At 71.0% G+C, this 55,173-nt stretch carries 61 protein-coding genes (2 of these 61 only partly in view); 33 read left to right on the forward strand and 28 right to left on the reverse strand.

Features of this window, described 5'->3' with window-relative positions; genetic code table 11:
- The 3 genes from ABD120_RS13340 to ABD120_RS13350 all read right to left on the reverse strand — a co-directional run.
- Positions 1-41 carry the beginning of a DUF397 domain-containing protein gene (locus tag ABD120_RS13340; protein ID WP_343950146.1) on the reverse strand. Its footprint begins 184 nt before the window's first position, so only the first 41 of its 225 coding nucleotides appear in the window; the start codon lies at positions 39-41; its stop codon lies off the left edge, out of view.
- Positions 42-173: 132 nt separating this feature from the next.
- Positions 174-392 (reverse strand): DUF397 domain-containing protein, encoded by a 219-nt coding sequence (locus ABD120_RS13345; RefSeq protein WP_343950147.1) that lies wholly within the window; start codon positions 390-392, stop codon positions 174-176.
- Positions 370-1,191, reverse strand: coding sequence for a helix-turn-helix domain-containing protein (locus ABD120_RS13350; protein ID WP_343950148.1), 822 nt, complete (start codon positions 1,189-1,191; stop codon positions 370-372). The genes ABD120_RS13345 and ABD120_RS13350 overlap by 23 nt, the downstream gene beginning before the upstream one ends.
- A gap of 194 nt (positions 1,192-1,385) precedes the next feature.
- On the opposite strand from ABD120_RS13350, the gene ABD120_RS13355 reads away from it, so the two are divergent.
- Both ABD120_RS13355 and ABD120_RS13360 read left to right on the forward strand, forming a co-directional pair.
- Entirely contained in the window at positions 1,386-1,835 is a 450-nt protein-coding gene (locus tag ABD120_RS13355) for an ATP-binding protein (RefSeq protein WP_343950149.1), read from the forward strand.
- On the forward strand, positions 1,823-2,287 hold the full coding sequence (locus ABD120_RS13360; protein ID WP_343950150.1) for a hypothetical protein: 465 nt from the start codon (positions 1,823-1,825) through the stop codon (positions 2,285-2,287). Before ABD120_RS13355 ends, ABD120_RS13360 begins: the two co-directional genes overlap by 13 nt.
- 76 nt (positions 2,288-2,363) lie before the next feature.
- On the opposite strand, the gene ABD120_RS13365 is transcribed toward ABD120_RS13360, so the two are convergent.
- Positions 2,364-3,116 (reverse strand): siderophore-interacting protein, encoded by a 753-nt coding sequence (locus ABD120_RS13365; protein WP_343950151.1) that lies wholly within the window; start codon positions 3,114-3,116, stop codon positions 2,364-2,366.
- Between the two features lie 296 nt (positions 3,117-3,412).
- Here ABD120_RS13365 and ABD120_RS13370 point away from each other — a divergent pair, with 296 nt between their 5' ends.
- A complete protein-coding gene (locus ABD120_RS13370; RefSeq protein ID WP_343950152.1) occupies positions 3,413-3,730 on the forward strand; it encodes a hypothetical protein in 318 nt (105 codons plus the stop codon).
- A gap of 68 nt (positions 3,731-3,798) precedes the next feature.
- Here ABD120_RS13370 and ABD120_RS13375 read toward each other — a convergent pair whose 3' ends face one another.
- Complete coding sequence (locus tag ABD120_RS13375) at positions 3,799-4,443, reverse strand: response regulator (protein WP_343950153.1); 645 nt, start codon at positions 4,441-4,443, stop codon at positions 3,799-3,801.
- On the reverse strand, positions 4,440-5,567 hold the full coding sequence (locus tag ABD120_RS13380; protein WP_343950154.1) for a sensor histidine kinase: 1,128 nt from the start codon (positions 5,565-5,567) through the stop codon (positions 4,440-4,442). The genes ABD120_RS13375 and ABD120_RS13380 overlap by 4 nt, the downstream gene beginning before the upstream one ends.
- A 112-nt stretch (positions 5,568-5,679) precedes the next feature.
- On the opposite strand from ABD120_RS13380, the gene lgt reads away from it, so the two are divergent.
- A complete protein-coding gene (gene lgt / locus ABD120_RS13385) occupies positions 5,680-6,498 on the forward strand; it encodes a prolipoprotein diacylglyceryl transferase (protein WP_343950155.1) in 819 nt (272 codons plus the stop codon).
- 5 nt (positions 6,499-6,503) lie between these two features.
- Here lgt and ABD120_RS13390 read toward each other — a convergent pair whose 3' ends face one another.
- Positions 6,504-7,031 (reverse strand): hypothetical protein, encoded by a 528-nt coding sequence (locus ABD120_RS13390; RefSeq protein ID WP_343950156.1) that lies wholly within the window; start codon positions 7,029-7,031, stop codon positions 6,504-6,506.
- 51 nt (positions 7,032-7,082) lie between these two features.
- Here ABD120_RS13390 and ABD120_RS13395 point away from each other — a divergent pair, with 51 nt between their 5' ends.
- Positions 7,083-7,826, forward strand: coding sequence for a hypothetical protein (locus ABD120_RS13395; RefSeq protein ID WP_343950157.1), 744 nt, complete (start codon positions 7,083-7,085; stop codon positions 7,824-7,826).
- 3 nt (positions 7,827-7,829) lie between these two features.
- Here ABD120_RS13395 and ABD120_RS13400 read toward each other — a convergent pair whose 3' ends face one another.
- On the reverse strand, positions 7,830-8,471 hold the full coding sequence (locus ABD120_RS13400) for a TetR/AcrR family transcriptional regulator (RefSeq protein ID WP_343950158.1): 642 nt from the start codon (positions 8,469-8,471) through the stop codon (positions 7,830-7,832).
- A 39-nt stretch (positions 8,472-8,510) separates the two neighbouring features.
- Here ABD120_RS13400 and ABD120_RS13405 point away from each other — a divergent pair, with 39 nt between their 5' ends.
- Genes ABD120_RS13405 through ABD120_RS13415 form a run of 3 tightly spaced genes read left to right on the forward strand, consistent with a single transcriptional unit; the run spans position 8,511 to position 11,266 of the window.
- Positions 8,511-9,470 carry a saccharopine dehydrogenase NADP-binding domain-containing protein gene (locus ABD120_RS13405; RefSeq protein WP_343950159.1) on the forward strand — a complete coding sequence of 320 codons (960 nt, stop codon included), beginning with the start codon at positions 8,511-8,513 and terminating at the stop codon, positions 9,468-9,470.
- Positions 9,467-10,570: a DUF418 domain-containing protein gene (locus ABD120_RS13410; protein ID WP_343950160.1), complete on the forward strand. Its 1,104-nt coding sequence runs from the start codon at positions 9,467-9,469 to the stop codon at positions 10,568-10,570. The genes ABD120_RS13405 and ABD120_RS13410 overlap by 4 nt, the downstream gene beginning before the upstream one ends.
- Before the next feature lie 3 nt (positions 10,571-10,573).
- Positions 10,574-11,266 (forward strand): DsbA family protein, encoded by a 693-nt coding sequence (locus tag ABD120_RS13415; protein WP_343950161.1) that lies wholly within the window; start codon positions 10,574-10,576, stop codon positions 11,264-11,266.
- A gap of 15 nt (positions 11,267-11,281) precedes the next feature.
- On the opposite strand, the gene ABD120_RS13420 is transcribed toward ABD120_RS13415, so the two are convergent.
- Both ABD120_RS13420 and ABD120_RS13425 read right to left on the reverse strand, forming a co-directional pair.
- Positions 11,282-11,911 carry a response regulator gene (locus tag ABD120_RS13420; RefSeq protein ID WP_343950162.1) on the reverse strand — a complete coding sequence of 210 codons (630 nt, stop codon included), beginning with the start codon at positions 11,909-11,911 and terminating at the stop codon, positions 11,282-11,284.
- The gene (locus tag ABD120_RS13425) at positions 11,908-12,960 is read right to left on the reverse strand and encodes a sensor histidine kinase (RefSeq protein ID WP_343950163.1); all 1,053 of its coding nucleotides are present in this window, start codon (positions 12,958-12,960) and stop codon (positions 11,908-11,910) included. Before ABD120_RS13425 ends, ABD120_RS13420 begins: the two co-directional genes overlap by 4 nt.
- Positions 12,961-13,053: 93 nt before the next feature.
- On the opposite strand from ABD120_RS13425, the gene ABD120_RS13430 reads away from it, so the two are divergent.
- Entirely contained in the window at positions 13,054-14,070 is a 1,017-nt protein-coding gene (locus ABD120_RS13430) for a hypothetical protein (RefSeq protein ID WP_343950164.1), read from the forward strand.
- Between the two features lie 68 nt (positions 14,071-14,138).
- Entirely contained in the window at positions 14,139-14,936 is a 798-nt protein-coding gene (locus ABD120_RS13435) for a DUF6461 domain-containing protein (protein WP_343950165.1), read from the forward strand.
- Positions 14,937-15,030: 94 nt separating this feature from the next.
- Here the strand turns inward: ABD120_RS13435 and ABD120_RS13440 are convergent, their stop codons facing one another.
- The 5 genes from ABD120_RS13440 to ABD120_RS13460 all read right to left on the reverse strand — a co-directional run bounded on the left by ABD120_RS13440 (position 15,031) and on the right by ABD120_RS13460 (position 18,009).
- Positions 15,031-15,429, reverse strand: coding sequence for a Cpe/LpqF family protein (locus tag ABD120_RS13440; RefSeq protein WP_343950166.1), 399 nt, complete (start codon positions 15,427-15,429; stop codon positions 15,031-15,033).
- Between the two features lie 155 nt (positions 15,430-15,584).
- The gene (locus ABD120_RS13445; protein ID WP_343950167.1) at positions 15,585-16,157 is read right to left on the reverse strand and encodes a DUF6461 domain-containing protein; all 573 of its coding nucleotides are present in this window, start codon (positions 16,155-16,157) and stop codon (positions 15,585-15,587) included.
- 161 nt (positions 16,158-16,318) lie between these two features.
- Positions 16,319-17,245 (reverse strand): serine hydrolase, encoded by a 927-nt coding sequence (locus ABD120_RS13450; protein ID WP_343950168.1) that lies wholly within the window; start codon positions 17,243-17,245, stop codon positions 16,319-16,321.
- A gap of 48 nt (positions 17,246-17,293) precedes the next feature.
- Positions 17,294-17,611: a winged helix-turn-helix domain-containing protein gene (locus tag ABD120_RS13455; protein ID WP_343950169.1), complete on the reverse strand. Its 318-nt coding sequence runs from the start codon at positions 17,609-17,611 to the stop codon at positions 17,294-17,296.
- Positions 17,608-18,009, reverse strand: coding sequence for a hypothetical protein (locus ABD120_RS13460; RefSeq protein ID WP_343950170.1), 402 nt, complete (start codon positions 18,007-18,009; stop codon positions 17,608-17,610). Before ABD120_RS13460 ends, ABD120_RS13455 begins: the two co-directional genes overlap by 4 nt.
- Positions 18,010-18,187: 178 nt before the next feature.
- Between ABD120_RS13460 and ABD120_RS13465 the strand changes: the two genes are divergently transcribed.
- Positions 18,188-18,508 (forward strand): helix-turn-helix domain-containing protein, encoded by a 321-nt coding sequence (locus ABD120_RS13465; protein WP_343950171.1) that lies wholly within the window; start codon positions 18,188-18,190, stop codon positions 18,506-18,508.
- 236 nt (positions 18,509-18,744) lie between these two features.
- On the opposite strand, the gene ABD120_RS13470 is transcribed toward ABD120_RS13465, so the two are convergent.
- Positions 18,745-19,041, reverse strand: a complete 297-nt coding sequence (locus ABD120_RS13470) for a DUF3817 domain-containing protein (protein ID WP_343950172.1) — start codon at positions 19,039-19,041, stop codon at positions 18,745-18,747.
- A gap of 182 nt (positions 19,042-19,223) precedes the next feature.
- Positions 19,224-19,676, reverse strand: coding sequence for a hypothetical protein (locus ABD120_RS13475; protein ID WP_343950173.1), 453 nt, complete (start codon positions 19,674-19,676; stop codon positions 19,224-19,226).
- A 125-nt stretch (positions 19,677-19,801) separates the two neighbouring features.
- Between ABD120_RS13475 and ABD120_RS13480 the strand changes: the two genes are divergently transcribed.
- The 3 genes from ABD120_RS13480 to ABD120_RS13490 all read left to right on the forward strand — a co-directional run bounded on the left by ABD120_RS13480 (position 19,802) and on the right by ABD120_RS13490 (position 24,083).
- Positions 19,802-20,620 (forward strand): NAD(P)-dependent oxidoreductase, encoded by an 819-nt coding sequence (locus ABD120_RS13480; protein WP_343950174.1) that lies wholly within the window; start codon positions 19,802-19,804, stop codon positions 20,618-20,620.
- Between the two features lie 113 nt (positions 20,621-20,733).
- Entirely contained in the window at positions 20,734-22,704 is a 1,971-nt protein-coding gene (locus ABD120_RS13485) for an FAD/NAD(P)-binding protein (protein WP_343950175.1), read from the forward strand.
- Positions 22,701-24,083, forward strand: a complete 1,383-nt coding sequence (locus tag ABD120_RS13490; RefSeq protein ID WP_343950176.1) for a nitrosuccinate lyase — start codon at positions 22,701-22,703, stop codon at positions 24,081-24,083. The genes ABD120_RS13485 and ABD120_RS13490 overlap by 4 nt, the downstream gene beginning before the upstream one ends.
- On the opposite strand, the gene ABD120_RS13495 is transcribed toward ABD120_RS13490, so the two are convergent.
- Positions 24,064-24,534 carry a thioredoxin family protein gene (locus ABD120_RS13495; protein WP_343950177.1) on the reverse strand — a complete coding sequence of 157 codons (471 nt, stop codon included), beginning with the start codon at positions 24,532-24,534 and terminating at the stop codon, positions 24,064-24,066. The two genes, ABD120_RS13490 and ABD120_RS13495, sit on opposite strands and share 20 nt — an antisense overlap.
- 236 nt (positions 24,535-24,770) lie before the next feature.
- On the opposite strand from ABD120_RS13495, the gene ABD120_RS13500 reads away from it, so the two are divergent.
- Entirely contained in the window at positions 24,771-26,576 is a 1,806-nt protein-coding gene (locus ABD120_RS13500; protein ID WP_343950178.1) for an alkyl/aryl-sulfatase, read from the forward strand.
- Between the two features lie 111 nt (positions 26,577-26,687).
- Here the strand turns inward: ABD120_RS13500 and ABD120_RS13505 are convergent, their stop codons facing one another.
- Positions 26,688-27,089: a DoxX family protein gene (locus ABD120_RS13505; RefSeq protein WP_343950179.1), complete on the reverse strand. Its 402-nt coding sequence runs from the start codon at positions 27,087-27,089 to the stop codon at positions 26,688-26,690.
- A gap of 32 nt (positions 27,090-27,121) precedes the next feature.
- On the opposite strand from ABD120_RS13505, the gene ABD120_RS13510 reads away from it, so the two are divergent.
- The 7 genes from ABD120_RS13510 (at position 27,122) to ABD120_RS13540 (ending at position 32,637) form a co-directional block, all read left to right on the forward strand.
- Positions 27,122-27,454 (forward strand): hypothetical protein, encoded by a 333-nt coding sequence (locus ABD120_RS13510; protein WP_343950180.1) that lies wholly within the window; start codon positions 27,122-27,124, stop codon positions 27,452-27,454.
- Positions 27,455-27,469: 15 nt separating this feature from the next.
- Positions 27,470-27,712: a hypothetical protein gene (locus ABD120_RS13515; protein ID WP_343950181.1), complete on the forward strand. Its 243-nt coding sequence runs from the start codon at positions 27,470-27,472 to the stop codon at positions 27,710-27,712.
- A 168-nt stretch (positions 27,713-27,880) separates the two neighbouring features.
- Positions 27,881-28,942 (forward strand): glycerophosphodiester phosphodiesterase family protein, encoded by a 1,062-nt coding sequence (locus tag ABD120_RS13520; RefSeq protein ID WP_343950182.1) that lies wholly within the window; start codon positions 27,881-27,883, stop codon positions 28,940-28,942.
- Positions 28,943-29,212: 270 nt separating this feature from the next.
- Positions 29,213-30,352, forward strand: a complete 1,140-nt coding sequence (locus ABD120_RS13525; protein WP_343950183.1) for a DUF418 domain-containing protein — start codon at positions 29,213-29,215, stop codon at positions 30,350-30,352.
- A gap of 38 nt (positions 30,353-30,390) precedes the next feature.
- Complete coding sequence (locus ABD120_RS13530) at positions 30,391-31,617, forward strand: sensor histidine kinase (RefSeq protein ID WP_343950184.1); 1,227 nt, start codon at positions 30,391-30,393, stop codon at positions 31,615-31,617.
- Complete coding sequence (locus ABD120_RS13535; RefSeq protein ID WP_343950185.1) at positions 31,614-32,237, forward strand: response regulator; 624 nt, start codon at positions 31,614-31,616, stop codon at positions 32,235-32,237. The genes ABD120_RS13530 and ABD120_RS13535 overlap by 4 nt, the downstream gene beginning before the upstream one ends.
- Positions 32,238-32,394: 157 nt before the next feature.
- Entirely contained in the window at positions 32,395-32,637 is a 243-nt protein-coding gene (locus ABD120_RS13540; protein WP_343950186.1) for a hypothetical protein, read from the forward strand.
- A 48-nt stretch (positions 32,638-32,685) separates the two neighbouring features.
- Here ABD120_RS13540 and ABD120_RS13545 read toward each other — a convergent pair whose 3' ends face one another.
- From ABD120_RS13545 to ABD120_RS13555, 3 genes are all read right to left on the reverse strand, one after another.
- Entirely contained in the window at positions 32,686-33,012 is a 327-nt protein-coding gene (locus ABD120_RS13545; protein WP_343950187.1) for a hypothetical protein, read from the reverse strand.
- A gap of 75 nt (positions 33,013-33,087) precedes the next feature.
- The gene (gene lexA / locus ABD120_RS13550; protein ID WP_425563968.1) at positions 33,088-33,735 is read right to left on the reverse strand and encodes a transcriptional repressor LexA; all 648 of its coding nucleotides are present in this window, start codon (positions 33,733-33,735) and stop codon (positions 33,088-33,090) included.
- Between the two features lie 37 nt (positions 33,736-33,772).
- Positions 33,773-35,176, reverse strand: a complete 1,404-nt coding sequence (locus ABD120_RS13555) for a serine hydrolase (RefSeq protein ID WP_343950189.1) — start codon at positions 35,174-35,176, stop codon at positions 33,773-33,775.
- Between the two features lie 124 nt (positions 35,177-35,300).
- Between ABD120_RS13555 and ABD120_RS13560 the strand changes: the two genes are divergently transcribed.
- Positions 35,301-36,062 carry a (2Fe-2S)-binding protein gene (locus ABD120_RS13560; protein ID WP_343950190.1) on the forward strand — a complete coding sequence of 254 codons (762 nt, stop codon included), beginning with the start codon at positions 35,301-35,303 and terminating at the stop codon, positions 36,060-36,062.
- A 76-nt stretch (positions 36,063-36,138) separates the two neighbouring features.
- Here ABD120_RS13560 and ABD120_RS13565 read toward each other — a convergent pair whose 3' ends face one another.
- A complete protein-coding gene (locus tag ABD120_RS13565) occupies positions 36,139-37,155 on the reverse strand; it encodes an enoyl-CoA hydratase/isomerase family protein (protein WP_343950191.1) in 1,017 nt (338 codons plus the stop codon).
- A 147-nt stretch (positions 37,156-37,302) separates the two neighbouring features.
- Here ABD120_RS13565 and ABD120_RS13570 point away from each other — a divergent pair, with 147 nt between their 5' ends.
- The 3 genes from ABD120_RS13570 to ABD120_RS13580 are packed head-to-tail and all read left to right on the forward strand — an operon-like array spanning position 37,303 to position 40,342.
- Positions 37,303-38,325, forward strand: a complete 1,023-nt coding sequence (locus tag ABD120_RS13570; protein ID WP_343950192.1) for an iron-siderophore ABC transporter substrate-binding protein — start codon at positions 37,303-37,305, stop codon at positions 38,323-38,325.
- A gap of 50 nt (positions 38,326-38,375) precedes the next feature.
- A complete protein-coding gene (locus ABD120_RS13575) occupies positions 38,376-39,311 on the forward strand; it encodes a FecCD family ABC transporter permease (protein ID WP_343950305.1) in 936 nt (311 codons plus the stop codon).
- A complete protein-coding gene (locus tag ABD120_RS13580) occupies positions 39,308-40,342 on the forward strand; it encodes a FecCD family ABC transporter permease (protein ID WP_343950193.1) in 1,035 nt (344 codons plus the stop codon). Before ABD120_RS13575 ends, ABD120_RS13580 begins: the two co-directional genes overlap by 4 nt.
- 58 nt (positions 40,343-40,400) lie before the next feature.
- Here the strand turns inward: ABD120_RS13580 and ABD120_RS13585 are convergent, their stop codons facing one another.
- Positions 40,401-40,715 (reverse strand): hypothetical protein, encoded by a 315-nt coding sequence (locus ABD120_RS13585; RefSeq protein WP_343950194.1) that lies wholly within the window; start codon positions 40,713-40,715, stop codon positions 40,401-40,403.
- 464 nt (positions 40,716-41,179) lie between these two features.
- Between ABD120_RS13585 and ABD120_RS13590 the strand changes: the two genes are divergently transcribed.
- The 5 genes from ABD120_RS13590 (at position 41,180) to ABD120_RS13610 (ending at position 48,345) form a co-directional block, all read left to right on the forward strand.
- Positions 41,180-42,574: an FAD-binding oxidoreductase gene (locus ABD120_RS13590; RefSeq protein WP_343950195.1), complete on the forward strand. Its 1,395-nt coding sequence runs from the start codon at positions 41,180-41,182 to the stop codon at positions 42,572-42,574.
- A 29-nt stretch (positions 42,575-42,603) separates the two neighbouring features.
- Positions 42,604-45,435, forward strand: coding sequence for an AfsR/SARP family transcriptional regulator (locus ABD120_RS13595; protein WP_343950196.1), 2,832 nt, complete (start codon positions 42,604-42,606; stop codon positions 45,433-45,435).
- A 102-nt stretch (positions 45,436-45,537) separates the two neighbouring features.
- Positions 45,538-45,894 carry a hypothetical protein gene (locus ABD120_RS13600; RefSeq protein ID WP_343950197.1) on the forward strand — a complete coding sequence of 119 codons (357 nt, stop codon included), beginning with the start codon at positions 45,538-45,540 and terminating at the stop codon, positions 45,892-45,894.
- A gap of 110 nt (positions 45,895-46,004) precedes the next feature.
- Complete coding sequence (locus ABD120_RS13605; RefSeq protein ID WP_343950198.1) at positions 46,005-47,744, forward strand: AfsR/SARP family transcriptional regulator; 1,740 nt, start codon at positions 46,005-46,007, stop codon at positions 47,742-47,744.
- Between the two features lie 46 nt (positions 47,745-47,790).
- Positions 47,791-48,345 carry a DUF4344 domain-containing metallopeptidase gene (locus tag ABD120_RS13610; RefSeq protein WP_343950199.1) on the forward strand — a complete coding sequence of 185 codons (555 nt, stop codon included), beginning with the start codon at positions 47,791-47,793 and terminating at the stop codon, positions 48,343-48,345.
- Here ABD120_RS13610 and ABD120_RS13615 read toward each other — a convergent pair.
- Both ABD120_RS13615 and ABD120_RS13620 read right to left on the reverse strand, forming a co-directional pair.
- Entirely contained in the window at positions 48,284-48,883 is a 600-nt protein-coding gene (locus ABD120_RS13615) for a hypothetical protein (protein WP_343950200.1), read from the reverse strand. The genes ABD120_RS13610 and ABD120_RS13615 overlap by 62 nt on opposite strands.
- A gap of 2 nt (positions 48,884-48,885) precedes the next feature.
- A complete protein-coding gene (locus ABD120_RS13620; RefSeq protein WP_343950201.1) occupies positions 48,886-50,709 on the reverse strand; it encodes an ATP-binding protein in 1,824 nt (607 codons plus the stop codon).
- A 93-nt stretch (positions 50,710-50,802) separates the two neighbouring features.
- On the opposite strand from ABD120_RS13620, the gene ABD120_RS13625 reads away from it, so the two are divergent.
- Positions 50,803-52,584 carry an AfsR/SARP family transcriptional regulator gene (locus ABD120_RS13625; protein ID WP_343950202.1) on the forward strand — a complete coding sequence of 594 codons (1,782 nt, stop codon included), beginning with the start codon at positions 50,803-50,805 and terminating at the stop codon, positions 52,582-52,584.
- A gap of 47 nt (positions 52,585-52,631) precedes the next feature.
- Here the strand turns inward: ABD120_RS13625 and ABD120_RS13630 are convergent, their stop codons facing one another.
- Together ABD120_RS13630 and ABD120_RS13635 are read right to left on the reverse strand one after the other, a co-directional pair.
- Positions 52,632-53,978, reverse strand: a complete 1,347-nt coding sequence (locus ABD120_RS13630; RefSeq protein ID WP_343950203.1) for a VanZ family protein — start codon at positions 53,976-53,978, stop codon at positions 52,632-52,634.
- A gap of 53 nt (positions 53,979-54,031) precedes the next feature.
- Complete coding sequence (locus ABD120_RS13635; protein ID WP_343950204.1) at positions 54,032-54,727, reverse strand: AfsR/SARP family transcriptional regulator; 696 nt, start codon at positions 54,725-54,727, stop codon at positions 54,032-54,034.
- Positions 54,728-55,118: 391 nt separating this feature from the next.
- On the opposite strand from ABD120_RS13635, the gene ABD120_RS13640 reads away from it, so the two are divergent.
- Positions 55,119-55,173, forward strand: the 5' portion of a protein-coding gene (locus ABD120_RS13640; RefSeq protein WP_343950205.1) for a lactococcin 972 family bacteriocin. It continues 290 nt past the right edge of the window; 55 of the gene's 345 nt are visible here — the first part of the coding sequence; it begins with the start codon at positions 55,119-55,121; the stop codon falls past the right edge of the window.

Genomic DNA, 55,173 nt, shown 5'->3' on the forward strand with positions numbered 1-55,173 from the left:
GCGTTGGCGAGTTCGGTTGCCAGGTCGTTCGCTGTGCTCATTGCTGCTCACCGTCTCTTTGAGTCGCGGCCTGGAGCTGCTGGAAACGAGCGTTGCGTGAGGCGGTTCGCCCCTTTGGGGTGGCTCGGCGCTGTGTGGGGCGGGCCGCCTGGTGGGCGGCCCGCCGTCGGGGGTTAGAAGTCGAATTCGCCGTTCTTGGCGCCGTCAATGAAGGCGTCCCAGACGGAGGCCGACACGATGAACGGGGTCAGGTGGAGGGCTTCGGTGTCGCGGATGGCGACGCGACCGCCCGATAGCGGCGCTACCTCGACGCAGTTGCCGCCATTAGGGCCGGACTTGGTGGCCTTGCGCCACGCGGCATTGGTGAGTTCAGTTGATGGAGTCTCGGTCATAGCTGCTCACCATCTCTCGAATCAGGTCCTCAGAGACGTGTTGGGGGTGAGCCCACGCACGAATCGTGTCGTAGTTGATGTTAATGGCACTTAGCTCGTCTGGGCGATCGGATACGTAGCCTGCGACCGAGGTCTCGATGTATGCAGCTTGGGGCGCGATGATGAATCCTCCCTGAAGCCCGGCGGTCACCCCCAGGCTGGTGGGGACGATCTGAATCGTCACGCGGTGGTGCGATGTCATTGTCAGGAGATGTTCTAGTTGCTCGCGCATAACCTGTCCGCCACCGATAGGTCGCTTGAGCACCCATTCGTCCAGGATCGCGGAGAACATCGGTGGGTTGGGCCTGTGGAAGATTGCTTGCCGCTGGAGTCGGGCTTCTATGCTTTGTTCCAGATCTTCCGCTGAGATTCCCGGCTTGCCCTGGAGAACGGCGCGTGCGTAACGCTCTGTCTGAAGGAGTCCGGGAATCACGAGAGGTTCCCATGAGCGGAGGCTTTCGGCGGCCTCTTCGATCTTGGCCCAGGGGCGGAACCAGCCTGGGGAGGTCTCCTTCGTGATGAGAGGGAGGATTTCGAGTAGTTCGCCCGAAAGTCCTAGGGCGCCTTCGCAGCGCATCGTAAAATCGCGCGTCGGGCGGCGGGCGGCGCGCTCTACCGCGCCGACGAGGCTTGCGCTGAACGCGATGGCGCGTGCCAGTTCGTTGATGCTGAAGTGGCGCTCCATGCGGCATCGCCGCAGCTCGAAGCCGAACATTTCGAGCGGAGTTCCTGAGGGGATCGCTGTCTCGGGTGCGGTCATTTTCTAGCTCCGTGCTCTCGCGACTACAGATTCACACAGATCACACACACAACCGAACACACGCCTGTGTGCACAATGTGTAACTGATCCGTAACTAAAAGTATCGGAAAGTCGCCAAGCTTGGGAATGGCCAAAAGGGAAGTTCGATAAACCGTGCGACTCAGGACCTAGCTCGCGCAATGGAGGTGCTATCCGTGGACGAGTGGCAGCGGCTGGCGGCGGTGACCCTGCCCGGCGTGGAGAGATCGGTTCCCGTGGCGCGGAGATGCGCGGCGGCGGCGCTCTCGGCGTACCCGGAGACCACGTGTGATGTCACCCTGCTGCTGCTCTCCGAGCTGGTGACCAACGCGGTTCAGCACAGTTCGTCCGGTGGCCCGAACGGGGAGTTCACGTTCGAGCTGCACGAGGTCGGCGACCGGCTGAACGTCGCCGTCCGCGACCAGGGCACCTCGACGTCGGTCCCCGTCATGCGCCGCAGCGGCGAGAACGACGACAACGGCCGGGGCCTGGTCACGGTGGCGGCGCTCGCCGCGTCGTGGGGAGTGCGCTGGTCGGAGGCCGGATGCGTGGTCTGGTTCGAGATCGTGCCCGAGGACCGCGCCTCGGCGCGTGCGACGGCGGACGCCCGGCCATGCCTGATGTGACCGGCCTGTGCGAGGGCGACCGCGTCCGCGTCGAAGGCGTGGAAGACAGCCCTCTGGAGGCCAGAACGTACGGCGACCTGCTGGTGGGCCGCTCAGGCGTGGTGCAGTCGGTACGCGGCGACTCCTGGGCCCTGGTCCGCCTGGACCAGGTCATCGAGGTCCACGGACACTCCCGGCGCCGCTGGCTGTTCGCGCAGGCCGACCTGGTGCTGCTCGACGTCCTGAAACCGGAGCCGGTGCCCGTCGTCCACAGCGGCGTCGCGCTGCACGACGGCGTCAGAGTCGTTCACGCGCTCAAGCACTGGCCGCGTACCGACCAGGAGTGGGCCCGCACGCTCTGCGGGGTCGGCGCCCGCCCCCTTTGGGTCGCCGACTGGCCGCTGCCGTTCTCCGCCGCGCTCAAAGACGCCTGCCCCGCCTGCCGCAAGACCCTGCGCAGACCCACGTCGTAGCCGGTGCCGGGCCCAGCACAGGTAGTCGGTGCAGACAGTCAGTGCGGGTAGTTCGTGCGGGTAGTTCGTGCCGGGCTCAGTGCAGGCCGCGCTTGCCCGGTGTCCAGAACGGCTTGACCTTGATCGAGGTGCGCGGCCAGTCGCGGTCGCGGACGAGGTGGTCGCGCACCATCTGACAGGTTCTGGCCTCTCCGGCCACGTAGGCGGCTCCGGCGTCGTCCGGCAGGTGGAGGTCGGCCACGGCCGCGAGCAGGACCTTCGAGGAGGTGGCTGACGCGCCATGGCGGTGGACCCGGTGCAGCGGCGGATCTCCCGGCATGGCCAGGTCGTGTTCCGGGCCGTCGCTCTCCAGGACCCCGTACACCTCTGCGGAGGGGTTCAGCGCGGCGATCATCGGGCCGAACGCGGCGGCGGCGGTCTCGTCCCCAACGAACAGGTGATAGTCCGCCTCCCGGGTGAAGAAGTCGCCCTGCGCCCACCAGAAGGTCACCCGATCCCCCGGCCGGGCCGCGCGCGCCCAGGTCAGGCCGATGCCGTCCCCCTCGTAGAGGTGGATGCGCAGCTCGATCCCGCGTCGGGCGGGATCGAGCTCCCAGATCGTGTAGGTGCGCAGAGTGTCGCCCGGGCGCAGGATCCCGGACACCGACAGCGGATCCTTCAACTGGATCCGGATGTGCTGGCCCGGGGTGTAGGGGAAGGCGACGGGCTGGTCGGTCTGGAGCCGGATGCGCCGCATCGAGGGCGTGACCTGCTCTGCCGTAGTGATGGTCGCGTCCATGGCGTACTTGCCGAATACGGCGGTCAGGGGATTGCGGCGGGAGGGTGGCATGTCAGAAGTCCCCCCGTGAACTCGGCGCGACGGCCGCGAGCGGTGTCCACCTGCGAAGCTCCATCGCCACCTCCTTATAAGCTCTAGATTTTCTAGATGCACTAAGTAAACATAGACCTTCTAGAATGTCAATGGCGCTGGGGCGCGAACTCGGCCAGGTGTCCGGTTTGCGGGGTTTCGCTAAGCTGGCGGACCTGGGTCGCCGTGCTGTCGGAAGACCGTGCTGTCGGAAAGCAGGGCGGAGGCCGTTCTGGTACGCGGGAAGCGCCCGCACGGAGTCGGGGGGCTGGGTGACGGTGAGCGCGGAAGAGGATTTCCGGCAGGTCGGCGACGAGCTGGCCGACCTGGGGGTGCAGGTCTCCCGGATGATGGGGCGCCCCGCGCTCAAGGACCAGGCGGGGAAGGTGTTCGCAAGCCTCCAGCGTGACGGCGCGATGGTGTTCCGGCTGGTCAGGGATACCCCTGAGCACGCGGACGCGCTCAACCTGCCCGGAGCGTCCCTGTTCGACCCCTCGGGGAAGGGCCGAGAGGTGAAGGACTGGGTGGTCGTGCCCCACTCCTCCGCCGACACCTGGACGGACCTGGCCGAGGCCGCCCTCAGCCGTCCACGCTGATCGACGCTCCCATGAAGCCGCGAGAGACCCCCGTCGCCTGATCCGGTGATCGACGCCGATCGCGGCCTTCAGCCGCCGAGGCGGATGATCCCTCGCGTGGCCGCCACGGTCACGGCGGCGGTGCGGTCGTCGACGTCGAGCTTGGCGAAGATGTGCAACAGGTGGGTCTTGACCGTCGCCTCGCTGATGCTCAGGTGGGTGCCGATGGCCTTGTTGCTCATCCCCCGGGCGACCGCTCCCAGGACCTCGATCTCCCGGCCGCTGAGAGTGCCCGGCGCGTCGGCCCGCGCCCACGACAACACCCGGGTCGCGATCGCCGGCGACAGGGCGCTCTCCCCTCGGGCCGCCGCCCGGACGGCGTCGAACAGCTGCTCACGACGGGTGTCCTTGAGCAGGTAACCGATCGCTCCGGCGTCGATGGCACGGGAGATGTCGCTGTCCGTGTCATAGGTGGTCAGGACGATCACCCTGGCGTCGGGGTCGTGCTCGTGGATCCGGCTGATCGCGGTCGCGCCGTCGAGTTCGGGCATCTGCAGGTCCATCAACGTGACGTCCGGCCGCAGGGCCCGTGCCAGCCGTACCGCATCCAGGCCGGAAATCGCCTCGCCGACCACCTCCAGGTCGTCCTGGGTGCCGAGCATCGCCCGGATGCCGTCGCGGACCACCGGGTGGTCATCGGCGATCAGGACCCGGATCGGGCCTCGCCCGGTCATCGCGTCGCCATCGGGAGACTGGCCACGACCGTGGTGCCCTCCCCGGGCGCGCTTTCCACGAGGAGCGTGCCGCCGAGCTGCTCCATCCGCTCAAGCATGATCAGCAGGCCGTGTCCGGCGAAGGCACGATCGGGATCGAAGCCTTCGCCGTCGTCGTGGACGTCCAGCACGACCACATCCTCCATGAACGACAGGGTCAGGGTGACCTGCGCGGCCCGGGCGTGGCGGCGGGCGTTGGCGACCGCCTCCTGCGCCACCCGCAGCAGCTCTCCCTGGATGTGCACGTCCAGGGGCCGCAGCGCTCCGGTGATCAGAGCGTTCGCATGGATGCCGGTTTCGTCCGACAGCCGTCGCGACAGTCTCCGCAGTGCCTCCGGCAGGCCGTCGTCGTCGAGTTCGCCGGGCCGCAGCGCCAGCACGACGCGGCGGCTTTCCGTGAGGTTCTCCCTGGCCGCTCGCAACGCGTGGGTCAGGTGCCGGTCGTCCGGCAACCGCTCCTGCGCGGCCTCCAGCAGCATCACCACGCTGGCCAGCCCCTGGGTCAGGCTGTCGTGGATGTCACGAGCCAGCCGCTGCCGCTCGGCGGCCACGCCCGCCTGCCGCTCGGCCACGGCCCGCGCCTCCTGGGCGGCCTGCAACTGGTCGATCAGCTCCTTCCGCTCGTCGCTCTGCCGGGCCACCGATGAGAAGTACCCGACCGAGGTGGCCGCGCTGATCGCGATCAGCGCGGTGGTGGCGATCTCGGCCCAGGTGACCGACCCGCTTTCGTGGTGCCTGTGCCACAGCCAGCCCCCGGCACACGACAGCACCGCGACCAGCCCGATGCGCACGGCGTCCATGCAGTACGGGACGAGCACGCTCAGGCACACCGCCAGGAAGGAGGAGTCGATCGCGAACAGCCCCAGCCAGAGCAGCCCGCCGCCGACCACGTACGGCCGGGGCACCTCACCCACGGGAGGCGTGCGCAGGACGAACCACACCGCATACCAGGCGGCCAGCCCGGCCACGAGCGCCACCGGCAGGACCCGGCCCACCTCCATCACCGGGCCGGCCGAGGTCAGAACCAGCCACGAGAGGAAGAAGGCATGCTGCCACAGGCGCCGGGACCGCTCCCAGGACTCCACGGCACCGACGATAATCAGCCGCTGGTAGGTCCGGCATCAACCGGTCGACTGATCCGGCGATCAGTGTCCCGCTCGATGTGCGCGCGGTCGCGCCGGAGCGAGACTCGACGGCATGACAGCCATCCCCAGTCCGTCCCAAGCCGTCTGGCACCTCGGCCCGCTGCCTGTCCGCGCCTACGCCCTGCTCATGCTGCTGGCCGTCGTCGTCGGCATCTGGCTCACCCGGCGCCGCTGGACGGCACGCGGCGGCGAGGGTGGCGTGGTGGAGGACATCGCCGTCTGGGCGGTGCCGTTCGGCCTGGCCGGTGCGCGGATCTACCACGTGGCCACTGACTGGCAGCTGTACTTCGGGCCGGGCAAGGACACTCTGCGCGTCTTCGCGGTATGGGAGGGCGGGATCAGCATCTGGGGCGCCGTCGCCGGTGGCGCGCTGGGCGCCTGGCTGGCCTGCCGCCGACGCGGCCTGCCGCTACGCGACTTCGCCGACGTCGTCGCGCCCGGGATCGCCCTCGGGCAGGCGATCGCCCGCTGGGGCAACTGGTTCAACCAGGAGTTGTACGGCAGCCCGACCGCCCTGCCCTGGGCGCTGGAGATCGACCCCGCCCACCGGCCGCCGGGCATGGAATCCACACCCACCTACCACCCGGCCTTCCTCTACGAGTCGTTGTGGAACCTGGGGGTGGCCGGGCTCGTCCTGTGGGCCGAGCGGCGCTTCCGGCTGAACCGCGGCCGGGCGTTCGCGCTGTACGCCGCCGCCTACGCCGCCGGCCGCGCCTGGATCGAGTCGCTGCGCATGGACCCCGCCCCTCTCGTGCTGGGGCTGCGGTTCAACGCCTGGGTCGCGCTGCTGGTCTTCGGCGCGGCGGTCGCCTACCTGACCCTCACCCGCCGACCGCCCCCCGGCCGGCTTGACCGGACCTTCGGCGGCTGACCCGGTCAGTCCGCGCGCCGGTACAGCCGGTGTCGCACGAAATCCGGGTGGGCATCGCCGACATCGATGCTGTTCTCATCAAGAGCGTTGGCGATGTGGAAACGGTCCGCACCGAAGACGAACTCCACGGCAAGAGTGCCGTCCGCCAAGTCATGACGTGATGATGACCGCCACTCAAGCAGGACGACCTCGTCGAGTTCCTGGCCGAGGAACGATTCGAGCCGCTCGTCGGTGTCGGACCACTCTGGTGTCAGCTCGGCATTCTCCCAGCCACTGATCGCAGCCGTCGTGTCGACGGTGTTCCAGCCGATCGACAGCTCATCGAGTTTCCAATGGCAGATCTCCACCCGGACGCCGTCGAAGTCCAAGACGACGGGACAGTCGGCGAACCAGTCCTCGTCCTCGACAAAGCGCACGAGTGCGAACCCCGTCAGACGTCGGCCGCCAAGCGCGGCCAAGCGGGGCCCGTGTTCCTCGCGGATGGCCTCAAGCCCAACGAGAAAGATTGGCTCGAAGCCGGAGATTCCGATCACAATGGGTGATTATCCAGGTTCATCACGGAATGCCTGAGCCGGAACAAATGGATGGCCGCGCGGCAAGATCGTCTTTACCGTTGCCGCATGGCCGGACAAGGGATGTGGCCGGGTGACCGGCGGGTGCGGATCGCGGTTCAGCGGGTGCGGCTGGACGGCCGTGAGTACCGTGTCGTCAGGCCCGCCCGCCCGTTGAAGAACGCGTCCCTACGCTACATAGACGACTGGTTCGACTTCACCGTGGACCGGGTGGAAGGGCGCCAGATGGGCGCGTTCTGGCTGTTGGCGGCACGGTCGCGACATTCGATCGTCTATCTCCCGACCCGCACCGCGCCGTGCCCGCCGGGCCTGGAGGACGACGGCGTGCCGGTGGACCTCGTGCTGAGCCACCACTCGCTCCAGCTACGCCCGGCACGGTGGAAAGCGATCCGACAGCGGATCGACCACGGGAACGCCTCTCGCGAACTCCGGACGGCGCGGTTGCCCGCTGACGACGTCCTCACCGAGGAGGACATCGACTTCGACGTCCTGTACCACGCGGAGAACAGGGATCGGCTCGGGAAGCGCGTACACGGGGAGACGCTGTTCATGACGGGCAGTTCCACCGTGTTCAGGGAGCAGGCGCGGCACTTCTTCGAAGTGGCGAAGACCGGCCCCGCAGTGGCCGCCCGCAGCTACGCGACCTACCCTGTCGCGTGCCGTTACCACTACTGCGTGGGCTTCGACTATTCGGTTCGTGAACCGGATGGCCAGCAGATAGTGCATGTCGAGTACCTGCCGAGCTGGACGCGGTGACCGTCAAGCCGTGGCGGGCAGGGTGGTGAGGAGGCTGATCAGTGAGGTCTCCGCCCATTCCCGCCATTTCTCGTGGGGCCAGTTCCGGGTGCCGACCAGCAGGTTGTAGTTCTCGGGAGACAGGATCACCAGGGCGATGTCGGCGGCCGTTTCCGGGGTGAGGCCGTCGCGCAGCGGCGTTTTCCGTACCAGCGCGTCGATGAAGACCCGCTGGACCGTCAGGCGCTGACGGAGGTTCGTCGCCCACAGTTCTCCCAGGTCGGGGTCGGTGGGGGCGGCGCTGCGCACCACATCGAGGAGCGGCGCGGCCCGCAGGAAGATGGCCCCGGCCCCCGCGACCTGGCGCCGCAGTTGCTCGCGCGGGTCGGCGTGACCGAGGGCGGCGGTGACCCAGGGGCGTTCCAGTGTGGGGGTGGGCTCGGCGTCCCCGGCTATGGCGTGGTCGAGCGCGGTGGCGAGCACCGCCTTCTTGGTGCCGAAGGCGTAATAGACGGTCTGCTCGCTGACCCCGGCCTCGGCGGCGATGGCGCCGATGCTGGTCGGCGTGTATCCGGCGGTGGTGAACAGCGCGACGGCCGCGTCGAGGATGCGCGCCCTGGTGGCCTGGGCTCTGGCGGTACGTCCGTCGGGCTTCCCTGATGACACGACTTGACTATAGCACCACTACAAAAACATTCTTAGAGTGTGACTATAAAAACTCTGATCCTCGGTGGGTACGGCGCCGTCGGCCGCGAGGCCGCCGCCGCGCTCACCGGCTGGGACGTGGACGTCGTCGTGGCCGGGCGCAACCCCAGGCCCGTCCCCGGCGCCAAGGCGCTGCGCGTGGACGCCGCCGACCCCGCCGACCTGGCCGCCGCCCTGGACGGCATCGACGTCGTGCTCATGTGCGCGGAGATCGACAATGTCCGCGTCGCCCGCGCCTGCGTGGAGCGCGGCATCCACTACGTGGACGTGACCGCCTCCCGCCACCTCATCCACGGCCTCGCCCGCCTGGACGGCCTGGCCGGGAAACACGACGCGACGGTCGCGCTCAGCGTCGGCCTGGTCCCCGGCGTCAGCAACCTGCTCGCCCGCATCTGCGCCGACCGCTCTCAGGACCCCGACCTGAGCATCGGCGCGCTGCTCGGCGCGGGCGACAGCCACGGACCGGCCGCGCTCACCTGGACCCTGGACGGCCTCGGCCGCCTCGCCGGTTCCTGGACGATGACCTTCCCGCCCCCGTTCGGCGACCGCGTCGTGCACCGCTTCCCGTTCTCCGACCAGTTCACGCTGCCCGACACCCTCTACCTGCGCACCGCCCGCACCGGACTGTGCCTGGACTCCCGCCTCACCACCCGCCTCCTCGCGGCAGCCGGACACCCGGTCGTGGCCCCGCTGCTGCGCCACCGCAGGGTCCGCGACCTGCTGGGCAAGACCCACATCGGCTCCGACGCCTTCGCCGTGGTCGCCGCCGCAGGTCAGGTCAGGGTGGGCGTCACCGGGCGGCGGCAGAGCCGGGCCACCGGTCGTACCGCCGCGCTGCTCATCCGCCGCCTGCCCGAGCTGCCGCGCGGCGCCCACCACATCGAGCAGTTGGTCGAACCTGTCGAGTTCCTCACCGAGCTGTCCGGCGCGGGCTTCGACCTGCACCTCGACCCCTGGTGAGCCGGATCCTGGCGCCCGACCTCGCACGAGGCGCCATGCTGCTGCTGATCGCCGTCGCCAACACCCCCTGGTACCTGTGGGGGAGGGAGCTGCGGGTCAGCACCATCCACCCGCCCGGCGGCTCGGCGCTCGACCGGGCGGTGCAGGTCGTCGCGCTGGTCGGGGTGGACTTCCGCGTCTACCCGATGTTCGCCTTCCTCTTCGGGTACGGCATGGCCCGCATGTCCGGCGATCCGAACCGCCGCAACGTGTGGCTGCTGGTGTTCGGCTTCCTGCACGCCGCGCTGCTCTGGCAGGGGGACATCCTCGGCGCGTACGGGCTGGCGGGGCTGCTGCTGGCCAAGCTGTTCTTCGGCCGCGACGACCGGACGCTGCTGCGCTGGGCGGCGGTGGGCGCCGGGGTGCTCGCGGTGGCGACGCTGCTGGCCGTGGGGGCTGCGGGGGCGCTCCCGACGGATCTGCCCGGATATTTCGGCATCGGTACGGCGGCAAGCGGCCAGCCCGACCCGGCTGTCGCCGTACTGGACCGCCTGTTGTTCTGGTCGGTGATCGTCACCGTCGGCCAGGGGCTGCTCGCGCTCGCCCTGCCCGTCGCCATCGTCCTCGGGTTCTGGGCCGCGCGGCAGCGCGTCCTCGAAGAGCCCGGACGGCACCTGCCGCTGCTGCGCCGCGTCGCGGTCATCGGCATCGCGATCGGCTGGCTGGGCGGGCTGCCGCACGCGGCGGCCGTCATGGGCTGGCTGCCCGGCCCCATGACCGTCTACGAGGTCACCCAACTGACCACCGGACTGCCCGCAGGACTCGGCTACGCGGCGGTGTTCGGGCTGATCGGGCACCGGATCTCCAGGCCGGGGCCGGTCGTCACGGCCGTCGCCGCCGTGGGCAGGCGCTCGCTGTCGGCCTACCTCGCGCAGTCGCTGCTGTGCGCGCCGGTCCTCGCCGCGTGGGGGCTCGGGCTCGGCGCCCGCATGCACAGCGCGTCCATGGCCGCGTACGCCGTGGGGGTGTGGCTCGTCACGGTCGCCGGAGCCGTGCTGCTGGACCGCAGAGGACTGCCCGGACCTGCGGAAATCGTGTTGCGTCGACTACGAAAGAGATGACGGATGTCAGTGAACCGGCGTGAAATGGTCGCGGCGATGCAGGCCGACGACCGCAGGAAGGCCGCCCGTCGGCGGAACCTGCTGCTCTCTTTGACGGTGTTCGCCGTCTTCGCGGTGGTGCTGGGCGGGGTGCTGGTCGTCAGAGGCGGTGGCGGCGGCGACGAGGGGGGCACCCAGGTGGTGCGCGCCGACAGCCACCGCCTGCAGACCGCGGCGGACGGCAAAGTGACGCTGGTGGAGTTCCTCGACTTCGAGTGCGGCGGCTGCAAGGCGTTCTACCCGGTCGTGGAGAAACTGCGGAAGAAGTACGACGGGAAGATCACCTTTGTGGTGCGTTACTTCCCGCTGGCCAACCACTTCAACTCCAGCCGGGCCGCCCGCGCCGTGGAGGCCGCCTCCCAGCAGGGCCGTTTCGAGGCGATGTACAAGCGCATGTTCGAGCGGCAGGAGGAGTGGGGGCGCAAGCAGGTGCCCATGGACGATCTGTTCCGGACGTACGCGAAGGACCTCGGCCTCGACCTCGCCGCCTGGGACCGCGCCTACGAGGACCCCGCCACACTCAAGCGCGTCGAGAAGGACGCCGAGGAGGGGCAGGCGCTCCAGGTCGACGGCACCCCGACCTTCTTCCTCAACGGGAAGAAGATCCGGCCGGAGTCCGAGGAGGCGTTCGAGGCGGCCATCGACGCCCTCCTGTGATCACGGCTTGTGTGATCAGGGCCTGGCCCGGCCGGTGGACCACGCCCACGCGGCGGTGGCCACCCGGTTCCGCGTCCCGGTCTTCTCCTGGATGGCCGCGACGTGGTTCTTCACCGTGCCGGGCGACAGGAACAGCTCGGCGGCGATCTCGGCGTTCGTCAGGCCCTGCGCGACCAGCGCCACCACCTGCTCCTCCCGCTCGGTGAGGACGACCGGCGACGGCTCGTCCCGCAGGTCGCGCTCACGCAGCAGCCGTACGGTGAGCTGGGGGCTGATCAGCATGTCGCCGTTCACGGCGGCCCTGACCGCCTCCACGAGCAGGGCCGGGCCGGAACGCTTCAGGATGAATCCGGCGGCGCCGTGGCGCAGCGCCGCGTGGACGTACTCCTCCAGCCCGAACGTCGTGACGACCACGACGTGGATGCCGCTCCCGGCCAGCTCCCTGGTCACCTCGATGCCGTCGGCGCTCGGCATGCGGATGTCGGTGAGCACCACGTCCGGCCTGATCGCCCGCGCGGTGTCGATCGCGGTACGGCCGTCGGCGGCCTCGGCCACGACCGTCAGGTCGGGCTGGGCGTCGAGGATCAGCCGGAAGGCGCTGCGGATGCCCTCCTGGTCGTCGGCGAGGAGGATGCGGATGCTCACGCCGGTGATTGTGCCAGCGGCAGCCGTGCCGTCAGCGACCACCCGTCGGGTACGGCCGCCGCCATCAGCTCGCCGCCGTGCTCCGCGACCAGCGCACTCAGCCCGGGCAGCCCGGAACCACCGATGCGGGAACCTCGCTCTGCCATCGGTGTTTTCGGCCCGGAGGCGCGTTCCGAGACGTCCGGGTGACGGGCCGCGACTGACCCGCGCCGACTCTTCTGGGACCTGGTCACCCCGTCGTTGACCAGGGTGACCTCCAGGGTGCCCGCTGAGATCGTGACGTCCAGTTCCACGCTCCTGGCCCGGGGGGCGTGGCGCCGTACGTTGGTGAGACCCTCGATCACGATCCGGTACGCCAGCGCGGCCGTATCCGGCCCCACCACTATTTCCGGATTTATCCGTAGATTTACCTGCGCTGGGCCTGCGGCGGAGAACCGTTCGGCCGCCTCCGCGATGCCGCCCAGATCGCCCACCGGGGTCATCGGACGGTCGTGGTGCAGCATGTCCAGCGTCCGATCCAGCATCGACAGGGCCCGCTGACCGGCCGCCTCGACCCGTTCGAGCGCCCGCGCCGGGTCACCCGCGACCTGACCCGCCTGCGCATGGGCCACCATCTCGCCGAGGTCGTGGGCGACGAAGTCGTGCAGATCCCTGGCCAGACGCAGGCGCAGTGCCGTCTGCGTGTCGGCGATCGCGCGCTCCTGCCGTACCTCAAGGGAGCGAAGGTAGCCGCCCACGGCGGTGGCCAGCATCGCGCCCAGACCCCAGAACGCGGCGGCGCCGAGCCCCGCCAGGGGCGATTCCGGGGTGAACACGCGCAGCAGCCAGGTCGCCGACGCCAGCCCGGCGACCGGGGCGGCGACGGCGGCCTGCCGCAGCGGCGAGTACCGGACGACCAGCCCGGCCGCCGCCATCAGCGTGACACTCTCGGCCATCCCGAGCACGTCGGCGCCCGGCCACGGCCGCAACACCCCGGCGACGTGCGCGATCGTCACCGCCAGGGACACGGTCCCGGCGATCAGGGTCGGTACGAACAGGCGCGTTCTCATCACACCTCAGCATGCCGAACGGCACGTTCGCCCGCCAAACGGGTGCCGGACGGCATCTCGTTCCACCCCAGGTCAGAACGGGACGCTGGACCCATGAGAGCTTCTTACGCCGCAGCACTGTGGGCGTTGATCTACGGACTCCTCGGTACGGCCTGGGCATTGGGCGCACCCGGCTACCCCTGGGGAGCGAGCGACCCCGACCCCGACGGGGCGCTGTCGATCCTGGGCGCGACGACCCCCGGTTTCGGCTGGTGGATCACAGCCGTTTCGGCCCTAGTCCTGGCGACGGCACTGCTACTGGCTCGCGGAGGCACCGACCGTGCGCCGTCGCCGTCGGCTCGTGGGGACGCCGGCCGGGTGCCGTCGCTGTCGGCGCTGTCGGCGCGCAGGGGCGTGGGCCGGGTGCCGTTGCTGCTGGCCTGGCCGCTGGTGGCGCTCCTGGTGCTGGTGGTTCCGGACTCGCGGCTGATGATGGGTGTCGCCTACACGCCACTGGTGCTCGTGGCCCCCGCCTTCGGATGGGACCTCGGCGTCACCGTCGCCGACGCCTGGCCGTGGCCGGTGCTCAACCAACTCGTCTGCGTGGTGGGCGGACTCCTGCTGGCCACCGCCGCCATCGGACGCGGCCGGGGAGACTGGTTCACACCGGAGCGGGGCCGCGTGGCGGTGTGGGTGGCGTTCTTCGTGCCGCTCTTCTACTGCCTCACCCGGTGGGCGTGGGCGCTCGGCATCCCGTTCGGGGTGAGCGAGGAGTTCCTCGCGGACGGCGAGCAGGGGCTGTGGCTGGCGGGAGCGTACCTGGCGACCTTCGGCGCCCTGGGCGGCATCCTCACCCTCGGACTGACGCAGCGGTGGGGCGAGGTCTTCCCCCGCTGGATCCCGGGCCTGCGGGGACGGCGCGTGCCGCCGCTGCTGGCGGTGATCCCGGCCGGCTTCGTCTCGATCATCATCACGGTGGCCGGAATCACGTACATCCGATTGACCGTCGTCGGCAAGTTCGAGATGACGGAGTGGGGCGCGTGGCTCCCGGAACTGTTCTGGCCGATCTGGGGCGCCGCCCTGGCCACCGCGACAGTGGCCTACTACCGCCGCCGCCGGGCGACGGTTTGACGACCGAGGACGCTCTTCGTCTGACGGAACACCCGATATGGACACCTGAGCATCGGTAGCTTCTGATTATGTCCGATGCCGACTTCACCCCCCTCCGCGTCACCCACCGGATCCCCAAGCTCGGCCGCACTCAAATCCAGGACTGGGCGAGAGCGAACGGCTACCTGGTCAGTGTCAGTAACCGTGGCCGATTGGCGCCGGAAATCACCGAGGCATTCTTCGCCGCCCATCCCGAGATCCTTGAGCAGGCGAGCACGTACGAGTTGGTCCGCGCCACCGCGAGAACTCCCGGCGCGTCGCCAGAGGATTACGGGTGGGAAGAAGGCAGCAGACTCGGCGAGATCTACACCATCGCCTTCGTCCGCGGACTCGACGAACATGAGGTGCTTCGCCGGCTCGGAGCCGCCGATGAGGACATCCGACTCATCACGGACGAGGACCACACCCAGCCGGAAGGGCCGCAGATCATCACCGTCCGGCGAATCGGGGACTGGACGATCGCCGTCGAGGACTACGGCTTCCGAGCACCGCAAAGGGAGACTCTCTGCTCTCTGTCCCGCGACGGCGGAGAGGCCGTGGCGGTGATGCGACACGACTACGCCGCCGGGCACCGCCTCACCTACGCCGTCGAGGGGGAACACCTCACCGAGATCGACCCGACTTTCCCCGAACGACGTTACGGCGCGGATCCCGACCGGCTCAATCGACACCTTCGTGAACTCGGCATCGACCCGACCGCCGGTGACCACATCGAGAACGCCGTCCCAGCGGCCCTGGCAATCGCCAGTCGCATCACCAAGGTCATGATCACCCCAGAGCACCTACGCCGCCCTGTCCTCGGCGCCGCCATACCCGTGGCCTACTGAGCCCTGGCCCTCGGACCGGCACGCGGCCGACCCGCAGCGGCGCCGGACCGCGTGCCTTCGCTCCTGGCCGCCGCCGCCATCGGTCGCGGTGGGCTCAAACCGGAATGGGCTCGAAGAGCAAGTAGTCGATCTTTCCGTCAGTCCCTACGGAGATCTTCGTGTCGTATTTCTGTCCCGAGGGAATGGACGTCAGCCCGGTCAGCTCTGTCGGTTTGGTGCTGCTCAGCTTGTCCACCGTCAGTTTTGCCAAGCTCTGGGCGAGCTCATTGACCTTCTGCGGAGGAACTTCCTTGAGGAAGTCCTGACTTATGTGATCCTTCAGCTCGCTCTCGGCGATCGGAGTGCGATTGACGGCCTCCAGATACCACTGCAGCTTTTTACCGACGGGGCTGTCGGGGATCGCAACCCCCTTGCTGCCGTCCCCGCTCGTGCACCCCGCCAGAAGAACGGCGAGCAGGGCGATTAGGCCGGCCAGTGCCCGGGATGGTCGCACCCTTTACTCCTTATGATCGGATATTTAGGGGCGAATGCTACCAAACAATCTTGTCCGGAGTATGTGTATATAGCCAAAGCAACCTTGTCTGTGCTTTTGCCCGAAAAGCCCGAATCGCCTGGACTGGGAGGGATCGTCCGGCGGCCTGGCCGACGTCAAGGCTTGTTCGATGCTGGGACGACACCCCACCTGAATGCAGAACCCTTCAGCAGCGGCTCGGTGGGCCTGATCCCGGTCAGGTGCTCGACGAGCAGGAAAGCCGGGCCTCTGTAGAGTCGGGGACACGCTGGGTAGAGCCTGTCGATCTCCGCCATCGTGTCTGTGAGACTCTCAGGTATCTCCGACAGGAATCCGTCATCGCCGCCCCAGGCGAATCTGATCTCGCCGTCCTCGCACCAGTAGAAGTAGTCCGTGTCCTCGACGCCGAGTGCGGCTTGGGAGACGAGACGGGTGCCCTTGGAGAGTTCAGTGATCAGGTCTTCGCGGGTGCCGAGCCAGTCGGGGTCGAAAATGAACGTCCAATCATTGATGGCGGCGACGCCGAGAGGCTCCCCGGGGCCCGGGTAGTGATCCGGGTCGTCGGGGAAGGGGCCCGGAGTGAAGTCCTCCCATCGACCGCCGAGGCGAGCTATCGCCTGGTCGGGCGCGGTACGCACGTAGATGAAGCTGTAGCACTCCTCGGCGTATTCACCGCAGAGCCAAGAGATGTCGAGGGGTGGTAAAGACACGTCACCATGCTGCCATTCAGCACCGACAAGAACAGGCGCGTGCGGCCGGAAGGTGCCTGAGCGTGCCCGTGTCCGATCCCCCGTGAGTTTGTGAATTCTGAAGGACCGTTGGGCCCGAACCGAAGGGTGAAGACGGATGGACGGCGCTTCGGGGCTTGGGTTCACTTCAACGCTGTGCGGACTTTCGCGAAGAAGGCGGAATCCGTCGCCATTCGTACGAGGAACTGCTGGTGGGCATAGCTGCGCATCCCGGAGTCCCAGGTCGCCTCAGGTAGTCGCCGCAGTGCCAGGACGGTCTCGCGCGGCTTCTGACCTGGCCGGACGATGTACATGGCCTCGCTGATGACGCCGGGCAGCGAACCGCCCTTGGTGCCCATGAGAAGCGTCTTGGGATCGGCGCCGGGCTGGCGCATCGGCCATTCCAGATGCCGGCTCGCCGTCTTGTCCGTCCTGAGCCCGGCGAGCACTCTGCGCAGAACGCCAGGTTCGACGCGGCTCACGGTTTCGCTCCAGGCCGCCTGCTGGGCAAAGCCGGGGAGCGTGAGCCGTACCGGTTTGGCGGCCTTGACGTAGTTCTTCAGGCAGACGTCGGCGGAGAGCGTGCAGCCACCGAAGGCACGAAGCATCTCGCCGTTTATGGTGCTGACGCGAGTCTGCGCGATCTTGCGCAGCGCGCCGGAGCCGAGGCGGTCGCGCAGCAGGTCGGTGGCGGCGTTGTCACTCTCCTCGATCATGGCGGAGACGATCTGGTCGAGCGTGACGCTCTTACCGGGCTTGAGCCGTTTCAGCGCCGCTTCGTGGGCGCCGCCGTCGGTGTCGGGCAGGTGGTAGGAGTTCCACAGGGCCACCGAGACGCTCTCGTCCGGCTTGACCTTTCCCCGGCGGACGGCGTCGGTGTACGCGGCGAGATGGATGATCTTGATGGCCGACGCCACGGGGGCGAGGCGGTCGGCATGGTGGCTGATGCCCTGCGTCACCAGCGTGACGTCGTCGGGATGAGCGCGGATGTAGGCGAGTACGGCCTCGGCGTCCCTGAGGTCGGCGGGAGCGGCGGTCGTCGGGGCCGCCAGCAGAGGGGCCAGGAGCATGGCGAAGACAATTTGCATATGTACCGTCGAACCTTTCGAGATGATCGGTCACTTGTCGTGCTCAGTCCGAGGGGTGGCCTCGGTGATCTGCCGGAGTACGGACGTGTAGTTCTGGAAGGCGTCGCGCCCTTCGTCGGTCAGCGCCAGCCAGGTTCGAGGGCGTTTGCCGACGAAGCCTTTCGTCACTCGTACGTAGCCCGCCTTCTCCAGCGTCTGGATGTGCTTGGACAGCAGCGAGTCGCTGACCTCGATCGTGTCTCTCAGGAAGCCGAACTCAGCCGTTTCCGCCGCCGCGAGCATGGCCATGATGGACAACCGCACCGGGGCGTGGATGATCTCGTCGAGCGCGTGCCGGGGATGGCTCACCGGTCATCCGTGGTGCGGAAGATGCGCACTGCACCATACAGCAGGGGGGCGCTCGCGATCAGCGCGACCAGGACACCGGCCACCACCCACCCCGGGCCGGCCGGCTCCTGCGGGTGCAGGAACATGTTGTAGAGCGCCCCGATCACGCTCGTCCCGACGAACGCCGCAGTGACGGAGAACGTGAGCCGGTAGTGCCGCCGGTCGTAGACGCGCTGGCGGGAGATGTAGAGGAACCCGGCCACGACAAGGGCGCCGATCGCCAGAGTGGCGTAATTCTCGACCGTTGCGGGGCCGAGCAGGGTGACCAGCCAGTAGCCGGCGACTCCGAGCCACATCCCCAGGTAGAAGCGCGCGCCCCGTCGGCTGGATTTCCGCACTGCGCCCTGCGCGCGGTCCACTTCCCGAAGAGCGGCCTCCGCTGACCAGCCGTCATGTTTCCTTCAGCTCATATAGTTGACTCTCCAGAGAGTATTCAACTGCCGTTCAAGAGTCCAGAATGAACGGATCACGCCAGATAGGGAAGGCGACGGTGAGGGAGGCCGAGCAGTGGTATGAGGCGTATCTGAAGGAGTCGTCATGAGCACCGAATTTCACTCCTACACCCGTGAGGAGTTCCTCGCCGAGTTCGTTCACCCCGACGACCGTCAGGCGGTGGCCGAGGCGCGTGAGCGCCGTGTGGCCCAGGTGCGCGGGGAGTTCTTGGCCGACATGCGTAAGAAGACGGGGCTGACCCAAGCCGAGGTGGCCCAGACCATGGGAGTCTCCCAGCAGCGCGTCTCGGCCATCGAGAACGGTTCCATCGCCGAACTGGCCACCCTCGGTCTGTACATCAGCGCCTTGGGCGGAGAACTGAAGGTCATCGCCGACTTCGGAGACACCTGGCAGCGTGTCGCCTGAACGAACAGTGTCACGGGTTGTCGCTGGACCGGGCTGAAATCTGAAGTTACCCACCGAGAGTCTCCACGTCGCGGGCGATGGCCTCACCTGCGGACACTTCGCCGAGTTTCGACGTGGGGAGATCCGGCGGGTGGGTGCGGCAGATGCTCACCGATGTGATGTGACGTCGCCGACGTCGTGACCAGCTGAGTATCCCGCGCCCGAACGTGAAGCGCGGATGCCCGTGTAACGGCTGCTCAGGCGGGTTGGGTGAGGGTGGTGCGTTTGGCCATGCGGCGTTCGAACCACAGGGATGTGAACGGGGGCACCGCGCATACCAGGCCGAGCACCACGGCGCCTCGGCTCCAGCCGCCCTCGCGGGCGGAGAGGACCACACCGGCGCAGTAGAGCACGAACAGGGCGCCGTGGATCGGGCCGAAGATCTTGACGCCGAGTTCGCCGCTCTCGGTCACGTATTTGAAGAACATCCCGATCAGCAGCCCTGCCCATGAGCAGGCTTCGGCCACTGCCACGAGTCGAAACCAGCGCAGCACGCTATACACCCTTTCTCCACATTCGCGCACACTCTACAGGCTGTAGAGGAAGGGGCGCCCCTCTGGGCATACGGCCGAATCGAGCTGACAGCCCGACGGTGAGGGCACAGCGGGCTGAGGGGCGCGACGGGAGGGGCGTTCAGGGGGCATGGCCTGAGGGGGCGCCGCCGAACCGGCCGACGTCAGCTCGGCCAGGGGCCGCTGCGGGCGAGGACGATGTACTTCTGTCGGCTGTAGTCCCACGAGACGTAGGCGATGTAGTACTTCGGCCGGTCCGAGGTCTTCCAGTTCGTCTCGTACGCCTCGCCGTTCTTGGCCCACTGGTAGGTCAGGTAGTTGTTCTCGGCGTCGCTGCCGTCCTGCGGGCTGTGGTCGTACAGGGCCACGTAGTCGTGGTAGCCGACGGAGTCGGGCCTGGTCCACCGGAGGCGGATCCAGTTGTCGTGGAAGCCCCACTTGTACTTCTCCAAGGAGACGCCGACGGACGCCGCGGCCGGGGCCTGCTCGCCGGACGGGGCGGCGTTCCTGAGCTGTTCCGCCGCCGACTGCGGGTCGGGGGCGGTGGCGTTCGCGGGTACGCCGACGGTCAGCAAAGTGGCGGCGAGGGCGCCCACCACGAGGGTCGTCTTCTTCATGCGGGCATGCAAACACCCGCCGATTGCCGTGCCGTTGACAACGCGTAGACGGCTTACCTCAAGGTAACCACGCACTTTGAAGTGCGTTCTTGTGGCGCCGACAGCGCAGGTGAACAGTGGTCCGCATGACGACTATCAGCATTCTGGGACTGGGCGCCATGGGGCGGGCGCTGGCGGCCGCGCTCGTGAACGCCGGTCATGACGTGACCGTGTGGAACCGTACGCCGGGGAAGGACGGAGGGCTCGGCGCGCGGACGGCGGCGAGCGCGCAGGAGGCGATCGAGGCGAGCGACATCGCCGTCGTGTGTCTGCTGGACGACGCCAGCGTCCGTGAGACGCTCGCGCCGATCGCGCCGAACCTGTCGGGCAGGCTCATCGTCAACCTCACCAACGGCTCGGCCCGGCAGGCGCGCGAACTCGCCAAGTGGATCACCGGGTACGGCGTGCGCTACCTCGCGGGCGGCATCATGGCGGTGCCGTTCACCGTGGCCACGGAGGGGGCTTTCATTCTCTACAGCGGCCCGCGCGAGCTGTTCGACGAGGTCGCGCCCGCGCTCGCGCCGATGGCCCGCCCGCAGTGGGCGGGGGAGGATCACGGCTTCGCCGCCCTGTACGACATGGCGGCCCTGAGCGGCATGTACGGCATAACCGCCGGCGCCCACCACGCCATCCGGCTGGTCCACGCGGAGGGCGGCGACGTGGAGGCGTTCCGGCAGGACGTGCTGCGGCCCTGGATGGACCAGATGCTCTCGATCCAGATCGACGGCGCCACCCCGAGCGGGGCCATCCCGGCGGAGTTCAACGCCCAGATGCAGGCGGTCGCCCTCCAGACGATGATCGACAACTCGGCCGAGTCGGGGGTGGCCGAGACGATGACCGGTCACCTGAGCGCGGTCCTGTGGATGATGCGCCGCTCGATCGAGAACGCCGAGCGGAACCGGTGAGGTCGTGACAGGGCCACACAAGCGTGAGGCCCCGAAGACGGCGGCCGTTCCGGACTTGACCGACCCTGAGGCGTCGCCTTGTCCCAGGGGAGGGCCGAGCCGACGATCCCCGTATGGGCGACGACAAGCAGGCGGACTTCCAGGTGTGCGTGGTGGGCGCGGGCCCGCGCGGTCTGTCCGTACTTGAGCGGCTGTGCGCCAACGAGCGCGCGGCCCCCTCCCGTCCCGCCATCACCGTCCACGTGGTGGACCCGGCGGCGCCGGGCGCCGGTGCGGTGTGGCGCTCAGACCAGTCGCACCACCTGCTGATGAACACGGTGGCCTCGCAGATCACCGTGTACACCGACCACAGCTCGAACATCGAGGGCCCGATCGAGCCCGGCCCGAGCCTGTACGAGTGGGCGCGCGACCTCGGCCACACGGAGGTGAGCCCCGACGGCTACCCCACCCGCGCGTTCTACGGCCGCTACCTGCACGAGAGCTTCCAGCGGGTGGTGGCGCGGGCGCCCGCGCACATCACGGTACGGGTGCACCGCTCGCGGGCCGTCGCGATGGCGGACACGCACGGTGTCCCCGGCGGCCCGCAGGGCGTGCGCCTGGAGAACGGCACCCGGCTGAACCACCTGGACGCGATCGTGCTCGCCCAGGGTCACGTCTCGGCCCGGCTGACCCCGCAGGAGGAGCGGACGGCGAGCCTGTCGCGGATCCACCATCTGACCTACGTCACCCCGGCGAACCCGGCCGACCTGGACCTGGACGGTATCCGTCCGGGCGATCACGTGGTGCTGCGCGGCCTCGGACTGAACTTCTTCGACCACATGGCCCTGTTCACGGTCGGCAGAGGCGGCGCGTTCGCCCGTGAGGACGGCACGCTGGTGTACCGGCCGTCGGGCCGGGAGCCGAAGCTGTTCGCGACCTCGCGGCGCGGCCTGCCCTTCCACGCGCGCGGCGAGAACGAGAAGGGCGCGCACGGCCGCCACCACCCCCGGCTGCTCACCGCCGACCACATCGCGAAGCTGCGCGAACGCCCCGTGGTGCGCTTCACGGCCGACCTGTGGCCGCTCATCTCGCGCGAGGTGGAGAGCGTCTATTACGGCACGCTGCTCGAAACGCGCGGCCGAGGCGCCGAACGCGAACACTTCGTCGAACGCTACCTGGCGGGAGCGGGCGCAGAGAGTCAACCGGCGGAGGCGGGAGCCGAGCACAGCCCGGTGGCGCCCGGTGACCTCCTGGACGAGTACGGAATTCCGGAAAGCGAGCGGTGGGACTGGGAACGGCTGCTGCGCCCGTACGGCGACCGCGTCTTCACCGGCCCCGACGACTTCCGCGCCTGGCTGCTCGACTACCTGAAGGCCGACGTGCGCGCGGCCCGCGAAGGCAACCTCAGCGGACCCCTCAAGACCGCCCTGGACGTCCTGCGCGACCTGCGCAACGAGATCCGCCTCGCCGTCGACCACGGCGGTCTTGAGGGCAACTCGCACCGCGACGACCTGGAGGGCTGGTACACGCCGCTCAACGCGTTCCTGTCGATCGGCCCGCCCGCCTCGCGGATCGAGGAGCTCATCGCGCTGATCGAGGCAGGGATCGTGGAGCTCACCGGCCCGGGTACGGAGATCCGCATCGACGTCGAGGCGCCCGCGTACGTGGTCACCTCCCGGGCGGTGCCCCGGCCGCCGGTGCGGGCGACCGTACTGATCGAGGCCAGGTTGCCGAAGCCGGACCTGCTGCGCACCACGGACCCGCTGCTCCTGCACCTGCTGAGCACCGAGCAGGCCACCGTCTACCGCATTCCCGGCATCGGCGGCACCGTGTACGAGACCGGCGGGCTGGCCGTCACCGAGCGGCCGTACCGGCTGCTGGACGCCCAGGGCCGCGCGCACCCGCGCCGGTACGCCTACGGCGTGCCGACCGAGTCGGTCCACTGGGTGACGGCGGCCGGGATCCGGCCCGGCGTGGACTCCGTTACGCTCGGCGACTCCGACGCGATCGCCCGCTCGGTGCTCGCCCTGCCACCCGCCACGCAGGTCCCGTCGGCCGTACGGCCGGAGGCGACCGAGACCGACCTCACCGGAGTGCTGGTATGAACCGCTTCGACGTCCAGACCGACGCCGGGCTGCTGTCGCCGGTCCGGGCGGGCACCCCGGTCGAGGCCGCCGTGTGCGACCGCGCCTGGCTGCAGGCCATGCTGGACGCCGAGGCGGCGCTGGCCCGCGCCCAGGCCGGGCTGGGCGCGCTGCCCGCGTCCGCGGCGGCCACGATCACCAGGCTGGCCCGCGCCGAACGCCTCGACCTGCGGGCGCTCGCGGTCGCCGCCCGCGAGACGGCCAACCCGGTGGTCGGACTGGTGCAGGCGTTCACGCGGGTGGTGGCCGAGGCGGACCCGGCGGCGGCCGAGTACATCCACCGGGGCTCGACCAGCCAGGACGTCTTCGACACCGGCGCGATGCTGGTCGCGGCCAGGGCGCTGGAGCTGGTGCGGGCCGACCTCGTCCGCACCGCGCGGGCGCTGGCCGTGCTCGCCGAGCGGCACCGCGACACCGTCATGGCCGGGCGCACGCTCGCCCTGCAGGCCGTACCGACGACGTTCGGACTCAAGGCGGCGGGCTGGCGGCAGCTCGTCCTGGACGCCGAACGGCGGCTCGGCCAGGTCGTCCTGCCGGTCTCGCTCGGCGGCGCGGCGGGCACCTTGGCGGGATATCTGGAGTATGCCCGGATCGACGGGGCGGCAGGGGACGACTACCACGACCGGCTGACCGCCGCGTTCGCCGAGGAGACCGGGCTGGCCCGTCCGGCGCTGCCGTGGCACGCGCTGCGCACCCCGGTCGCCGACCTCGCGGCGGCGCTGGCGTTCACGGCCGGAGCCCTCGGCAAGATCGCGATCGACGTGCAGTCACTCACCCGCACGGAGGTCGGCGAGGTCGCCGAACCCGCCGTGGCCGGGCGCGGCGGGTCCTCCGCGATGCCGCACAAGCGCAACCCGGTGCTCGCGACGCTGATCCGCAGCGCCGCCCTCCAGGTGCCGGTGATCGCCGCCGGGTTGACCCAGTGCCTGCTGGCGGAGGACGAGCGCTCGGCGGGCGCCTGGCACGCCGAGTGGCAACCGCTGCGCGAGGCGCTGCGGCTGACCGGCGGCGCCGCCCACACGGCGGTGGAACTCGCCGAGGGACTGGAGGCGCGTCCCGAGCGCATGCGCGCCAACCTGGGGGACGCCCTCGTCTCCGAACGCCTCGCGGCGGTCCTGTCGCCGCTGCTGGGCAAGGCGGCGGCCAAGCGGCTGCTCGGCGCGGCGTCGGAGGAGTCCGCCCGCACAGGCCGTCCGCTCGCGCACGTGCTCGCCGAGAAGACCGACGCCATCGGTACGGCGGAGCTGGCCCGCCTGTGCGACCCGGCCGCCTACACCGGCGCCGCCGGCCCCCTCGTGGACACCGCGCTTACGGTGTGGGTCACAGGTGAGAGCGGATGAACTCCGCGATCTGGGCCTTGCTCCACGGGCCGATCCTGCGGTCGACGACGGTGCCGTTCTTGAACAGCAGGAGGGTCGGGATGGCGTTGACCCCGTAGTCGCGGGTGGTGTTCGGGTTTCGGTCGATGTCGAGTTCTCCGATGACGAGCCTGCCGCTGAATTCCGGGGCGAGTTGTTCGAGATCGCCCTTCATCACGAGGCACGGTCCGCTCCATCGGGCCCAGAAGAACGCCAGCGCGGGCTTACTTGATCTGACGATCTGTGCGTTGAAGTTGCTGTCGGTGAGCGGGACGAGCGGGGCGGCCGCCTGGACGAGCTGAGTCTGCGCGATCGGCGGGCGAGCCTGGGCCGGTGCGGCGGCGGTCACGGTGAGCGCGCCGACGACCGCGACAGCCGTGGCGGCGGTGAGCAGGGTCCGGAGCGCTGCGGTGAGGCGGGACGATGCGATCACAGGTGCTCCTATGCGTTCGGGAGGACACCCGCCTGCCGGGTGCCCTCTCGGAGGTACCCCTTGTTCGGCTCCTCCCATCTGCGAGTATCACACTTCTCACCTGATCGGATACGTACGGTGACGCATGTTGAGGCTCAGGGGAGGGTGAGGGCGAACCAGCCGACGAAGTCGAACAGCAGCTCATTCTTGGAACCGTCCTTGCCTTAGCGGAGGCGGTTGCGGGCACGACCCGTCGCATGGCAGACCTTCCATTCCACGACCGGGCCGACTTCGACGACGCCGAGCGCGGCTTCATCGCCGCACTCACCCCTGCGGTGATCGAGGCCGCGGACGGCAAGGTCGTCTGGGACAACGACGCATACGCCTTCCTCGACGCCGACTGCCCGGCCACGGCGCACCCGAGCCTGTGGCGGCAGGCGCAACTGTGCGCCAAGCAGGGCCTGTTCGAGGTGACCGACGGCATCTACCAGGTGCGCGGCCTCGACCTGTCCAACATGACCCTCGTGGAGGGCGAGCGCGGGGTCGTCGTCATCGACCCGCTCGTCTCCACCGAGTGCGCCGCCGCCGCGCTGCGGCTCTACCGCGACCATCGGGGCGACCGTCCGGTCACCGGCCTGATCTACACCCACTCCCATGTCGACCACTTCGGCGGCGCCCGCGGCGTCACCGACGGGGTGGACATCCCGGTCATCGCGCCGGCCCATTTCATGGAGCACGCCGTCTCCGAGAACGTCTACGCCGGCACCGCCATGAACCGCCGGGCCCTGTACATGTACGGGCAGCTCCTACCCCGCACCCCCGACGGGCAGCTCGGCTGCGGGCTCGGCATGGGCACCTCGGCGGGCACCGTCTCCCTCATCCGGCCCACCCACGACATCACCCGCACCGGCCAGGAGGAGACGGTCGACGGCGTCCGCATCGTCTTCCAGCTCACCCCCGGCACCGAGGCCCCGGCGGAGATGAACTTCCTGTTCCCCGACCACCGCGCCCTGTGCATGGCGGAGAACGCCACCCACAACCTGCACAACGTCCTCACGCTGCGCGGCGCTGTGGTTCGCGACGCGCGTATCTGGGCGCGCTACCTGACCGAGGCCATCGCCCTGTTCGCCGACCGGGCGGATGTGGCCTTCGCCTCCCATCACTGGCCCACCTGGGGCAGGGAGGACATCGTCACGTTCCTGTCCCAGCAGCGCGACCTGTACTCCTACCTGCACGACCAGACCGTACGCCTGCTGAACCGAGGTCTCACCGGGATCGAGATCGCCGAGGTCATGCAGCTGCCGCCCGCCCTGGAGCAGGCATGGCACACCCACGGCTACTACGGCTCGGTCAGCCACAACGTGAAAGCGATCTATCAGCGTTACCTGGGCTGGTTCGACGGCAACCCCGCCCATCTGTGGGAGCATCCGCCCGTCGAGCAGGCTCGCCGCTACGTCGAATGTCTCGGCGGCACCGCCGCCGTCGTCGGTCTCGCCGACCGCTACGTCCGAGACGGTGACCTGCGATTCGCCGCGACCCTGCTCAACCACGCGATCTTCGCCGATCCGGACGACTCGGCGGCCCGCAGACTCCTGTCCCAGGTCTACACCCGGATGGGCCACGGAGCGGAGAACGCCACCTGGCGCAACTTCTACCTCACCGGCGCCGCCGAGTTGACCGGCGGACCCTCGGCGGGCACGACCAGCACCACCTCACCGGACATGTACGACGCTCTCACCGTCGAGCAGATCTTCGACTCGCTCGCCATCCGCGTGAACGGCCCGAACGCCTGGAACGAGCGCTTCACCGTCGACTGGCATCTCACCGACCCCGATGAACGCCACCGCACCACCATGTCCAACGGGGCGCTGATCCACGAGAGGGACACGACCGGCGACGGAGCGGACTTGACCCTGCGGCTCACCCGGCAGCGCCTGTTGCGCCTGATCTCCGGAGACGGCGGCGCCGACGAGATCGACCACGACGGCGACCTGACCGTCCTGGGACGGCTGACCGCCGTACTGGAGGACTCCACCCCGGACTTCGCCATCGTCACACCCTGACCGGGCTGGCAGGGCGTTCACGGTCCTGTCGGCTCGCGCAGCCGCGAAAGCAACCTTCGGCATACAGCCCGATCGATACCGCTGCGCCTTTCCGACCCCGAGGAGGTCGGTTCAGGCCGGAAGTCCGTGGTAGGCCAGGTTCGCGGCCAGGGCGGCCGCCGCCAGCGTGAAGAACACGGACCAGGCGCCGAAGCGGTGGTCACGGGCTCGCAGGTGAACGCAGAACGCGCCGAGGAAGTACAGCACGAGGCCGGCGGCGGCGAGCAGGCCCAGCACCGGGACGGCGAACCCGGCCAGCAGTCCCAGCGAGCCCGCTGCCAGCAGCACGCCCAGCGGGAGCGTCCAGGAACGGGGCACGCGAAGCCGGTCCGCCTGCTTCTTGGGGTATTCGTGGCCGATGAGGTTGGCGATGGCGGCCAGGCCGACGACGGCCGAGGCGAGAAGAGTGATCACGAGGTGGGCGGCGAACACGATGGTCCCCTTGTCCGTGAGAGCGACAGGCCGGTTGCGCACTACACGGACGAGATGAGCGCCGGGAACGTGACATGCCTCGGCGTGTCACGCTGCTGCTGGAGCGGCCGCAGGGCGACAGTCGCGCCTTCACCGCCGCGGTCTCGCTCATCCGCTGCCTGCCCGTGGCGGCGGCCGAGCGCGCGTTGCGCACCCGCGCCGCCACCCTTGAGGGCGCGGTCGCGGGCCTCGACGCGCACCTGCACAGCGGCCTGCCCGCCCTCCTGCTGCTGGAGGTGGAGTGCGAGCGGGCGCTGCGGGCCGCCGAGCTCGACTGGGTGCGCGGTGTCCTCGACCGCCTGCGGTCGGGCGAACTGACCTGGACGGCGTCGCTGAGAGCGGACCTGCTCGACGACGTACTCGAATGAACGGTGGTGGCATGAATGAAACCCAGGACCCTGCTGTGTGAGTGCACCGGCGTGATCGAGGCCCCGCCCGAGCGGGTCGCCGCCCCGTCCGGCAGCCGCCTCACCCACAGCGTCTACAACGTCGCCCAGCGGATGCGCTGGGCCGTCCCGCTGGCCAACCGCTTCTTCGTCGGGTTCGGCGACAGGACCCGCGACGGCTTCGCCGAGGGCCTGCGCGACCTCGCGGCCGAACTCGGCTGCGCCGCCCGGCCGGAGTAGCGCTATCACAGGATCTGATCATGTCGCCATCCCCCGATTGGAGGTGATGGCTGTGCGGGGAATCCCGGCATAGTTGGGCAAACGGCGAAGATCATATTCGGGCCTGGCTCACGGGAGCGGTCAGTCGCCCGGTCTCGCCGTGCTCGCGCCGAACGAGAGAGCACACTCATGAGCAAACTGCGTACCGCGGCGCTCGCCGCTCTGATCGCCCTGCCCGTCTCCGCCGTCCCCGGGATCGCGACGGCCGAGGCCGCCGACGGGCGCAGGCCGTTCAACCTCCAGGCCCACCGGGGCGGGATGGGGCTGGTCGTGGAGAACACCCTCGACTCCTTCGCCAACGCGCTGCGGCTCGGCGTCTCCACGCTCGAACTCGACGTCCAGATCACCGAGGACGGCAAGGCCGTCGTCACCCACGACCGCCTCCAGAACGGGCGCCACTGCCAGGACACCGGCCCGGCCGTCCCCGGCGACCCTGAGTACCCGTACATCGGGAAGTACGTCCACACCCTGTCGCTCGCCCAGATCAAGACCCTCGACTGCGGCACCAAGACGCAGCCGGACTTCCCCGGTCAGCGGCCCGCGCCCGGCGCCCGGATGCCGTTGCTGAGCGAGGTGTTCGACCTGGTCAAGCGGTTCGACGCGGACGGCGTCAAGCTGAACGTCGAGACCAAGGTCGAGGCGGGGGCACCCGAGCAGACCGCGCCGCGCGAGCAGTTCGTGCAGGCCACGGTCGGGGACATCCGGCGGGCCGGGATCATGAACCAGGTCACCGTCCAGAGCTTCGACTGGGGCACGCTGATGCGCGTGCGCGAGGTGGAGCCGCGCCTGCCGCTCGTCGCGCTCGACAACTACAACTTCCTCCAGGTCGGGCAGCCGGGCGCCTCGCCGTGGCTGGGCGGCATCGACATCGACGACTTCGGCGGCGACCCGCTCAAGGCGGTCAAGTCGTTCGGCGCCAGTGCCTTCTCGCCGGTGCACGGCTACCCGGAGGACAGCACGGTCGGCGACCCGAACTATCAGCCGTACGTCACCAGGCGCATGGTCGACGACGCCCGCAAACTGGGCCTCAAGGTCGTGCCGTGGTCGGTGAACGACCCGGCCACCATGGGCAAGCTCATGGACGACGGCGTGGACGGCCTGATCACCGACTACCCGGACCGGCTGCGCACCCTGATGGGCACCCGCGGCTACCAGCTTCCCCGGCAGTACCCGGGCCCCGACCCCAGGTAGCAAGCAGGGCGGCTGCTACATCCGGCGCCGGGGCGTTCACGTCCGCGACGCCAGCACCGCCGACCGGACGCGCACCGTCCTGCATCACCGGGACCTGCACCTCGCCGACCTCAAGAACCACACCTACCGGTTCACTGGGGCCTGACGCCATCCTCCGAACGGACGATCGCCGGAATCGTCCGTTCGCCGTCCAGAACCCGCCTCGTCGCACGATCCGGTGACCAGGGGTTCCCACCGACACTCGAAGTCACATCGAGTCGAGGAGGGACCGTGACCACCGCCGTGGGAGCGCGCCCGGTCGGGGAACGCGAGCGCCAGCTCGCTCCCGACCTGGCCAGAGGAGTGATGCTGGCGCTGATCGCCATCGCCAACTCCGCGATCTACCTGTACGACCGGCCGTACGGCATCAGGCAGCACGTCATCGAGACCGGCCTGGCCGACAGGGTGACCTCGGTGATCGCCATGTCGCTGGTGGACGCCAGGGCCTACCCCATGTTCGCCGCCCTGTTCGGCTACGGCATGGTCCAGATCTGGAACCGGCGGCGCGACGACGCCGAAGGCCGCCGGGTGCTGCGCCGCCGCAGCCTGTGGTTGCTGGTGTTCGGCGCCGTCCACGCCACGCTGCTGTTCTCGGGGGACGTGCTCGGCGTCTACGGGCTGATCGGGCTGGTCATCTGCCTGCTGCTGCGGGTGCGCGACCGTACCCTGCTCACCCTGGCCGCCGTCTGGATGGTGCCGGTGGCGCTGTCGGCCATGCTCGCCTACAGCACCTCGTACGGCTCGACCGAACGGACCTACTTCTGGTCGTTCACCGCCGAGAACCCGCTGACCGCGCTCACCCTGCGTCCCATCGAGTGGCTGATCACGCCGTTCGGCCTGCTCGGCGTGTTCACCGCCGCGCTCGTCGGCGTGTGGGCGGGACGCCGGGAGCTGCTGAGCACGCCGACGCCGCTACTGCGCCGGGTGGCGCTGTGGGGGCCGATCATCGGAGCCGTCGGCGGGCTGCCGGTCGGACTCGTGGCGGGCGGGTTCCTCACCGCGCCCGGCTCCTCCGCCATGCTCTACAACGCCGCGCACATGGTGACCGGAGTGGCGGGCGGACTCGGCTACGCGGCCGCCATGGGGCTGCTCGCCCACGCCATCGGGGCGCGACGCGGACCCGTGGTCACCGCACTCGCGGCCTGCGGCCAGCGGTCCATGACCTGCTATCTCCTACAATCGGTGGTGTTCGTGGCCCTGCTGGCTCCCTACACCGCCGGGCTCGGCGCCTGGCTGGGGACGGCGGCGACCGCCGTACTGGCGATCGCGACCTGGGCGTCCACCGTGGTGGTGGCCGAGCTGATGCGCAGGGCGGGAATGCGCGGGCCCGCCGAGACCCTGCTGCGGCGCCTGGTCTACCGGCGCGGGTGAACCGGCCCGCGAACAGACACAGCTGGAGGTGCGGCGGCGTGGACGGGGAACGCGACTGGGACAGGTTGTGGCAACTGCTGCTGCTGGGGCTGCTGGCGATCGCCACCGTGCTCGCGATGTTCGACTCCACCGCGTCGCTTCAGGACAGGCTTCTCACCGTCGCGCTCGCGGGGGCTGTGGCGGTGTGGCACGGGTGGATGGTGATGGCGCATCCCCAGTGGCCCGAGCGGGTGCTGGCGCCGATGGCCGTGTACTTCGCCGTCCTGCTCGTCCTCGTCTGGGTGCTGATCGGGCGCAATCCGGCGTACGTGCTGCTCATCATCGGCTGCTTCCCCATGGCGTTCGTGGCGCTGCCCGGCCGGTGGGCCTACGCCGGCGTGGCGGTCACCGCGTTCCTCGTCGCAGGACGGCCGCTGGCCCTGCTGGACGGCAGCGCCTCGTGGCCGACGCTGCTGGCCGCGCTGGCCTCCGCCGCGCTCGCCGGGTTCCTCGGCTGGTTCATCCGGGCGATGGAGGCCGAGGTCGCCCGGCGCCACGCGGCCAACCGGGCGCTCGCCGAGGCCAACGAGCGGCTCACCCGGCTCGGCGAGGAGAACGCCGAACTCCAGGGCAGGCTGCTGGCCGCCGCCCGCCAGACCGGTGTCGCGGGGGAGCGCGGGCGCATGGCCAGGGAGATCCACGACACGCTCGCGCAGGGACTGTCCGGCATCGTCACCCAGCTCGAAGCCGCCGAGGAGGCCGCCGCCGACCCGGCCGAGCTGCGGCGGCGGCTCGGCATCGCGCGCACCCTGGCCAGGGAGAGCCTCACCGAGGTCCGCCGCTCGCTGAACGACCTGCGGCCGGGGCCACTGGCCGAGTCCCGGCTGCCGGAGGCGCTGACCACCCTGGTCGCCGACTGGAGCGCCACACAGGAGGTGCCCGCCGCGCTCACCGTCACCGGCACCGCCCGGCTGCTGCACCCCGAGGTCGAGGTGACGGTGTTCCGGGCGGTGCAGGAGGCGCTGGCCAACGTGGCCCGTCACGCCGGAGCGGGCAAGGCGGGGGTCACTCTGTCGTACATGGAGGATGTGGTGGTGGTCGACGTGCGCGACGACGGGACCGGCTTCGTGCCCGAGCGGGCGGACGGCTTCGGGCTCACCGCGATGCGCCAGCGGGTGGTCAGGCTCGCCGGGAGCCTGGAGGTCGAGTCCGCGCCCGGCCAGGGCACCGCGCTCAGCGTGAGCGTGCCCGCGATCCCGGTGACGGCCGGTCAGGAGGCGACATGAGCGTGCGGCTGGTGATCGTGGACGACCATCCGGTGGTGCGGGACGGCCTGCGCGGCATGTTCGCCGAGCAGCCCGACCTGGAGGTCGTCGGCGAGGCGGGCGACGGCGCGGCCGGGCTGGACGTGGCCCTGCGGGAGCGGCCCGACGTGGTGCTGACCGACCTGCGCATGCCGGGGCTCGGGGGCGCCGAGTTCATCGCGCTGCTGGCCGAGCGGGTGCCGTCGGTGCGGGTGCTGGTGCTGACGACGTACGACGACGACGGGGACGTGCTGCCCGCGCTGACCTCGGGCGCGATCGGCTACCTGCTCAAGGACTCGCCGCGCGAGGAGGTCTTCAGGGCGGTGCGGGCCGCCGCCTCGGGGGAGTCCGTGCTGTCGCCCGCCGTGGCCGCGCGGGTGCTCGGGCGGGTGCGCTCGCCCGCACCGGCCGAGTTGAGCGAGCGTGAGCGTACGGTGCTCAGCCTGGTCGCGCGCGGCTGCACGAACAAGGAGGCCGCCGCGATCCTGTTCATCAGCGAGACCACGGTCAAGACGCACCTGGTGCACATCTACACCAAACTCGGCGTCTCCGACCGCGCCGCCGCCGTCGCCGCAGGCTACGAACGCGGCCTCCTGCCCTGACCGCCCCTGGCCTGACCGTCCGTGCCTCTACCGTGAAGTCGCCGACGGCGGCTTCGGCCCCGACTACCGACTGCTGCCGCTCGCGGGCGGTGAGCGCACCGCCGTCGCCGTCTACCACGAGGAGCGCGCGACGGGCTGGCCGGTCGAGGTGCTGCCGATGCTCGACTGGGGGTGCGGGATGTTCGCCGCCGTCGACTGCCGCAGCGCCGACGCCACGGTGCTGCTCTTCGACCCGAACGGCGGGCCGGACGCCTGGTATGTCGACGCCGAGAGCCTGACCGACTGGCTGGAGACGTGGCTGGCGGAGACCGGCTGGTACGAGGAGGACGCCGACCAGGACATCGCGATGCGGTCATGGGAGGGGCTCAGCTCACGTAGGCCGCCACCCACCGTGGGATGATCTTGAACCCTGGGTCGTGCTCCGAGTGGGCACAGCCACTAGGACGGTCTAGTGGTCGAGGTCGTGGAAGGTGTACCAGGGTCCCCGTATCGGCAAGGTGTCGGAGGGGGGTCGGTGCGGGCTCCAGACGTACCCGGACGGTTCGTCGGCGCGTCTGAAGTAGACCGCGCCGGCCTCCTCGAAGACGGTCTGGAACGTGAGGTCCCCGATCGTCAGGTCATGGAGCGTCTCGCCCTCGTCCAGGGAGCGGGAGACCTGCTCCATGCCCTCCATCGACCGGTTGAAGGCAGTGTCCGCGTAGGACGCCATGAACATCACCCCCACCAGGAGGAGGATGCCGGTCGTGAAAGCCGCTACGGCGGCTTTTCGCTTCATGGCCGTCAGCTCCTCCGGGCCTCGCCGCACGGTCTCAGGGAGGCGTACGGGTCGTCGATGACGGGACACTTCTGCTCACAGTCGGCGCAGCACCGAGACCACGACGCCCAGCACCACGGCGTGATCGCCGTCGATGACGTCGTAGGCGGGATTGCGCGGTTCGAGGTAGACATGCCCGCCCCGGCGGCGCAGCACCTTGACGGTCGCCTCCCCGTCGATCATCGCGGCGACGATCTGCCCCGAGTGCGCCTCGGGCTGCTGCCGTACGACGACGTGGTCGCCGTCGCAGATCGCGGCGTCGATCATGGAGTCGCCGCGCACCCGGAGGCCGAACAGGGTGCCCCGGCCGGTCAGCTCGCGGGGCAGCGTCAGCAGGTCGTCCGCGTGCTCCTCCGCCAGGATGGGGGCGCCCGCCGCGATGTCGCCGACCACCGGGACGCTCACCAGGTCGCCCGCAGTCTGCTGCGGCGGCGCCAGGAACGGGCGTACGTCGATCGACCGCGTCACCGCCGTGCCCCGGCGCAGGAAGCCCTTGTCCTCCAGGCTCCGGAGGTGCTTCGACACCGACGACGGCGAGCGCAGCCCGACCGCCCGGCCGAGTTCGCGGGTGCTCGGCGGGTAACCGTACCTTTCCACCCAGTCCCTGATCGCGGCGAGGATCCGCTGCTGGCGCTCAGGCAGGGTGGAGGCGTCCAGATGCTCGAACAGGGTCACCTGCGAAATCGTAGAGGGTACGGCGGCGCCGTACCCTCCGAGTGGGTCAGCGCTTGTTCCACCAGTCGCTCTGGTGCTCGTCCACGGCCTTGCCGAGGCGCGACAGCTTCTCGGTGAACGTCACCGGGAACAGTCCGGGTTCGGCCGGCGGCCGGTTCGCGTCGACGTACTGGGTGCCGAGGTTGGTCAGGGCGACCACGATGTAGTGCCGTCCGGGCTTGCCGGGCAGGGACTTCACGATGCCGGCGTCGGCGCCGGAGTTGTTCACCCAGCCGGTCTTGTGGGCGAAGGTCACCTGCGCGTTCGGGGCGCAGGGGCGCACGTCGCGGCCGAACCGGTTGCCGGCCACGGTGACGCTCCCGTCCTCACCGATCCAGCGGGACGGCACCTGGTGCGGGATGCCGGGCGCGGGCTGGTCGCACCGGTTGGCGGTGGACAGCATGTCGTTCCACCCCTGGTTGGCGAGGTGGCCCTTGAACACCTGGCGCGAGGACGCGCTCAGCACAGCGGACGTCACCGGGGTGCCGTCGGGCGCGGTCCACGCCCGGCCGGGCAGCCCGTTGACCAGCGCGAGCAGCTTGGCGGTGTCCAGCGAGGTCATGGTGACCGGGTTGGACCAGCGCCCGCCGGTGGCCGGGTTGGTGTTCTTGAACTGCAGGGTTTCCAGGCCGAGCCGCTGGAAGGTCTGGTTCAGCTCGTCCACGGCCCCCTTGTCGTGCAGCATCTTCACGAGGGCGCACGTGGCCGGGTTGTTGGAGGAGGTCAGCGCCGCCTCCAGGTAGTTGCCGACCGTGTTGCTGGTGTTGCCCTGGCACAGCGCGCTGGTCTCGGTGGGACGGTAGTCGTAGGTGTCGGACAGCGCGATCGTGCCCTTGTCCACCAGGCGCAGGACGCCGAAGCCGACCATCAGCTTCAGGACCGAGGCGGGGTAGGGGGACATGAAGTCGATGGGGGCCTGCTCGCGGCCGGGGACGATGTCGATCGTGCCCCGGCCCTGGTTGGCGTACCAGCCCCGGTCGTCCCACTGGCGCCAGCGCACGGCGGTCGTGCGGAGGTTCCGGTCGACCGGAACGGCGACGCCGTTCGGGTGCTGCGGGCTCATCAGTACGGTGCCGGAGGCGACCGGGCGGCCGAGCGGGTCGAGTTCCAGGACGGTCACGTCGAGCTGCGGCTGCTGCGTGATCGGCTTGGGGTCGGCGGCGAACAGCCGGGCGTACTCCTGCGGCGACGTCGCCATCTTCTCCTCGACGTCCGCCAGCGTGGCGGCCGGGGCCGAGGCGGGCGGTGCCAGGTCGAGGACCTCCTGGAAGCGGGCCTCGTCCATGGCCTGCTGGAGGAATCGAGCGAGGTGGCTCGTACGGCCCTCGGTGTCGGCCTGTGCGGGGGCGGCCGCGAGGCCCAGGAAGAGGATGCCCGCGGCGACAGCGCGGCTCTTCGTAATAAAGGACATTCACTGGATCTTAGGGAGAATGCCCAGCTTGCAGGGCTTTATTGCATCTTGATGGCATTGATGGCAGGTTGCTGCCGATCATGGGGAAGGGGCTGAATGTGGGTGTAAGAGGTGATATGTCCCAATGAGTGTCCACGAGGGACGCGGCGGCATCGCCGAGACCGTGGCCCGGGTCGGTGCCGTCGGCGGCTACTTCGAGCTGGAGACCGGCCCACCGGACGCGGGCTGGCGGCCTTTCACCGACCTGTGGACGGATCCGGGCGCGCTGGGCGAACGCGTCGCCGCCGTCGCCGGACGGCTCGGCACCGACGACAGCCGGGTCGCGGCCTCCATCCTGTTCCAGGGGCTGGCCGCCCGCCTGTGGTCGCCGCTGCTCGGCGCCGCCGTCCTCGCGGACCTGCTTCTCGACCTCCCGCCCGAAAGGCTCCACTGGCGCCCGACGTCCAGCGGCCCGCTGCCACTGCGCATCCACTCACCGGCCGGACGGCACCTGCCCGCCCGCCCCGCCGGGTCGCTGTACCACGTCGCCATTGCCGGTCTGCTCGAACCGCTGGCCGACGCCGTTCACGGCCTGGTGAGGCTCGCGCCCGGCGTGATGTGGGGCAACGTGGCCTCGTCCCTGGCCGGGACCGTCGGCGCCCTGGCCGCCCACCGCCCGGACACCGCCCGGCAGGCCGTGCCCCTGGCGCGCGACCTGCTGGCGATCGGACTGCTGCGCGGCACCGGAGAGTACGCCGAGCCCGCGCCCGGCCACCACTTCTTCGTACGGCGTAGCTGCTGCCTCTATTACCGGCTCCCGGGCGGCGGCAAATGCGGCGACTGCATCCTCATCCCCGACGCGGTCCGCCGCGAGCAGTGGGCCGAGCAGATCGCGCACACCCCGTGACGGCCGGATCGGGGTCAGGTGCCGTGGTCGGGGCACTCGGGCAGGCCGGGCGGTGCGAAGAGCTCGGGTGCTCGGCTCAAGCGGGCAGGCCCAGTTCCTCGTCCAGCGGTGCGAAGAACGCCGCGACCTCCTCGGGGGAGGCGGCAGGGGCCCAGCGCGGCGTCCGGTCCTTGTCGATGATCTGCGCGCGGATGCCCTCCTCCAGGTCGGGATGGCGCAGCGCCCGGCACGACACCCGGTACTCCTGGTTCAGCACGGCTTCGAGCGAGCCGAGGCGCCGGGCCCGCCGCATCGACTCCAGCGTGACCCGCAACGCCGTCGGCGACCTGGTGGCGAGCTGTTCGGCCGCCTCCTTCGCGGCGCTCTCGCCGGTCGCCAGGAGCCGTTCGACGATCATCGGTACGCTCTCGGCGGTATAGCAGGCGTCGATCCAGGAACGTCGAGCGGGCAGCACCGCCTCCGGCGGCGTCCGCGCGAAGGCGGCGACGGCGGCGGACACACCGCCCGCGGCGACGGCGTCCTGGAAGGCGGGCAGGTCGGCGGAGCGCACGAAGTGGTCGGCGAGCCCGCAGGCGATGGCGTCACCGGCTCCGACGGCGTCGCCGGTCAGCGCCAGGTGCGTGCCGATCTCGCCGGGCGCGCGTGACAGCAGGTGGGTGCCGCCGACGTCGGGGATCAGGCCGATGCCGGTCTCGGGCATGGCCAGCCGGGTCCGCTCGGTGACCACGCGTACGCCGCCGTGCGCGGACACCCCGACGCCGCCGCCCATGACCAGCCCGTCCATGAGGGCCACGTACGGTTTCCCGTACCGGCCGATGAAGGCGTTGAGCCGGTATTCGTCCCGCCAGAAGACGGGTGTGGCGTGGCCGCCGTCCCGGATGTCGTGGTAGACGGCGCGGATGTCGCCACCGGCGCACAGCCCGCGCTCCCCGGCCCCGCTGATGAGGACGGCCTCGACCGTGTCGTCCGAGGCCCATTGTTCGAGGGCCGCGCCGAGTGCGCGGACCATGTCGTGGGTGAGCGCGTTGAGCGCCTTCGGGCGGTTGAGCAGCACCCGGGCGAGTCGGCCGGAGGCCGTGAGCACGATATCCATACGTTTCCGAAAATATAGTTGGACGTCCTAGTAAGTCCAGGGTTCTGCAGGATGGCCGCCCGCGGCATGGGCGCCGAGTCCCCTTGTTCCACCCGGATAGGCGTGTACTAAGGTAAGCCTTGCCTAAATCGAGGGACGGAGTATGGAGTGAAGCGCATCCTCGCCGTGATGGCGGTCCTGCTGGGCGTCGCCGCCTGCGGCAGCACGCCGAAGACCGAGGCCGAGCGGCAACCGACCGGCGGTGGCGGCGCCTTCCCCATGACGATCCGGCACGCGCTCGGGACGATCACCGTCCCGGCCAGGCCGCAGCGGGTGGCCACGGTCAACTGGGCCAACCACGAGGTGCCGCTCGCCCTCGGCGTCGTCCCGGTCGGCATGGCCGCCGCGACCTTCGGCGACGACGACGGCGACGGGGTCCTGCCCTGGGTGGAGAAGCGCCTGGCCGACCTCGGCGCCAAGACCCCCGTGCTGTTCGACGAGACCGACGGCATCGACTTCGAGGCCGTCGCCGACACCAGGCCCGACGTGATCCTGGCCGCGTACTCGGGCCTGACCAAGCAGGACTACGACACGCTGAGCCAGATCGCGCCCGTCGTCGCCTACCCGGACGCCCAGTGGGCGACCCCGTGGCGCGAGATCATCCGTACGAACAGCAAGGCCATCGGGCTCGCCGCCGAAGGGGAGCGGCTGGTCACCGGCCTCGAAGCCGACATCACCCGGGTCGTCGCGAAATATCCGCAGCTCAAGGGCAAGTCGGCGATGTTCATGACGCACGTCGACCCGAACGACGTGAGCCAGGTCGGTTTCTACACCACGCACGACACCCGCACCCTCTTCTTCGAGGACCTCGGGCTGACGACCCCCGGCAGCATCGCCGAGGTGTCCAAGGGCACCGACAAGTTCGCGCTCACCCGCAGCGCAGAGCAGGCCGACCTGTTCGACGACGTCGACATCATCACCGGATACGGGGACGAGAAGGGCGAACTCCTGCGGACCCTCCGCAAGGACCCGCTGCTGTCGAAGATCCCGGCCGTCAAGCGCGACGCGGTGTTCTTCCTGTCCGGCAGCACGCCCCTCGGCACCGCCGCCAACCCGACCCCGCTGTCGATCTCGTGGGTCCTGGAGGACTACGTCAAGGCGCTGGCCGCGGCCGCGGACAAGGTGAAGTGAGCCGCCGCGTCCTGTGGCTGCTCGTCTCGGTCCTGGTGCTGGCCGCGCTCATGACGGCCTCCGTCGCCCTCGGCTCGCGGACGGTCGCCTGGTCCGACGTGTGGGCCGCGCTCGGCGGCGCGGACGGCTCGCTCGAACAGGCGGCGGTCGCCAAACGCGTGCCCCGCACCCTGCTGGCCGTACTCGTCGGCGCCGCCCTCGGCCTGGCGGGCGGCGTCATGCAGGGGGTGACCCGCAACCCGCTGGCGGACCCGGGCATCCTCGGCGTCACCATGGGCGCCTCGCTCAGCGTCGTCACCGCCGTCGCCTTCTTCGGTCTCACCTCGCCGACCGGCTACATCTGGGTCGCGATGGCGGGCGCCGCCGTCAGCGCGGTCTTCGTGTACGCCGTCGGCTCACTCGGCCGCGACGGCGCCACCCCGCTCAAGCTGGCGCTCGCCGGAGCGGCCACCTCGGCCGCCCTCACCTCCCTGGTCAGCGCCGTCGGCCTGGCGCGCAACGACGTCATGGGCAGCTTCCGGCTCTGGCAGATCGGCGGCGTCGGCGGCGCGTCCTACGAGCGGGTCGGTCACGTGCTGCCGTTCCTCGCCGTCGGGTTCGCCGTGTGCCTGCTGACGGCGCGCTCGCTGAACTCGCTCGCCCTGGGCGACGACGTCGCGGCCGGGCTCGGCGAGCGCGTCGCCCTGATCCGGGCCACCGCCGCCCTCGGCGCCGTCGTGCTGTGCGGGGCGGCCACGGCCGTCGCCGGTCCGATCGCCTTCGTCGGACTGCTCGTCCCGCACGCCTGCCGTCTGCTCGTCGGCCTGGACCACCGCTGGCTGCTGCCGTTCTCCGCGCTGCTCGGCGCGGCGCTGCTCACCGCCGCCGACGTGCTCGGCCGCGTGGTCGCGCGCCCGTCCGACATCGAGGTGGGCATCGTGACGGCGCTGCTCGGCGGCCCGCTGTTCATCCACCTCGTCCGGCGGCAGAAGGTGCGCGAACTGTGAACGCCGTGGACACCCTCGCGGCCGGACGCCGCAGGCGCGCCCTGCGCCGCCGCGCCGTCGTCCTGACGCTGGCGGTACTCGTCGCCGCCGGGTTCGCCGTGACGCTCATGGTCGGCCAGCGGTTCCACCCGCCGTCCGACGTGATCCGCGTGATCATGGGCGAGCAGGTGCCGGGCGCCTCGTTCACGGTCGGACGGCTCCGGCTGCCGAGAGCGGTCCTCGCGGTGGCCGCCGGATTCAGCTTCGGGCTCGGCGGCGTCACCTTCCAGACGATGCTGCGCAACCCGCTGGCCAGCCCCGACGTCATCGGCATCACCTCGGGCGCGAGCGCGGCGGCGGCCGTCGCGATCGTGACGCTGTCGCTCGACGGTCCCTCGGTGTCGCTGCTCGCGATCGGCTGCGCCCTGCTCGTCGCCCTCCTCGTGTACGGCCTGGCCTTCAGGAACGGCGTCGCGGGCACCCGGCTCATCCTGGTCGGCATCGGCATGTACGCGATCCTCAACAGCGTCACCTCCTACGTGCTGTCCCAGGCCGCCGAGTGGGACCTCCAAGAGGCGATGCGCTGGCTGACCGGCAGTCTCAACGGCACCACCTGGTCCGAGGTCGTGCCCGTCCTGGCCGCCCTGGCCGTGCTGACGCCGGTCCTGCTGTCGCGCTCGCGTGACCTGTCGGCGATGCGGCTCGGCGACGACACCGCCGGCGCCCTCGGCGTCCACGTCGAACGCACCCGCGTCACGGTGGTGGTCGCGGCGGTCGGCCTGATCGCCTTCGCCACGGCGGCGGCCGGGCCGATCGCGTTCGTGGCGTTCCTGTCCGGGCCGATCGCCGCCCGGCTGGCCGGGGCGGGCGGCTCGCTGCTCGTGCCCGCCGGGCTCGTCGGCGCCCTGCTGGTCGTCGTGGCCGACTTCGCCGGCCAGTTCGCCTTCGCCGCCCGCTACCCCGTCGGGGTGGTCACGGGGGTGCTCGGGGCGCCGTACCTGGTGTATCTGATCGTCCGCACCCACCGGGCCGGCCGGGTCAGGGGCTGGTGACGCTCCCGCTCCTGAGGCGGGGCAGGCGCCCCGGACGCGGTCCGGGGCGCAGCCCGGCTCAGGGGCCGGTGCAGACCAGGGAGTCCGACGGGCCGCGCGAGGCCGAGGTGATGGTCGCGATCGAGAGGTGGTCGCAGGCGGCCAGGGGGTTGCCGCTGCCGACGTTCCGGAGGCCGTTCGGCCCGGTGGCGTAGCAGTGCAGCCCGGTGGATTCGTAGAAGCCGATCCAGGCGGTGGAGTTGACCTGGGCGGCGCAGTAGCCGCCGATGCTCAGCGGGCCGTAGGTGATGGTGGTGGCGGCTTGGGCGGGTGCGGGAAGGGCGAGGGCGGTGATCGCCCCGGCGGCGAGGACGGTGAGGATCCGGCGCTTCATGCTGCCTCCCTGTGGGTTGTTGCCCAGATTATTGGATAGGAAAGCTTCCTAAGCAATATCTATATATGCGCAGGTCGAAGCTAGTTTTCTTCACGACACGATCAAGTCATGAAAGAAATGACGCCAGTTTGTGCGGTCGCGGGCGACCCGCGTCCGAGGCAACCACCCGCCCCGCCCGGACGTCTGATCGATCATGAATCTGTGGCGCAGGACCCGTTCGATCCCGCTGCGGTGCGCGCTGGCCGCCCCGCTGCTGTACGTCGTGGCCACGGCGGCGGCGATCGAGTGGGCCGTCCGGCCGTCCGGCCCCTACCCGTGGTCCGAGGAACCCCATCCCTGGAACGACGCGTTGCTGGAGCGACTCGATGGCGTGGCGGGCACGGCGATGGGCGGGTCGCCTGGCTGGCCACGCCCGGCCCGGAGCGTCAATGAAGTGTCAATGGCGATCGGTCATCGTCTCGCCCATGGACAGGAGAACACTGCTCAAGATCGGCGGCGCCGCCGCGCTCAGTGCGACCGTGGCGGCCGCCGACCCGGGCCCGCGCGGCGCCGCCGAACTCAGATCGCGGCTGAAGGGGACCGTGCTCTTCCCCGGAGACAAGGACTTCGAGGCCGAGGCCAAGGGGTACAACCCCGTCGCCACCCACCGCCCCGAAGCGATCGTGATCGCCGGTTCCGCAGCCGACGTCGCCGCCGCCGTCGGCTTCGCCGCGCGGGCCAGGATGCCCGTCGCGGTGCAGGCCACCGGCCACGGCATCGGCGCCGCCGCCACGGGCGGCATCCTGATCAACACCAGGAAACTCGACCGCGTCACCGTGGATCGCCGGCGGCGCACCGTCCGCGTCGGCGGCGGCGTCCGGGTGCGCGCGGTCGTCGCGCAGGCCGCCGAATCCGGGCTGGCCATGCGCAACGGCTCCTCCCTCGACGTCGGAGTGGTCGGCTACACGCTCGGCGGCGGGCTCGGGCCGTTCGGCCGCGCCTACGGCTATGCCGCCGACCACGTGCGCGGCATCGACCTGGTCACACCGTCCGGCCGCCCCCTGCGGCTGTCGCGGCACGAGAACCCGGACCTGTTCTGGGCCGTGCGCGGCGCCAAGAGCAACTTCGGCGTCGTCACCGGCATGGAGTTCGACCTCTTCCCGCTCTCCCGCCTGTACGGCGGCGCCCTGCTGTTCCCCGGCGGGGTGGCCGAGCAGGTGCTGGCGGCGTACGCGGCGCTGCGGCTGCCCGAGGCGATGACCACCGGGCTGGCCGTACTGCGGGCGCCGGGCAAGCCGCCCGTGGTCAGGGTGACCGCCGCCTTCCTCGGATCCCAGGCGGCGGGGGAGCGCCTGCTGGGGCCGCTGCTGGGGCTGCGGCCGATCCAGAACACGCTGGGCGTGCTGCCGTACGAGAAGATCGGCACGATCTACAACGACCCGCCCGCCGCGCCGCTGCCGGTGCACGAACGCAGCGGACTGCTGCGGCGGCTGCCGGTCGAGCGGCTGCTGGCGGCGGCCGGGCCCGACGCGGCGCTGCCTCCGGGGATGGTGGAGGTCAGGCACCTCGGCGGCGCCCTGGCCAGACGGCCCGCCGCGCCCAACGCGATCGGCCACCGGGACGCCGCCTACACGCTGTTCCTGGCCTCCCCGGCGCCCGCCGACCAGGCGGCGGCGGTCGGGGCGGCGCAGCAGAAGGTCATGGACGCGCTGACGGGCGACCTGACGGGAGGCATGCTGCCCGCGTTCACGAGCGCCTCGGACACGGCACCGGAGCGGGTGCGTACGGCCTACGAACCGGAGACCTACGCCCGACTGCGGAAACTCAAGCGACGCCACGACCCCCACAACCTGTTCCGGGCCAACCACAACCTCCGATAACTGTCGGGTGAGTCGTAAGATGTCGGCTCATGTCGTTGCGGGTAGCAGTCCTGGGTCCGGTGCGTGCCTGGACCGGTTCCTCCGAGGCCGACCTGGGCTCCCCTCAGCAGCGGCTGGTGCTGGCCGCGCTGGCGCTGGCGCAGGGCCGCACCCTGAGCAGGGCCCAGCTCGCCGACGTCCTGTGGGGTGCGGCCGAGCCGCCCCGCAGCGCCGTCGGGGTGATCCGTACGCACGTCTCCCGGCTGCGCGCCGTCCTCGGCCACGCCTCGGTCGTCTCGGCGGGCGACGGGTACGCGCTCGGTCCCGCCGCCACCGACGTGGCCGACTTCGACGCCCACGCGGCGGACGGCCGCCTGCGCGAGGCGCTGGACCTGTGGCAGGGCGAGGCCCTGGCCGGGCTGCCCGGCGAGTACGCGGCAGGCCGCCGCGTATGGCTGGCCGAGCGGCGCACGACCGTCCTCGAATCCCTGCTGGAGGACGAGGTCGGCCGGGGGCGCCACGCCGAGTGCCTGGCCGAGCTGACCGCGTTGCGCGCCGAGCACCCGCTGCGCGAACGGCTGACCGGCCTGCTCATGCGGGCACTGCACGCCGCAGGGCGGCGGTCGGAGGCGGCCGGGGTGTACGCCGACACCCGGCGGCTGCTGGACGAGCGACTGGGCGTCGAACCGTCGCGCGCGTTGTCCGAGACGTACCGGGAGATCGTCGCCGCCGATCCGGTGCGCGCGCCCGAGGCGCGGCGGCCGGTTCCCGCCCAGCTGCCCGCCGCCATCACCGACTTCACCGGCCGTGCCGCCCTGGTCGAGGAGCTGACCCGGGCGCTACGGCCGGGCGCCGCGCTGGCGATCTCCGCGTTGTCCGGGCTCGGCGGCATCGGCAAGACCGCGCTGGCCGTACACGTCGCGCACCGGGTCAGGGCGGACTTTCCCGACGGGCAGCTCTTCACGGACCTGCGCGGCGCCGGTCCCGACCCGGCCGACCCGGCGGAGGTCCTGGCCGCGTTCGTGCGCGCGCTCGGCGTCGAGGAGGTGCCCGACGGACCGGCGGAGCGCTCGGCCCTGTTCCGCAGCCTGCTCGCCGAGCGCCGGGTGCTGCTCCTGCTCGACAACGCCGCCGACGCCGCGCAGCTCGGCCCCCTGCTGCCCGGTGCCGCGAGCTGCGCCGTACTGACCACCAGCCGGGTACGGCCGACCGGGCTGGCCGGGGCCCGCCAGTTCGCCCTCGACGTCCTCGACCCCGGCGAGGCCCTCGACCTGCTCACCGCGATCGTCGGCCGCGACCGTGTCGAAGCCGAACGCGAGGCCGCCCAGCGCCTGGTTACGGCCTGCGGCCGGCTGCCGCTCGCGGTCAGGATCGCCGCCGCCCGCCTGGCCGCCCGGCCGTCCTGGACGGTGTCCCTGCTGGTCGAGCGGCTTGCCGACGAACGCCGCCGCCTCGCGGAGCTGCGGGTCGGCGACCTGGCGCTGGAGTCGGTGTTCGCGCTCAGCTACGACCAGATCTCGCCGGCACAGGCCAGGGCGTTCCGGCTGCTGGCCCTGCCTGACGGCCCCGACCTGTCGGCGCCCGCCGCCACCTGTCTGATCGGCCCGGAGGCGGAGGAGCGCTGCGAGGAACTGGTGGACCTCGGCCTCGCCGAGTCTCCGGCGCCGGGCCGCTACCGGATGCACGACCTGCTGCGCGTCTTCGGCCGCGCCCGCCTCGGCGAGCGCGAGCAGGCGGAGGCGCTGGCCCGGCTGCTCGACTTCCACCTGGCGACGCTCAGGAACGTCCACCGGGCCATCAGGGACGGCGAGTCGGCGCAGGAACTCGCCGAGATCACCGCGACCGGCCACCCCATGGCGGACGACACGGCGGGACGGGCCTGGCTGGCGCAGGAGGCACCGGGCCTGGCCTCGGTCCTGGCCCAGGCCGCAGCGGCGCACGACGCCCACGCGGAGTCCGGCGCCCGCGCGGACGTGCCTGCGGACGTGCTCGGGGAGGTCGCCGCATCCGGCGCTCGGGTGGAGGTGCTCGCCGAGGTGGCGTCGTTGCTCTCCTCGCAGATGGACGGTGTCGTTCAGGCGTCGCTCGCGATCCCGGCCGTGCGCGGCGTCGCCGCTGTGGCCGGACGGCGTGACGACCCGGCGGCCTGCGTCGCGCTGGCGGCGCTCGGGCACCTGCTCAGGGACAACGGCGAGATGGACGAGGCGGCGAGCCACCTGCGGGCCGCCCTCGACCTCGCCCGGCGGCACGACCGGGCGGATGTGTTCATCGACGTGGGCAACACGCTGGGGCTGGACGCCTACTACGCCCGCGACCACGACCGGGCGAGCGAACTGCTGCGCGAGAGCATCGCGGTCAGCCGCCGCGAGGGCATAGCCTCCGACCTGGCCACCGCCTCGCTGAACCTGGCCCTGGTGCACATCGAGACCGGTGACGTCGCCGAGGCCGTCCGCCTGTCCCGCGACGCGCTGGACCTCGGCGGGGATCCGATCCTGCGCACCTTCGCCCTCTACACGCTGGCCAGGGCGCTCGGCGACGCGCCGGAGGCGGCGGCGCGATACGCCGAGTGCGTCGCGCTCAGCCGGGAGAACACCCTCGGCTTCCGTACGGCGGCGGCCCTGTTCCGCCTGGCCGAACTGCACCTGGCCGCCGACCCGGCGCAGGCCGCGACGCTGGCGGAGCAGTCGCTGGCGGAGAGCGAGAGCCTGGAGAACCCGCACATCAGGGGCGACGCGCTGGCGATCCTCGGCCAGGCGCTCGTCGCCCTGGGCCAGCCCGGCCGAGGCCGCGCCTGCCTGGAGGAGGCCGCCGCCGTCTTCACCGACCTCGGCGTCCTGCCCAAGGCCGACGACGTGCGAACCGTCCTCGCCGACCTCGGCTGAGGCGGGCGGGCTGAGGCAGGCGGCCTGGAGTGCGACGACTGCGACCTCGACGGCGACAACGACGCGGACGGCGGTGACGACGACGGGACGCGCGGGCCGTACGTGGACATCCCCGACCAGGACGTCCAGGACACCGAGGACGCGACCTGGAACGAGGACGGCACCATCGTCTTCACCACCACGTCGGGCAGCAAGCGCACCTTCCGCCTCCTGATCACCGAGCGCGGCACCCTCACCGTGCCGAACCGCTGGGCCAGCGACCTGCCGAACCGGCCGCCGAAGACCGTCCCCTTGGGCGACTGGGAGTTCGGCGTACGCACCGAGGGCCGGTGGCGGCGCGACGAGAGCGGCGACGCGGGCAGGTTCGTCTACACCTTCGACTCCTACGAGAAGAACAACCCCGCCTACCGTCCCGGCTTCGAGCCGCCGCGCAACCCGGGGGCCGCAAAGCCCGGCTAATACGCCGAGCCCGGCCATTACGCCGGGCCCGGCTTCGAGTCGCCGCGTACCCTGAACGCCGCCGAGCCCGGCGCCTGACCGGCCGCTGACGCGGGCCTACCATGTGAGCTGTGCGTTTCGAGGTGCTCGGCCCGGTTCGTGGCTTTCGAGGTGAGCGGGAGGTCGAACTCGGCTCGCCGCAGCAGCGGCTGACCCTGGCCGCCCTGCTGCTGGCCGAGGGCCGCGCCCTCACGGTCGATCAGCTCGTGGACATCCTGTGGGCGGACGAGCCGCCCAAGACCGGGGCCGCCACGGTGCGCACGTACCTGTCCCGGCTGCGCGCCGCGCTGGGCGAGGGGGCGATCCGGTCCGCCGGCGGCGGCTACCGCTGCCCCGCTCCCCTCGACGTCACCGACTTCACCTCGGCGCTCGGCCGGGCCCGGCGGCTCCCGCCGGACCAGGCCCGGGACCTGCTCGCGGACGCGCTCCTGAGCTGGCGAGGGGAGCCGCTGTCCGGGCTGCCCGGCGTGTGGGCGGAGGGGCAGCGGGCCCGCCTCGCCGAGCTGCGGCTGTCGGCTCTGGAAGCGAGGATCGAGGCCGACCTGGCGCTCGGCCGCCACCAGGAGGTCGTGGCCGAGCTGACCGAGCTGACCGGCGCCCACCCGGCGAGGGAGAGCACGGTGGGGCAGCTCATGCTGGCGCTGTACCGCTCGGGCCGCCAGGCGGAGGCCATCGCCGTCTACACCGGCCTGCGGCGGTCGCTGGCCGACGCCCTCGGCCTCGCCCCGTCGGCCGAGCTGGCCGCCCGCTACCAGCAGATCATTTCTGGTGACCCGGCCCTGACGCCCCGGCCGAGGCGGGAGCCGCCGGTGCCCCGCCAGCTTCCGCGCGACCTGCCGGACTTCACCGGGCGCACGGCGTACGTGGACGACCTTCTCGGCGTGCTGCGGGCGGCGCGACGACCGGCGCCGCCGCTGGTCGCCGTCTCGGGTACCGGCGGCGTCGGCAAGACCGCCCTGGCGCTGCGCGTGGCCCACGAACTGCTGCCCGACTACCCGGACGGGCAGCTTCACGCCGACCTGCGCGGGACGGGCGGCGACCCGGCCGACCCCGGCGAGGTACTGACCTCCTTCCTGTATGCCCTGGGCGTCCCCGAGCGGCGGATCCCGGAGGAGCCGCAGGAACGTTCCGCGATGTTCCGCTCGCTGCTGTCCGACCGCCGCGTGCTCGTGGTGCTCGACGACGCCGGCTCCGCCGCCCAGGTGAGGCCGCTGGTGCCTGCGGGCGCCGGGTGCGCGGTGCTGGTGACGAGCCGGTGCAAACTGCCCGACCTGGGCGCGGCCCACCGGGTCGAACTGGCCGTGCTGCCGCCGGACGAGGCCGTCGACCTGCTGGCCAGGATCGCCGGCGACGAGCGGGTGGCGGCGGCGCGGGCGGCGGCCGTCCGCCTGGTGGCCCTGTGCGGGCACCTGCCGCTGGCCATCCGCGTGGCGGGAACCCGGATGGCGCTGAGGAGTTTCCGGACCGTCGAGTCCACGCTGGCCGAACTCGCGGACGAGCACGGCAGGCTGGAGGTGCTCCGCGCCGGTGAACTGGACGTCGAGAGCACCTTCGACCTGTCCTACCGGGCGCTCTCGCCCGCCCAGGCCCGCGCGTTCCGCCTGGTGGCCGCGCGCGACTGCGACGATCTGCCGCTGTCCTCCGCGAGCGCCGTCCTCGACCTGGCCGAACCGGACGGCGAGGAACTGCTGGAGTCACTGGTCGACCTCGGCCTCCTGGACTCGCCCGCCCCCGGCCGCTACCGCTGCCACGCCCTGCTCAAGGTGTACGCCAGGGGCCGCGCGGCGGCGGTGCCGTACGAGCACCGCTGACCTGCTGTCTACGTACTGTCAATGCCTGTTCGGCAGGGTCGTCGGCATGAAGATCAGGACACTCGCCGTCGCGGCGCTTCTGTCGGCGGCGGCGCTCACGGCCTGCGGCGCCGAACCGGCGGCCACCACCCAGGCCACCCAGCAGGCCGCCCCGCAGCAGACTCAGCAGGCCGACCCGCAGGGTCAGGAGCCCGCCGGGAAGCAGGGCGCGTTCGTCGCCGTCGTCGCCGAGGCGAAGGAGGCCGCCAACCAGGAGATGCGCAAGGCGTTCGCGGAGGACAAGGCGCTGGAGGAGGTGGCCCAGGGCTTCAACGAGCTGCTGAAGCTGCCCGAGGGCGAGTACATCCTCGCCGCAGAGGAGTGCGGGCAGGCCAACGCCTTCTGGAGCCCCGACGAGAAGAAGATCACCATCTGCTACGAGCTGCTCACCGACGCCGCCACCAAGGCGCAGGAGAACTTCACCACGGACAAGGAGAAGGAGGACTACATCACCGGGGTCCTCATGGACACCCTCTTCCACGAGCTGGGTCACGCCGTCATCAGCATCTACGACCTGCCCACGGTCGGCAAGGAGGACGACGCGGTCGACCAGCCCCGGTGACGACCTTCATGCCCGCGCGGGTGGAACCGCGCCTGCGCATGATCCGGTACGGCACCAGCAGCCCGACCCCGGCGATGAGGAGCGCGGGCAGGACGGCGGCGCCGTAGTCGAGGTCGAGGGAGTCCGCGGTGGTGGTGGTCAGGTAGGCCCAGTAGCCGACGGCGGAGAAGAGCGCGGCGATGGCGGCGGCGATCCACGGCTTCTCCCGGATCCACCCGGTCACGCGCCCGGTCGCGCCCTTGGTCAGCAGGTCGGCCAGCCAGAAGAGCGTGACGACGACGCCGACGACGGGCAGAAGGTACAGGAAGATGGTCACCAGGGTGCCGACCAGCCGGGCGAAGATGGTCGCCTGGTCGAGCCCCGCCTGCTCGGGGGTGATCCCGAAGATCGCGTAGACCTCCTGGAGGCCCAGGTACAGCATCGCGTACAGGGCCACCGCGATCGGCACGGCGACCGCCCCGATCTTCTCGACGACGGCCAGGATGCTGCCGCGATCCTGCTGAGAAGCATCGTCATGCTCATTTGTCTGGATATTCACGGTTAGAAGAGTGTTCGCCCGGTATGGACGGCACATTGCGATGCGATAAGCGCCTCGTCGAGGACCGTCCGCCGTACCACCGGGTGGGCGAACCGCAGCGGCGAGCCGTTCAGCAGCAGGCCCATCCGCACCAGGACGGCCAGCACACCGGGGAAGCGGACCCCGCTCAGCCCCGCCTGCGCGGCCACCGCGTCCGACGTGGCCCGCTCACCCAGGACCGCCACCGCCCGCGCCAGCTCGGCCGCCCCCGGACCCGCCGCCCGCAGCAACCCCGACACCCAGCGGGCGGTCGCCTCCGGCCGCTCGCCCGAGTGCAGGGTCCTGACCTGCTCGGCGAGCAGGAAGGCGTTGCCCCCGGTGTCGGCGAGGCAACGGGCGACGAACGCCGGATCCGGTTCCGCGCCGGTCTGCTCGCTCACCAGCGCGGTCGCCACCTCCGGCGGCAGGCTGCCCAGGTGCACCGTCGGCAGCAGCGAGCACGTCGCCTCCAGCGTGTCCGGCCGCTCCGAGGGCACCCCGGCCGAGCGGGAGACGACCAACGCCACCGGCAGCCCGCGCAGCCGCCGCAGCGTGTAGGCCAGCCAGCGCAGCGACTCCGTGTCGCACCACTGCACGTCGTCGAGCACGACGAGCAGCGGCACCCGCCGGGCCAGCCGTACCGTCATCCAGTGCAGCCCGTGCAGCACCTCCGACAGGTCGCCGCCGCGCCGGTTGCGCCAGATCACGTCGGCGGCCGGGAGCGTCACGCCGTCCAGCACCCGCGCCCGCTCCTCCTCCGGCAGCGCCGAGAGGACCGGCTCGAACACCTGGCGGGCGACGCCGAAGGCGTAGCCGCTCTCCAGCGGGCACGCGGTCGCCCACGCCACCTCCATGCCGCGCAGCCCCGCCAGCGCCTCGACGCTGCGCAGCAGTTGGGTGCGCCCGGTGCCCGGCTCGCCCTCGACGAGCAGCGCGCCGCCGTCGCCGGACTCGGCGGCGCCGAGCACGTCGCTGACCGAGTCCAGCAGATGGTCGCGGCCGAGGCAGCGGATCCGCACCGGCGCGGGCGCGGCGCTCGGGACGGCGGGCGCCCCCAGCGCCGGCGCCTGGACCAGGATGTCGGCCTCCAGCCGCCGCAGCGCCGGGCCGGGATCCAGGCCCAGCTCCTCGGCCAGGTGCCCGCGAGCGCGGCGCAGCACGGACAGCGCGTCCGCCTGCCTGGCCGAGCGGTACAGTGCCAGCGCCAGCAGCCGCCACCCCTCCTCCCGCATCGGATGGGTGCGCGTGAACGCCTCCAGGTCCGGGATGGCCTGCGCGTGCCGCCGCAGCGTCAGCAGCGTCGCCAGCCGCCGTTCGACGGCCGCGAGCTTCAGCTCCTCCAGCCTGCCCGCCTCCACCTGGGCCCACGTCGAGTGGGAGAACTCCGCGTACGCGGGCCCCCGCCACAGCTCCAGCGCCCGGTTCAGCAGGTCGAGCGCCACAGACGGGTCGCGCTGCGGGTCGCGCTGCGGGTCGGCCTGCCGTACCAGTGCCTCGAAGACCTCGGCGTCGCACTGCTCGGCCGAAGCGCCGAGCCGGTAGCCGCGCGGCTCGGTCAGCAGCACCGTGGGCCGGTCGGCGGGCTCCAGCGTGCGCCGCAGCCTGCACACGAACGTCCGCAGCGACGCCAGTGCCTGGCGCGGCGGCTCTCCCTCCCACAGGTCCTCGATCAGCCGGTCCAGCGGCACCACCCGGCCCCGCGACAGCAGCAGCCGCGCGAGCACCGCCCGGCTGCTCGGCGAGCCCAGGTCGAGGTGCTCGTCGCCGCGACGGACCTCCACCGTCCCCAAGACGCCGAACTTCATCATCAATCCCCCCTACACGAACGAGGGCTCACTTTCCGGGACACCGATCTATGTCGCGTATACGAATCGTCAACACGTTCACCCCAGGTTGGGGGCATGCTCCGCTTCGAACTCCTCGGCCCGGTGCGCGGCTGGCACGAGGACACCGAACTCGACCTCGGCTCGCCGCAGCAGCGACTGACCCTCTCGGCGCTGCTGCTGGCCGACGGGCGGATGCTGAGCGTCCAGCAACTGGTGACGGTGCTGTGGGCGGAGGCGCCGCCGCCGACCGCCGCGAGTACCGTGCGCACCTACGTGTCGCGGCTGCGCGGGGCGCTCGGCACCTCGGCCATCCGCTCGCTGCGCAGCGGCTACAGCTCCACGGCCGCCGTGGACGTGCGGGAGTTCGCCGCGCTGGTGTCACGCGCGCGGGGCGCGTCGCGGACGGAGGGCAGGCACCTGCTGGAACGGGCGCTGCGGCTGTGGCGCGGCGAACCGCTCGCGGGCCTGCCCGGCCCCTGGGCCCAGGTGCAGCGCTCCCGGCTCGGCGAACTGCGGCTGTCGGCGCTGGAGGCCCGCGTCGAATGCGACCTCGCACTGGGACGCCACCAGGAGTCCGTGGGGGAGCTGAGCGCGCTGGTGGCCGCGCACCCCACGCGGGAGCGACTGTGCGGACTGCTCATGCTGGCACTGCACCGGTCAGGACGGCAGGCCGAGGCGATCGAGCTGTTCACCGCCACCCGGCGGCTGCTGGCCGGGCGGTTCGGCGTGGACCCCTCGCCCGACCTGGCCGGGCTGTACCAGCAGATCATCACCGCCGACCCGGCGCTGGAGGCCGACGGCGCCGCCGTACCGGTGCGCCTGCCGGTGCCCCGCCAGCTCCCGCTGGATGTGGCCGACTTCACCGGCCGGGCGGCGGAGGTCGCCCGGATGATCGGCTCGCTGCGCGCGGGCGGCACCCGCAGCCTGCGGATCTGGACGGTGTCCGGCCAGGGCGGCGTCGGCAAGACCACACTGGCGCTGCACGTGGCGCACGCGGTCAAGCACCTGTTCCCCGACGGCCAGCTCTTCGCCGACCTGAAGGGCACCCGCCAGGACCCGGCCGCTCCGGCGGACGTGCTGGCCGCGTTCATGCGCGCGCTCGGCCAGGCCGACCTGCCGGCCGGGCTCGCCGAACGCGCCGCGCTCTACCGGTCGCTGCTCGCCGACCGGCGCATGCTGGTCGTACTCGACGACATCCGCGACGCGGCCCAGCTCACGCCGCTGTTACCGGGATCGGTCGGCTGCGCCGTCCTGGTGACCGGCCGGGCCCGCCCGGCCGGACTCGACGGGACGCTGCGGATGACGCTGGACACCCTCGGCCCCCACGAGTCGGTACGGTTGCTCGGCACCATCCTCGGCCGCGAGCGGGTGGCGGCGGAACGGCAGGCCGCGCTGGAACTGGTCATCGCCTGCGGGCAGTTGCCGCTGGCGATCCGGATCGCCGCCGCCCGCCTGTCGGCCCGGCCCGCGTGGACGATCGCCCAGCTGTCGGCCCGGCTCGCCGACGAGCGCAGGCGGCTGGCCGAACTGCAGGTCGGCGAGCTGACCGTGGAGGTGAGCTGCGCGCTCGGCTACGAACGGCTGCGTCCTGAGCTGGCGCGCGCGTTCCGGCTGCTGTCGGCGCCCGGCGCGGCCGAGCTCACGGTCGCGGCGGTCGCCCGCCTGCTGGACGTCCCCGAGCCGGAGGCCGAGGAACTGGCCGAGGAACTGGTCGACCTCAGCCTCGCGCAGTCACCCGCGATGGGCCGCTACCGGCTGCACGACCTGCTGCGGCTCTTCGCCGGCGCTCGCCTTCTCGAAGAGGACGGCGACGCCGCCCGAAAAGCGGCCCTCCACCGGCTCCGCCGCTCGGGCTGACGTCGTCGTCAGGTGGCCCGGCCTCTCCTCCACCGTCCCGGCTGTCGTCAGGTTCTGGCGTCCACGTCGGTCTCCCAGTCGGAGGCGCCGCCGCTGTCCCTGGTGAGGGTGCCTTCGATGCGCCACACCGGCACCAGGTAGCCGGAGTCCTCGTCGAAGTAGTGAGCGGCCGTGATCGTGCGGACGGCCAGCGTGCCCGCGACGGCGTCCACCCCGATGTCCTGGGCGATGTCCACGGCCTCGCGCGGGGAGACCGTCTCGACGGTCTCGACGGCCCTGACCGGGATCCGCTCGTCGCGGATGCCGAGCAGCTTCCCCTTCTCGCCCAGGACGAGCGAGACCTTCCCCCACAGGAAGGCCGCGCCGCCCTGCTCCTTGCTGACGTAGTCGAGGTGCAGGTTGCCGTCCCGGTATCGGTCGTCGACACCGGCGTAGGCGAGGGTGGCGGGGTCGAGGCCGAATGCCGACAGGTGCCCCGGCGCGGCCTGCCTGCCCGCCGCTTCGCTCGGCGCCGCCCCCGGATTCGTGTCGTCGGCGCCGAAGGCCGCGTCCCAGGTGGCGTACGGGTGCACGATGAAGCGCACCCGGCCGCCGTCGGCGCAGATCCACGCCCCCGCCTCCTGCTCGCAGTCCCCCTTCACGGCCAGCCGCCTGCGCAGGCTCGCCACGACGGCCTCCTGGGTCTGTGCCGGTGCGGCGCGGTAGAGCCGCGCGCTGGAGCCGTGCGCCGGGATCGTGTCAGGGACCTTCACCGCCGACGGCCGCAGATGCCCGTAGTAGACGACGCCCAGCCGGTTGCCGCCGTCGATCGCGGTCACGGTCGCGAACGGCGCGACCACCGCGACCGCCACGAAGGCCGCCGAGGCCGTCCGCCACCGGCCCGGAGCAGGGGCGGAACGGGCCACAGCGCGCACGAGCACGGTCACGGCGGCGCCCAGCGCCGCGCCCGCGGCGTTGGCGATCACGTCGTCGAGGTCGGCGTTGCGGCCCGTCGCGAGCTGCACCAGCTCCGTCGCCACCGTGAGGGCCAGCCCCGCGAGGAACACCCGCAGGACGCCGCCGAACCTGCTCGGGAACACCACCGGCAGCAACAGCCCGATCGGGAACGTGATCAGTACGTTCAGCGCGAGCTGCGTGAGCCCCTCGGTGTTGGCGAGGCCGTACTCGGCGGCGATGGAGAAGGCGCGGAGCGGGGCGAGGTTCAGCAGATCGCCCATCCCATTGCCGAACTGCATGATCTGGGTGATGTAGACGAACGCCACCAGCGAGCCGGTCAGCAGGAACTCCGCTGCGATCCGGGGCCACGGCGGGCGGGCGCGGCGGCGCCGTACCAGGAGGAAGACCGCCAGGTAGGCGAGCACGGTGAGCCCGCCCACCATAGGCAGGATCTGCACCACTTTGAGTGCATAGTTCATGGAACATGCCTCGTCTCGTGGGACGGAGCCCGTCAGGCGGCTCCGCGGTCGTCCAGCACTACGGCGTCGTCCCTGCGGATGACGGCGACGTGAAGCTGCTGCAGGTGCTGCGACGGATCGTGCCCGAGCGACTCGTTGAGCGTCCGGCGTGCACGGTCGTAGGAGACGTGCGCGCCGTCGAGGTCGCCCAGAAGGTAGCGGGTACGGATCAGCTGCGCCCACGGGCGCTCGCGCAGCGGATGGTCGGCCGTCATCTGCTGGGCGTAATGACTGGCCTCCTGGAGGTCGCCGAGGCGGATCAGCGCCTCGGTCAGGCTCTCCCTGAAGTCGAGGAAGCGCAGCGTGAAGCCGTCGAGGCGGGCACGCAGCCGGTCGGAGGCCGTGACCCCCATCCCCGCAGGCCCGCGCCACAGTCGCATCCCCTCGCTGAGCGCCCGATGGGCCGCCGCCCAGTCGCCGTGGCGGATGGCCTTCTGACCGAGGTCGGCGTGCCGCCCGAACAGATGGACGTCGATGTCCTCCGGACGGGCCGTGAGTCGGTAACCACCGCCGCCGCCCCGGGAGGCGCGCAGGGTGACGACCTGGATCCGCTGGGCATCGCCCGTGTCGGCGGTGGCGAGCCGCAGGTAGCGGCGTACTTCCGCGATGTGGCCGCGCAGATTGGTGATCGCCGAGGACGGAAGGGTGTCCCACAGCATGTCGCACAGCCGGTGGTGAGAGACGGTCACGCCCACGTCGAGGGCGAGCGCGGTGAGTGCGCCCGCCGAGGCGGACGTCGGTAATTGCCAAGGTACGTCATGGAACGTGAATTCGACTTGACCTAGTAACCGTATCAACTTGAAGCTCCCCGTCTACGGCCTAGCTCCCCGTATGGCTACAAACCGCTAGCAAGCATGACACGGCGTTATGTGGCGTGTCGGTGAGAGATTCGTAGCATACTGTCCGTGCCCATCCTAACGCGGTCGAGTGATGTATGTGAATGGCGCGAAATCCGTTCGCTCGGATGTTGCCATATAACCCGTGCCCCGGGACACGGATTTATCCGGGGAAGCAAAGTGTGGGCGGCCCACGGCAATGGCTCCGCCCACACGTGTCAGCGACACGGAAGGAAGATACAACATGGCTCGTACTCTTCTCAGAGTTCTCGTGCCCGCATTCGCGGCGGGGGCCATCG

Source organism: Nonomuraea longicatena (genome assembly GCF_039525605.1).
In the GTDB taxonomy this organism is placed as follows: domain Bacteria; phylum Actinomycetota; class Actinomycetes; order Streptosporangiales; family Streptosporangiaceae; genus Nonomuraea; species Nonomuraea longicatena.

Coding starts and splice junctions, on each gene's coding strand:
- ABD120_RS13345 (WP_343950147.1), bottom strand. CDS start 392: ATGACCGAGACTCCATCAACTGAACTCACCAATGCCGCGTGGCGCAAG.
- ABD120_RS13350 (WP_343950148.1), bottom strand. CDS start 1,191: ATGACCGCACCCGAGACAGCGATCCCCTCAGGAACTCCGCTCGAAATG.
- ABD120_RS13360 (WP_343950150.1), top strand. CDS start 1,823: ATGCCTGATGTGACCGGCCTGTGCGAGGGCGACCGCGTCCGCGTCGAA.
- ABD120_RS13365 (WP_343950151.1), bottom strand. CDS start 3,116: ATGCCACCCTCCCGCCGCAATCCCCTGACCGCCGTATTCGGCAAGTAC.
- ABD120_RS13375 (WP_343950153.1), bottom strand. CDS start 4,443: ATGACCGGGCGAGGCCCGATCCGGGTCCTGATCGCCGATGACCACCCG.
- lgt (WP_343950155.1), top strand. CDS start 5,680: ATGACAGCCATCCCCAGTCCGTCCCAAGCCGTCTGGCACCTCGGCCCG.
- ABD120_RS13395 (WP_343950157.1), top strand. CDS start 7,083: ATGGCCGCGCGGCAAGATCGTCTTTACCGTTGCCGCATGGCCGGACAA.
- ABD120_RS13415 (WP_343950161.1), top strand. CDS start 10,574: ATGTCAGTGAACCGGCGTGAAATGGTCGCGGCGATGCAGGCCGACGAC.
- ABD120_RS13425 (WP_343950163.1), bottom strand. CDS start 12,960: ATGAGAACGCGCCTGTTCGTACCGACCCTGATCGCCGGGACCGTGTCC.
- ABD120_RS13430 (WP_343950164.1), top strand. CDS start 13,054: ATGAGAGCTTCTTACGCCGCAGCACTGTGGGCGTTGATCTACGGACTC.
- ABD120_RS13435 (WP_343950165.1), top strand. CDS start 14,139: ATGTCCGATGCCGACTTCACCCCCCTCCGCGTCACCCACCGGATCCCC.
- ABD120_RS13450 (WP_343950168.1), bottom strand. CDS start 17,245: ATGCTCCTGGCCCCTCTGCTGGCGGCCCCGACGACCGCCGCTCCCGCC.
- ABD120_RS13465 (WP_343950171.1), top strand. CDS start 18,188: ATGAGCACCGAATTTCACTCCTACACCCGTGAGGAGTTCCTCGCCGAG.
- ABD120_RS13475 (WP_343950173.1), bottom strand. CDS start 19,676: ATGAAGAAGACGACCCTCGTGGTGGGCGCCCTCGCCGCCACTTTGCTG.
- ABD120_RS13480 (WP_343950174.1), top strand. CDS start 19,802: ATGACGACTATCAGCATTCTGGGACTGGGCGCCATGGGGCGGGCGCTG.
- ABD120_RS13485 (WP_343950175.1), top strand. CDS start 20,734: ATGGGCGACGACAAGCAGGCGGACTTCCAGGTGTGCGTGGTGGGCGCG.
- ABD120_RS13490 (WP_343950176.1), top strand. CDS start 22,701: ATGAACCGCTTCGACGTCCAGACCGACGCCGGGCTGCTGTCGCCGGTC.
- ABD120_RS13500 (WP_343950178.1), top strand. CDS start 24,771: ATGGCAGACCTTCCATTCCACGACCGGGCCGACTTCGACGACGCCGAG.
- ABD120_RS13510 (WP_343950180.1), top strand. CDS start 27,122: ATGCCTCGGCGTGTCACGCTGCTGCTGGAGCGGCCGCAGGGCGACAGT.
- ABD120_RS13515 (WP_343950181.1), top strand. CDS start 27,470: ATGAAACCCAGGACCCTGCTGTGTGAGTGCACCGGCGTGATCGAGGCC.
- ABD120_RS13520 (WP_343950182.1), top strand. CDS start 27,881: ATGAGCAAACTGCGTACCGCGGCGCTCGCCGCTCTGATCGCCCTGCCC.
- ABD120_RS13535 (WP_343950185.1), top strand. CDS start 31,614: ATGAGCGTGCGGCTGGTGATCGTGGACGACCATCCGGTGGTGCGGGAC.
- ABD120_RS13540 (WP_343950186.1), top strand. CDS start 32,395: ATGCTCGACTGGGGGTGCGGGATGTTCGCCGCCGTCGACTGCCGCAGC.
- ABD120_RS13545 (WP_343950187.1), bottom strand. CDS start 33,012: ATGAAGCGAAAAGCCGCCGTAGCGGCTTTCACGACCGGCATCCTCCTC.
- ABD120_RS13555 (WP_343950189.1), bottom strand. CDS start 35,176: ATGTCCTTTATTACGAAGAGCCGCGCTGTCGCCGCGGGCATCCTCTTC.
- ABD120_RS13560 (WP_343950190.1), top strand. CDS start 35,301: ATGAGTGTCCACGAGGGACGCGGCGGCATCGCCGAGACCGTGGCCCGG.
- ABD120_RS13565 (WP_343950191.1), bottom strand. CDS start 37,155: ATGGATATCGTGCTCACGGCCTCCGGCCGACTCGCCCGGGTGCTGCTC.
- ABD120_RS13575 (WP_343950305.1), top strand. CDS start 38,376: ATGACGGCCTCCGTCGCCCTCGGCTCGCGGACGGTCGCCTGGTCCGAC.
- ABD120_RS13585 (WP_343950194.1), bottom strand. CDS start 40,715: ATGAAGCGCCGGATCCTCACCGTCCTCGCCGCCGGGGCGATCACCGCC.
- ABD120_RS13590 (WP_343950195.1), top strand. CDS start 41,180: ATGGACAGGAGAACACTGCTCAAGATCGGCGGCGCCGCCGCGCTCAGT.
- ABD120_RS13595 (WP_343950196.1), top strand. CDS start 42,604: ATGTCGTTGCGGGTAGCAGTCCTGGGTCCGGTGCGTGCCTGGACCGGT.
- ABD120_RS13610 (WP_343950199.1), top strand. CDS start 47,791: ATGAAGATCAGGACACTCGCCGTCGCGGCGCTTCTGTCGGCGGCGGCG.
- ABD120_RS13620 (WP_343950201.1), bottom strand. CDS start 50,709: ATGATGAAGTTCGGCGTCTTGGGGACGGTGGAGGTCCGTCGCGGCGAC.
- ABD120_RS13625 (WP_343950202.1), top strand. CDS start 50,803: ATGCTCCGCTTCGAACTCCTCGGCCCGGTGCGCGGCTGGCACGAGGAC.